The organism is candidate division TA06 bacterium (genome assembly GCA_016235665.1).
GTDB lineage: Bacteria > Edwardsbacteria > AC1 > AC1 > EtOH8 > UBA5202.
Window position 1 is genome coordinate 57672 of the sequence record JACRJI010000001.1, and the last position, 56987, is coordinate 114658.

The 56987-nt window shown below is 55.6% G+C and carries 54 protein-coding genes and 1 tRNA gene (2 of these 55 cut by a window edge); 5 read left to right on the top strand and 50 right to left on the bottom strand.

The window, feature by feature from the left end:
* The 37 genes from HZA73_00255 to HZA73_00435 form a co-directional block, all read right to left on the bottom strand.
* Positions 1-478 carry the 5' portion of an energy-coupling factor ABC transporter permease gene (locus HZA73_00255; GenBank protein ID MBI5804456.1) on the bottom strand. The gene continues 563 nt to the left of window position 1, outside the view, so 478 of the gene's 1041 nt are visible here — the first part of the coding sequence; the start codon lies at positions 476-478; its stop codon lies off the left edge, out of view.
* Positions 479-517: 39 nt separating this feature from the next.
* Complete coding sequence (locus HZA73_00260; protein MBI5804457.1) at positions 518-1384, bottom strand: zinc ABC transporter substrate-binding protein; 867 nt, start codon at positions 1382-1384, stop codon at positions 518-520.
* 114 nt (positions 1385-1498) lie between these two features.
* Positions 1499-1879, bottom strand: coding sequence for a hypothetical protein (locus HZA73_00265; protein ID MBI5804458.1), 381 nt, complete (start codon positions 1877-1879; stop codon positions 1499-1501).
* A gap of 68 nt (positions 1880-1947) precedes the next feature.
* Positions 1948-2373 (bottom strand): nickel-responsive transcriptional regulator NikR, encoded by a 426-nt coding sequence (gene nikR / locus HZA73_00270; protein ID MBI5804459.1) that lies wholly within the window; start codon positions 2371-2373, stop codon positions 1948-1950.
* Entirely contained in the window at positions 2374-2928 is a 555-nt protein-coding gene (locus tag HZA73_00275) for an epoxyqueuosine reductase QueH (protein ID MBI5804460.1), read from the bottom strand.
* Between the two features lie 118 nt (positions 2929-3046).
* Complete coding sequence (locus tag HZA73_00280; protein MBI5804461.1) at positions 3047-3931, bottom strand: 4-hydroxy-tetrahydrodipicolinate synthase; 885 nt, start codon at positions 3929-3931, stop codon at positions 3047-3049.
* Between the two features lie 137 nt (positions 3932-4068).
* On the bottom strand, positions 4069-4773 hold the full coding sequence (locus HZA73_00285) for a deoxynucleoside kinase (GenBank protein ID MBI5804462.1): 705 nt from the start codon (positions 4771-4773) through the stop codon (positions 4069-4071).
* Between the two features lie 142 nt (positions 4774-4915).
* Complete coding sequence (gene folK / locus HZA73_00290) at positions 4916-5440, bottom strand: 2-amino-4-hydroxy-6-hydroxymethyldihydropteridine diphosphokinase (protein MBI5804463.1); 525 nt, start codon at positions 5438-5440, stop codon at positions 4916-4918.
* On the bottom strand, positions 5441-5884 hold the full coding sequence (locus tag HZA73_00295; GenBank protein MBI5804464.1) for a cytidine/deoxycytidylate deaminase family protein: 444 nt from the start codon (positions 5882-5884) through the stop codon (positions 5441-5443). It lies immediately after the preceding gene.
* A gap of 41 nt (positions 5885-5925) precedes the next feature.
* Entirely contained in the window at positions 5926-6339 is a 414-nt protein-coding gene (locus tag HZA73_00300) for a hypothetical protein (GenBank protein ID MBI5804465.1), read from the bottom strand.
* A 6-nt stretch (positions 6340-6345) separates the two neighbouring features.
* Complete coding sequence (locus tag HZA73_00305; protein ID MBI5804466.1) at positions 6346-7653, bottom strand: serine hydroxymethyltransferase; 1308 nt, start codon at positions 7651-7653, stop codon at positions 6346-6348.
* A gap of 26 nt (positions 7654-7679) precedes the next feature.
* Positions 7680-8336, bottom strand: a complete 657-nt coding sequence (locus HZA73_00310; GenBank protein ID MBI5804467.1) for a TlpA family protein disulfide reductase — start codon at positions 8334-8336, stop codon at positions 7680-7682.
* A gap of 136 nt (positions 8337-8472) precedes the next feature.
* Complete coding sequence (gene rpiB / locus HZA73_00315) at positions 8473-8913, bottom strand: ribose 5-phosphate isomerase B (GenBank protein ID MBI5804468.1); 441 nt, start codon at positions 8911-8913, stop codon at positions 8473-8475.
* Between the two features lie 304 nt (positions 8914-9217).
* Entirely contained in the window at positions 9218-10096 is an 879-nt protein-coding gene (locus HZA73_00320; GenBank protein MBI5804469.1) for a bifunctional enoyl-CoA hydratase/phosphate acetyltransferase, read from the bottom strand.
* 120 nt (positions 10097-10216) lie between these two features.
* Complete coding sequence (locus HZA73_00325; protein ID MBI5804470.1) at positions 10217-11155, bottom strand: sensor domain-containing diguanylate cyclase; 939 nt, start codon at positions 11153-11155, stop codon at positions 10217-10219.
* Positions 11155-12051, bottom strand: a complete 897-nt coding sequence (locus HZA73_00330) for a phosphate butyryltransferase (protein ID MBI5804471.1) — start codon at positions 12049-12051, stop codon at positions 11155-11157. Before HZA73_00330 ends, HZA73_00325 begins: the two co-directional genes overlap by 1 nt.
* Before the next feature lie 86 nt (positions 12052-12137).
* Positions 12138-12425: a GIY-YIG nuclease family protein gene (locus tag HZA73_00335; protein ID MBI5804472.1), complete on the bottom strand. Its 288-nt coding sequence runs from the start codon at positions 12423-12425 to the stop codon at positions 12138-12140.
* A 145-nt stretch (positions 12426-12570) separates the two neighbouring features.
* Positions 12571-13641 (bottom strand): butyrate kinase, encoded by a 1071-nt coding sequence (buk, locus tag HZA73_00340; GenBank protein MBI5804473.1) that lies wholly within the window; start codon positions 13639-13641, stop codon positions 12571-12573.
* A 102-nt stretch (positions 13642-13743) separates the two neighbouring features.
* Positions 13744-14112 carry a hypothetical protein gene (locus tag HZA73_00345; protein MBI5804474.1) on the bottom strand — a complete coding sequence of 123 codons (369 nt, stop codon included), beginning with the start codon at positions 14110-14112 and terminating at the stop codon, positions 13744-13746.
* Positions 14113-14192: 80 nt separating this feature from the next.
* Positions 14193-14483: a DUF4180 domain-containing protein gene (locus tag HZA73_00350; GenBank protein MBI5804475.1), complete on the bottom strand. Its 291-nt coding sequence runs from the start codon at positions 14481-14483 to the stop codon at positions 14193-14195.
* Positions 14484-14518: 35 nt separating this feature from the next.
* Positions 14519-15802 (bottom strand): butyrate kinase, encoded by a 1284-nt coding sequence (buk, locus tag HZA73_00355; protein ID MBI5804476.1) that lies wholly within the window; start codon positions 15800-15802, stop codon positions 14519-14521.
* Positions 15803-15860: 58 nt separating this feature from the next.
* Positions 15861-16853, bottom strand: coding sequence for a tetratricopeptide repeat protein (locus tag HZA73_00360; GenBank protein ID MBI5804477.1), 993 nt, complete (start codon positions 16851-16853; stop codon positions 15861-15863).
* A gap of 21 nt (positions 16854-16874) precedes the next feature.
* Positions 16875-17564, bottom strand: coding sequence for a tetratricopeptide repeat protein (locus HZA73_00365; GenBank protein ID MBI5804478.1), 690 nt, complete (start codon positions 17562-17564; stop codon positions 16875-16877).
* A gap of 199 nt (positions 17565-17763) precedes the next feature.
* Positions 17764-19314: a glutamine-hydrolyzing GMP synthase gene (gene guaA, locus HZA73_00370; protein MBI5804479.1), complete on the bottom strand. Its 1551-nt coding sequence runs from the start codon at positions 19312-19314 to the stop codon at positions 17764-17766.
* A 4-nt stretch (positions 19315-19318) separates the two neighbouring features.
* Entirely contained in the window at positions 19319-21481 is a 2163-nt protein-coding gene (locus tag HZA73_00375; GenBank protein ID MBI5804480.1) for a HEAT repeat domain-containing protein, read from the bottom strand.
* Positions 21482-21621: 140 nt separating this feature from the next.
* Entirely contained in the window at positions 21622-23190 is a 1569-nt protein-coding gene (purH, locus tag HZA73_00380; protein ID MBI5804481.1) for a bifunctional phosphoribosylaminoimidazolecarboxamide formyltransferase/IMP cyclohydrolase, read from the bottom strand.
* A gap of 23 nt (positions 23191-23213) precedes the next feature.
* On the bottom strand, positions 23214-23699 hold the full coding sequence (locus HZA73_00385; protein ID MBI5804482.1) for an NAD(P)H-dependent oxidoreductase: 486 nt from the start codon (positions 23697-23699) through the stop codon (positions 23214-23216).
* 37 nt (positions 23700-23736) lie between these two features.
* Positions 23737-24972 carry an amidohydrolase family protein gene (locus HZA73_00390; GenBank protein ID MBI5804483.1) on the bottom strand — a complete coding sequence of 412 codons (1236 nt, stop codon included), beginning with the start codon at positions 24970-24972 and terminating at the stop codon, positions 23737-23739.
* 71 nt (positions 24973-25043) lie between these two features.
* Positions 25044-26255 (bottom strand): 2,3-bisphosphoglycerate-independent phosphoglycerate mutase, encoded by a 1212-nt coding sequence (locus tag HZA73_00395; GenBank protein MBI5804484.1) that lies wholly within the window; start codon positions 26253-26255, stop codon positions 25044-25046.
* Positions 26256-26418: 163 nt separating this feature from the next.
* Positions 26419-27285 (bottom strand): PHP domain-containing protein, encoded by an 867-nt coding sequence (locus HZA73_00400; protein MBI5804485.1) that lies wholly within the window; start codon positions 27283-27285, stop codon positions 26419-26421.
* Between the two features lie 5 nt (positions 27286-27290).
* Complete coding sequence (locus HZA73_00405; GenBank protein ID MBI5804486.1) at positions 27291-28148, bottom strand: AAA family ATPase; 858 nt, start codon at positions 28146-28148, stop codon at positions 27291-27293.
* 172 nt (positions 28149-28320) lie between these two features.
* On the bottom strand, positions 28321-29508 hold the full coding sequence (locus HZA73_00410; GenBank protein ID MBI5804487.1) for a SpoIID/LytB domain-containing protein: 1188 nt from the start codon (positions 29506-29508) through the stop codon (positions 28321-28323).
* Positions 29495-31384: a tetratricopeptide repeat protein gene (locus tag HZA73_00415; protein ID MBI5804488.1), complete on the bottom strand. Its 1890-nt coding sequence runs from the start codon at positions 31382-31384 to the stop codon at positions 29495-29497. The genes HZA73_00410 and HZA73_00415 overlap by 14 nt, the downstream gene beginning before the upstream one ends.
* A gap of 38 nt (positions 31385-31422) precedes the next feature.
* Positions 31423-32829 (bottom strand): radical SAM protein, encoded by a 1407-nt coding sequence (locus HZA73_00420; protein MBI5804489.1) that lies wholly within the window; start codon positions 32827-32829, stop codon positions 31423-31425.
* Complete coding sequence (locus HZA73_00425) at positions 32826-33497, bottom strand: glycosyltransferase family 2 protein (GenBank protein MBI5804490.1); 672 nt, start codon at positions 33495-33497, stop codon at positions 32826-32828. The genes HZA73_00420 and HZA73_00425 overlap by 4 nt, the downstream gene beginning before the upstream one ends.
* Positions 33494-34534 carry a tetratricopeptide repeat protein gene (locus HZA73_00430; protein ID MBI5804491.1) on the bottom strand — a complete coding sequence of 347 codons (1041 nt, stop codon included), beginning with the start codon at positions 34532-34534 and terminating at the stop codon, positions 33494-33496. Before HZA73_00430 ends, HZA73_00425 begins: the two co-directional genes overlap by 4 nt.
* Positions 34531-35715: an NAD(P)/FAD-dependent oxidoreductase gene (locus HZA73_00435; GenBank protein ID MBI5804492.1), complete on the bottom strand. Its 1185-nt coding sequence runs from the start codon at positions 35713-35715 to the stop codon at positions 34531-34533. The genes HZA73_00430 and HZA73_00435 overlap by 4 nt, the downstream gene beginning before the upstream one ends.
* Positions 35716-35849: 134 nt before the next feature.
* Here HZA73_00435 and HZA73_00440 point away from each other — a divergent pair, with 134 nt between their 5' ends.
* The 4 genes from HZA73_00440 to HZA73_00455 are packed head-to-tail and all read left to right on the top strand — an operon-like array spanning position 35850 to position 41610.
* Positions 35850-38003: a hypothetical protein gene (locus HZA73_00440; protein MBI5804493.1), complete on the top strand. Its 2154-nt coding sequence runs from the start codon at positions 35850-35852 to the stop codon at positions 38001-38003.
* A gap of 3 nt (positions 38004-38006) precedes the next feature.
* Complete coding sequence (locus tag HZA73_00445; protein ID MBI5804494.1) at positions 38007-39260, top strand: glycosyltransferase family 4 protein; 1254 nt, start codon at positions 38007-38009, stop codon at positions 39258-39260.
* A complete protein-coding gene (locus HZA73_00450) occupies positions 39257-40699 on the top strand; it encodes a glycosyltransferase family 39 protein (GenBank protein ID MBI5804495.1) in 1443 nt (480 codons plus the stop codon). Before HZA73_00445 ends, HZA73_00450 begins: the two co-directional genes overlap by 4 nt.
* A gap of 47 nt (positions 40700-40746) precedes the next feature.
* Positions 40747-41610: a glycosyltransferase family 2 protein gene (locus tag HZA73_00455; protein MBI5804496.1), complete on the top strand. Its 864-nt coding sequence runs from the start codon at positions 40747-40749 to the stop codon at positions 41608-41610.
* A gap of 46 nt (positions 41611-41656) precedes the next feature.
* Here the strand turns inward: HZA73_00455 and smpB are convergent, their stop codons facing one another.
* A complete protein-coding gene (gene smpB, locus HZA73_00460) occupies positions 41657-42115 on the bottom strand; it encodes an SsrA-binding protein SmpB (GenBank protein ID MBI5804497.1) in 459 nt (152 codons plus the stop codon).
* 47 nt (positions 42116-42162) lie between these two features.
* On the opposite strand from smpB, the gene HZA73_00465 reads away from it, so the two are divergent.
* Positions 42163-42250: transfer RNA gene (locus HZA73_00465), tRNA-Leu, on the top strand.
* Positions 42251-42345: 95 nt separating this feature from the next.
* Here the strand turns inward: HZA73_00465 and HZA73_00470 are convergent.
* From HZA73_00470 to HZA73_00525, 12 genes are all read right to left on the bottom strand, one after another.
* Entirely contained in the window at positions 42346-42714 is a 369-nt protein-coding gene (locus HZA73_00470; protein ID MBI5804498.1) for a DUF2007 domain-containing protein, read from the bottom strand.
* A 3-nt stretch (positions 42715-42717) separates the two neighbouring features.
* Positions 42718-44130, bottom strand: coding sequence for a diguanylate cyclase (locus HZA73_00475; protein ID MBI5804499.1), 1413 nt, complete (start codon positions 44128-44130; stop codon positions 42718-42720).
* A 21-nt stretch (positions 44131-44151) separates the two neighbouring features.
* On the bottom strand, positions 44152-46929 hold the full coding sequence (locus HZA73_00480) for an adenylate/guanylate cyclase domain-containing protein (protein ID MBI5804500.1): 2778 nt from the start codon (positions 46927-46929) through the stop codon (positions 44152-44154).
* The gene (locus HZA73_00485) at positions 46929-47657 is read right to left on the bottom strand and encodes a creatininase family protein (protein ID MBI5804501.1); all 729 of its coding nucleotides are present in this window, start codon (positions 47655-47657) and stop codon (positions 46929-46931) included. Before HZA73_00485 ends, HZA73_00480 begins: the two co-directional genes overlap by 1 nt.
* 85 nt (positions 47658-47742) lie before the next feature.
* Positions 47743-49737, bottom strand: a complete 1995-nt coding sequence (locus tag HZA73_00490) for a tetratricopeptide repeat protein (GenBank protein ID MBI5804502.1) — start codon at positions 49735-49737, stop codon at positions 47743-47745.
* Positions 49738-49757: 20 nt separating this feature from the next.
* Entirely contained in the window at positions 49758-50453 is a 696-nt protein-coding gene (locus HZA73_00495; GenBank protein MBI5804503.1) for a rhomboid family intramembrane serine protease, read from the bottom strand.
* Positions 50454-50546: 93 nt separating this feature from the next.
* Positions 50547-52607, bottom strand: coding sequence for a hypothetical protein (locus tag HZA73_00500; GenBank protein ID MBI5804504.1), 2061 nt, complete (start codon positions 52605-52607; stop codon positions 50547-50549).
* Between the two features lie 130 nt (positions 52608-52737).
* A complete protein-coding gene (locus HZA73_00505) occupies positions 52738-53037 on the bottom strand; it encodes a DUF4234 domain-containing protein (protein MBI5804505.1) in 300 nt (99 codons plus the stop codon).
* A gap of 116 nt (positions 53038-53153) precedes the next feature.
* Positions 53154-53489, bottom strand: a complete 336-nt coding sequence (locus HZA73_00510) for a PAS domain-containing protein (GenBank protein MBI5804506.1) — start codon at positions 53487-53489, stop codon at positions 53154-53156.
* 61 nt (positions 53490-53550) lie between these two features.
* Positions 53551-54237, bottom strand: coding sequence for a GGDEF domain-containing protein (locus HZA73_00515; GenBank protein ID MBI5804507.1), 687 nt, complete (start codon positions 54235-54237; stop codon positions 53551-53553).
* A gap of 92 nt (positions 54238-54329) precedes the next feature.
* Positions 54330-56801 (bottom strand): DNA gyrase subunit A, encoded by a 2472-nt coding sequence (gyrA, locus tag HZA73_00520; protein MBI5804508.1) that lies wholly within the window; start codon positions 56799-56801, stop codon positions 54330-54332.
* Between the two features lie 60 nt (positions 56802-56861).
* On the bottom strand, positions 56862-56987 hold the 3' end of the coding sequence (locus HZA73_00525; protein MBI5804509.1) for a hypothetical protein. 183 nt of this gene lie beyond the right edge of the window; the window shows 126 of its 309 coding nt (coding positions 184-309); its start codon lies beyond the right edge, outside the window; its stop codon occupies positions 56862-56864.

Below are 56987 nucleotides of genomic sequence, written 5' to 3' on the forward strand. Positions count from 1 at the left end.
CCACCCCGAAAGCTCCCAGCTGAAGTCCCACAATAGCAGAAACCATTGACGCGGTCATTTTCCGTTTAGCGCTGAATTCCCGGCCGATTATTTTTTTGTAGATCAGCGGGTAAGCCAGAAAACAGGTAAAGAAACCGAGGTTGAAAATATTTGCTCCCAGGGCCAGCAGTCCGCCGTCGGCAAAGAACAGGGCTTGGATGGTCAGAATGGAGGCCATGGTCAGAAATCCGGCATAGGGTCCAAGCAGGATGGCTAAAATAAGCCCCCCGCCCAAGTGTCCGCTGGAACCGGTGCCGGGAACGGAAAAATTTATCATCTGGGCGGCAAAGATGAAAGCTCCCATTACGCCCATCAGGGGAACTTTTTTCTGATCAATGTCGCTTTGGACCTTTTTTATGGAATAGGCGGCCACGCCTGCAGTAGCGGCCCACATTGCCCCTCCCACCACCGGAGATATCAGGGCGTCTGCCATGTGCATTGTCAAAGCCTCCGATTTATCATGTCACCAATTATTTTTTTAGCGAAGTGCTTCCCGCAGCACCTCCAGGTTCTTCTCCATGGCCTTAAGGTAGGCATCGGGCTCCATCGGGCCGGTGACCGCCGGATCCAGGGTGAACACCTTGGCCCCGGTCTCCCGGGCTATGGCCTCGGCCGACTTGGCCGGATACTGGGGCTCGGCAAAAATGGCTTGGACCTTGTTTTTCCGGATGATCCCGATGGTCCGGGCCAGCTCCCCGGCGCTGGGTTCGGATCCCGGCTCCCTTTCTATCACGGCCAGGATGTTCAGTCCGAACTCCCGGGCGAAATAGGGAAATGCTTCGTGAAAGGTTATGATGTCTCGGTTCTTGATGTCCTTGAGAGCCAGGTGCATCCTGTTTTTCAGAAAATCCAGCCGGGCCAGATAGATCCCGGCATTTTTGCGGTATTGTTTGGTTTGCGTCGGATCGGCTTTTTCCATTCCGGCCTCGATGTTTTGCACCTGGGCCATGGCTCCTGAGATGCCTGCGAATATGTGAGGATTGGTGGTTCCCTGATATACGATCAGATCGATGCCCCGGCTGGCATCTATCACAGTCAGCTTTGGGTTTTGGCTGGTGACCTTGGCCAGGAATGACTCCATCCCCGCGCCGTTGGCCACCAGGACATCGGCCCGGCCCAAGGTCTTCATGTCCTGCGGGGTCATCTGATAATCGTGCAGACAGCCGGAAAAAGGCGGGGCCAGGTTGACCAGTTCGACCCCGGGAACATCCTTGACGATGTTGGCCGCCATGATGTACATGGGATAAAAGGAGGTGACCACGGTCAGCCGGGCCGGTTGCTCCTTCTTCAGGCAGCCGGACATTGCCATGGCCACGGCCAGCAGGGCAGTTATTTTGTTTTTCATTTTCCGCTTACTAAAAATAAAATCGTGCTACGAATTTAAAAATTGTAGCACGATTTATGACGGATGTCAAGGATATTTTTCACCCCGGAAGATCTTTGCCTTCCATCCCCCGAGCTATATCTTACCATTTTCGGGGCTGACTGCCTTTCCCTCCCCCAGCTCGCCCGGTGAATAGCAGGTGGGGCTGATCAAATACCGCCGGCCTCCCAGCAGCACCACGAATGCGATCACGCTCAGGATGATGTCCAGTGAGGTCAGGTCTGGTTTGAGCATCTTTCTGGCTATCACGAAGGCTAAAAGTTCCAGCACTGCCGAAAGGCTGTGGGTGACCAGCATCCTGACCAGCTCCAGGCCTATCACCAGCAGCAGAACCCTGTATATTAGCTCATAAAATGTTTCCTTCGCGGTCCAGTCCATCTGAGACATGGTGATCCCGCCGTTTACGGCCGCGAGCAGGACACCAGCCAGCATTGCCAGGGCCAGACCCCTCTCCATCCAGCGGACCGCAGGACTGTAGAACAGGTTGACATTCCATTTCATTCGCTATCCTCCATGATCGTATTTCAGTGCAGCACCCGGCAGCTGGTCTTGGAAAGCAGGCACTGCCCCACCCCCTTTAAGGCTCCGATCTTTCCCTGCAGGGCCTCCAGCTTATCCGTCGGGCCTTTGACGATGATGGTCTCCATGCAATGGTGATGGTCCAGGTGGACGTGCTGCGAAGCGATGATCTTGGCGTCGGAGTCATGCTGTAGGGCCAGCAGCTTTTCCACCAGGCGGGGGTGGTGATGGTCGTAGACTATCAAAATGGACCCCACCATCTCCTTACCCCTTTCGGCCTCTCCCTCGGCCAAGACGTTCCTGACAATGTCCCGGAAGGCCTCGGAGCGGTTGGTGTAGCCCTTCTTTTCGATCATCCGATCGAACTTCTCCATCAGGGAAAGCTCTATGGATACCCCGACCCTGGTCAACTGTTCTTTGTTCTGGCTCATTTATTCTGGTATTTGATTTCTGTTTTTGTTTTCTGCTTTTTGGTATCTGTCCCTCTCGCTGAAGATGCAGCCGCAGTACTTCTGGCGGTACAGGTTTTCCTCCATCGAAATTTTGCGCCCCTCCTCCCAGCCGGTCCGGAAATCGCGGTAGAAGAAATCCACTCCGTACTTTTTGCCGATCTCCGTTCCCAGATCCCGGATCAGGTCGTGTTTCTGGTATATGCTGTAGAGCAGGGTGCTGGAGAAGGCCTGAAACCCTAAAGCCCGGGCCTGACGGGCGGTCTCATCCAGCCGAAGCCGGTAGCAGCTCTGGCAGCGCTCCCGGGACAAAAGCTCCAGCGTCTGCTCTAGGGGATAGTCGTCACGGAATACCGCCGGCATTTTGTGTTCCCGGGCGAAATCCCTGACCGACTGGAGCCGGGCCTGGTATTCCTTATAGGGATGGATGTTGGGGTTATACCAGAAGCCAGTAAAATCGACATTTTCAGCCGACAGCACCTGGTAAGGGTGGCACAGGCAGGGGGCGCAGCAGATATGCAGCAGCAGTCGGGACATAACGATTGAACAGGGTTGGGGGCTTTGTTGCTGTCAGGACAATTTAAATTTATCCCTCGTTTTCGATATTCCGTGTTTCCGCGGTAAAGGTATCGTCTAAAAAAGTTCCGTGATTGGGCTATTGCTTCAGCAGGCCGTATTTTTTCAGTTCTGCCTTCACCGCTTTCCGGGTTTCATCGGATACGTCCACCAGAGGCATCCGCATCTCGGCGTGGCACAGACCCAGCAGGTTCAAGGCGGCCTTGATCGGACCGGGACTGGTCTCGGCAAACAGGGATTTGGTCAGGGGAAACTGTTTCAGGTGTATCTGGCGGGCCTCGTCGATCTTGCCGTTCAAAAAATAACCGACCATTTTGGAAACGTCCTTGGGAGCCACGTTGGCCAGCACCGAGACCACGCCCTTGGCCCCTACCGCCAGCATGGGCAGGGTCAGCAGGTCGTCGCCGGAGAAGACCGCGATCCGGTCTCCGCACAGGGCCATGATCTGGCTGGCGTTGTCTAAGTTGCCAGAGGCTTCCTTGACCGCCACTATGTTCTTGAGCTCAGCCAGCCGGGCAATGGTGGGGGGCTCCAGGCTGACCCCGGTGCGGGATGGCACGTTGTAAAGCATGATGGGAAGTTTGGTGGCCGAGGCTACCGACTTGAAGTGCTGGTACAGCCCCTCCTGGCTGGGCTTGTTATAATATGGAGTGACCACCAGGGCTCCGTCCACTCCAAGTTTCTCGGCCTCCTGAGTGCGGGTGATGGTCCGCAGGGTGTCGTTGCTGCCGGTGTAGGCCAGCACCTTGAACTTCCCCTTGCCTTTTTTCATGGTCATGGTCATGATCCTGAGATATTCATCCGGCAGGATGGTCGGGCCCTCCCCGGTGGTGGCACAGGGAACCACTCCCTGGGTGCCGGCTGCGATCTGATAATCCAAAAGCCGTTCCAAAGCCTGCTCATCCAGAGCCCCGTTGCGGAACGGCGTTACCAAAGCTACAAAGGATCCCTTCCAGTCAATCATAGCGGTATCCCCTTTTTTGTGATTGATATATATGTTTCTGTTAAACCATAATCATCAAACTCTAAACAAATAACAATGTCCCAAATATCTAAACCACAACACTGTTAGTATTAAAGTTTGTCCGGAGATCACCTCTATCACTCCGGGAGCAAATTCTGCTCCTTGGCTTCAACTGGTTTGGGTTTCTTTTTGTCCTTTTTGGTGCCGGCCGGAACGTAATAGCGGGTACCGGGATGCGGCTGGCAGATCTTCTGCACCAGGTCATCAAAATCCTCGGGATGGTTGACCAAATCTATCTGGTTGACGTTGACCACCAGCAGCGGGGTCTCGGTATAATTGAAGAAGAAATGATTGTAGGCCTCGGACAGTTCGGCCAGGTAATCCCGGGACAGGTTATGCTCAAAGGGACGCCCTCGTTCCTTGATCCGCTTAGATAATAGATCTATCTCGGCCTGGAGGTAGACCACCAGATCGGGCTTGACGATCCCCGGTTCTAAAAGTTTCCACAGGTTCTCGTACAGGGCGATCTCATTCTGATCCAGATTGAGATAGGCGAACACTTTATCCTTGGCAAACAGGTAATCGGATACCATCTGCTGTCCGAACAGGTCCTGCTGCAGGATCCCCTGCTGCTGCTTGTAGCGGGAGAGCAGGAAGAATATCTGGGTCTGGAAGGCGTAGGCCCGGCGGTCGGAATAGAACTTGGAAAGGAAGGGGTTGGCCTCCACCTCTTCGTTCACCCGCTTGGCGTGAAACCGCTCGGCCAGCATCTTGGCCAGCGTGGTCTTGCCCACGCCGATCACGCCTTCTATGGCCACGTATCTGGGAATTCTTGAATCCATCATGATACAAATTATTAGGGCTTTATGGTTTTAAGGAATGGCCGCATAATGCACATAAATCACAAATACAAACACGTTTAACGTTATTACGTAGTAATGTTATAACGGTATATGTGCCTTTTGTGGCAAAAGGTAAACCGATTTAAAAATTGGCCGTCTCCATCTTTTTGACATCCCCCTTGGTCCGGGGGACCTTTTTGAGCAGAACCTTCACCTTCTGCCGGCTGGCGGGATCCTCGAAGTCGGGGATCAGGTCGCAGAGGGGCACCAGCACGAACCCCCGCAGGGAAAGCTCCGGGTGAGGCACCTTCAGGTCCGGGGTGTTTATCACCTGGCTGCCGAAATAAAGGATGTCCAGGTCTATCACCCGCGGCTCCCACTTCACTTGGCGCACCCGGCCCATATGGTGTTCGATCCGCTGCAGGGATTTCAGCAGCACCGCCGGTGCCAGGCTGGTCTCCAGCTCCACCACCGCGTTCAGGAATTTCGGCTGGTCGGGGTTGCCGAAGGGCTCGGTCTCGTAGACCGCAGACATCCTCAGCACGGAGGATCCCGGCATCTGGCCCATGGCGGCCAGGGCAAAGCGGATGTTGCCCAGCCGGTTTCCCAGGTTGGAACCGAGCCCGATGTAGGTTTTGGCCTTTTTATTTTCGGAGGTCTGTTTCATCTATGGCTTTAGCAGCTCTGTCTTCAGTTTGGCTTCCTTCAATATGTCCTGCGACATCTGGTCGGGATACCCCTGGGAATAGACGATCCTTTTGATCCCGGCATTGATGATCATCTTGGAGCAGAGCACGCAGGGGAAATGGGTGATGTAGATCGAGGCTCCCTGCAGCGGCACCCCGAAGGTGGCCGCCTGGATGATGGCGTTCTGCTCGGCATGAATGGCCCGGCAAAGTTCGTGTTTCTCCCCGGACTTGACCCCCAGCTTCTGGCGCAGGCATCCCAGCTCGGCGCAGTGTTTCAGGCCCACCGGCGCCCCGTTGTAGCCGGTGGACAAAAGCCTCTTGTCCTTGACGATCACCGCCCCCACCTGACGGCGGAGACAGGTGGTCCGGCTGGACACCAGCAAGGCTATCTCCATGAAATAGCGATCCCAGCTGGGACGCAGATGTTCCGTCCCGGCCGGTTGTGTTTTCTTCGGGGCTTTGCTCATCCTTTGTCGGCCAGGGTCAGCCCCGGCTCAAACGAAAGCTCGGCATCCTTGGCTGAAAGGCTCTGGGCCAGGATGCTCATCTGATGGATGGCCAGCACTTCCTCTATCCGCTGCCTGGTGATCAGTCCCATTTCCACCAGGATGTCGCCGATTCGTCCGCCTTTGGCCTTCTGGGTGGCGATGGCCCTGTCCAAATCTTCGGTGCTGAGGTGGCCGCCGGCGGTCAGTATCTCGCCCAGCAGTTTTTTGCGCTCGGCCGAGGAAAAGCCCCCGATGGACCCGTTCTTGAACTCCACATATTCGGTGTATTCCGGGTTCTCGATGGTCAGCACCCCGGACCAGCGCTCCTTGAGGGCCTTGGTGACCACCTCGCCGAACTGGACCCGGCCCAGGTTGATTTTTTCAGCCATTTTGATCTACCCTTTCAAACGGTTGGGGTATAGCGGAAATTCCCGGCACAGTTCCCTGATCTCGCCGGTGACTCCCTGAATTATTTTTTCATCGCTGAGATTGGCCAACACCTTGTCTATCATCCCGGCCACCAGTTTCATCTCGTTCTGCTTCATGCCCCGGGTGGTCAAAGCGGCGGTTCCCATCCGGAAGCCTGAGGTCACGAAGGGGCTGCGGGCGTCGAACGGCACCATGTTCTTGTTGACCGGGATCCCGGCGGCGTGCAGGGCGTTCTCGGCCTCCTTGCCGGTGATGTTCTTATTGGTCAGGTCTATCAGCATCACGTGGTTGTCGGTGCCGCCGGAGACTATCTGGTAGCCGCGTTCCACCATGCTCTGGGCCAGGGCCCGGGCGTTGTCTATCACCTGTTGGGCGTAGATCTTGAACGACGGGTCCAAAGCCTCCTTGAAGGCCACCGCCTTGGCGGCGATGACATGCATCAAGGGGCCGCCCTGGATGCCGGGCATCACCGTGCTGTCCATCACCTCGGACATCAGCTTCAGCCTTTCGCCTGCCTTGACCTTGATCTTGTGGCCGAAGGGGTTCTCGGAATCTTTTCCTATCAGCACCATCCCGCCCCGGGGCCCGCGCAGGGTCTTGTGGGTGGTGGTGGTCACCACATGGCAATGGGGAATGGGCGAGGGGTGCAGCCCGGCGGCGATCAGCCCGGCCGGATGGGCCACGTCGGCGAACAGGAAGGCCCCCACCTCGTCGGCGATCTCCCGGAACTTGGCGAACTCGTAGTGCCGGCTGTAGGCCGAGGCCCCCACGATGATCATTTTGGGCTTGTGCTCCCGGGCCTTTCTGGCCACGTCGTCCATGTCGATGTAACCGGTCTCGCGTTTGACCCCGTAGGAGACTATCTTGTACATCTTGCCGGAGAAGGACACCGGTGAGCCGTGGGTCAGGTGGCCGCCGTGGGCCAGGTCCATGCCCAGCACCGTGTCGCCCGGCTGGCAGTAGGTAAAGTAGACCGCCTGGTTGGCGGTGGAGCCGGAATGGGGCTGGACGTTGGCGTATTCGCAGCCGAACAGCTGCTTGGCCCGGTCCCGGGCTATGTTCTCGGCCACGTCCACGAACTCGCAGCCGCCGTAGTAGCGCTTGCCGGGATAGCCCTCGGCGTATTTGTTGGTCATCACGGAACCCTGGGCCTCCAGCACCGCCTCGGAGACAAAGTTCTCGGAGGCGATCAGTTCCAGGCCGTATTCCTGGCGTTTGGTCTCGTCAATTATCGACTGGTAGATCTCGGGATCTTTGTTTTGTAAAATGGACATTTTGTTTTTACCTTACCCTGTGTTGTTTAGATATTTTTGGGTTTTATTTTCTTTCCGTTGCTCTTGCTCTTGGGCTTGGCCTTGACCGTATCCGTAACCGTGGTGTCCGCTTTTATCGCCGCAGCCAGGCTTTCGGGCCTGGTCTTGCCCAGTAATAGATTGAGCTTGGCCTCCAATTCCTTCTCGTAACCTGCTTGAAAGCCCACATGGTATTCGGCGATGTTGCCGGCCTTGTCAATCACCACCAGGGTCGGCAGGCTGTTGGCCTTGTATTTCTGGGAGGTAACCGAAAATTCGTCATGCAGAATGGGAAGCGAGATCACCCGCTGGAAGATGTAAGCCTCCACCGTGTCCCGGGCTTCACCCACGTTCACCAGGTAAAAACGGACGCTGTCCCCGGCAAAGCGCGAGGCCATCTCCTGCAGGCAGGGGATCTCCTTTTTGCAGTTCTCGCACCAGGTGGTGAAGAAGCTTAAGACCACCACGTCCCGCTGCTGTCGGGTGCGGGGGGTTCTGGGCTGGCCGCAGTAATCGCGGAGATAAAAAGTGGATCCTCCGTCCAGGTTCTTCAGCACTATGGGAGGAGCCGGGTCGCCCACCTTCAGTCCGGGCTTGTCCCCGGCAGCTAAGGCCGAGATTGACAATAACAGTAGCGTAAGACAGAATGACAGGATATTTTTCATGAAGTGTATGCTTCCGTTCTTTTTGGTTATGTTTTACTATCCGACGTTTCCTGGGATAGGCAGTATCAACATGATTCCCTGGGCATTCTCCGAATAAAAAATCATGTAAATCCTGTCAAAGGGACCTCGTTTAATTTTATTCATTTTCGTATTTGGTAATCTTGTCCACCCGGCGCTGGTGACGGCCGCCTTCGAATCCGGTCTCCAGCCAGACCTTTACTATCTTGGGGACCAGCTGCAGGTCTATGTAATCGGCCGGCAATACCAGGATGTTGGCGTCGTTGTGCAGCCGCGAGTAGCGGGCCATGTCCGGGGTCATGGCGATGGCCGCCCGCACCCCCTTGACCTTGTTGGCCGCGATGGCCATGCCGTTGCCGGTGCTGCAGACCAGTATCCCCTTGTCCGCCTCGCCTTTGGCCACCGCTTGGGCCACCGGAATGGCGAAGTCTGGATAATCGCAGGGATCCCGGTTCTGGGCCCCGAAGTCCTTGAATTCCAGGTTGTCGAGGGAAAAGGCTGACTTGATCTGCTCTTTAAGGGCAAACCCCCGGTGATCGGTGCCGATGGCGATCTTCATAAATGCCCTCGTGATGGTTATTAAGGATAAGACATAACTAGATTAAAGTCAAGAGCAAGCTGTGCTGCGGCGGCAGAGATGCTCATCAAAGTCTGCCGTGCTACGTTTGAGGAGACGGTCTTTGACAGCCCAGCGCTGTTTGAGAGGCAAGGCAAGCGGGTCAGGCGACGTTTGAAAAGCTGGGCAAGGCTGCAAATCAACGATTGAACGAATCCAACATCGCCTGGCTTTTATTATTGTGTCTCAAACGTTGCCCGGAAGATATCCTTGCTCCTCAAACGCCCCTGCTTTGGCAGTTTCCCAGTTATTTTGCCATCAGCGCCGAAAGCACTATGGACATGAACTTGGTCTCGTCGGAATCTGTGCGCGAGGTCAGCACCACCGGGGCGCTGGTGCCTATGACCATGGCCGCCAGCTCCGCCTTGGCCAGCTGGGCCAGCGTCTTGTAAATGAAGTTGGCCCCGTGGATGTCCGGGCAGACCAGGATGTCGGCGTAGCCGGCCACCGGCGATTTGAGGCCCTTGCCGGCCGCGCATTCCGGGGAGACCGCGGCGTCCATGGACAGCGGCCCGTCCACTATGCAGCCCTTGATCTGCCCCCGGTCGGCCATCTTGGCCAGCTGGGCCGCTTCCAGGCTGCAGGGCCATTTGGGATTGACCTTTTCGGTGGCGGTCAGCACCGCCACCTTGGGGGTTTCAATTCCCAGTTTGTGGGCCACCGCCACGGCATGGTTGATCATGTCCACCTTCTGCCCGAAGTCCGGGTAGGGGATCTGGGCGGCGTCGGTGAGTATCAGCAGCCGGGGATAGTTGGGAACTTCGAACACCGCCACGTGGGAGACGGTGGCCCCGGTGGTCAGACCGTTCTCCTTGTTCAGATAGGCCCGGGCGTAGACCGCGGTGTCTATCAGGCCCTTCATCAGCACGTCGGCTTCGCCTTTTTTGACCATCTCCACCGCCCTGGCGGCCGCTTTCTTATAGTCGGTCTCGTCGATCAGGGTGAATATCTTGGGATCGATATTATTTTCCTTGGCCAGAGCCTCGGTCTTTTTCTGATCGCCGATCAGGATGGCCTTGGCCGATTTTTCGTTGACCGCCCGGGCCAAAGCGCCCAGGATGTCCGGATCCTGGCCGCAGGCCACGGCCACTCTCTTTAACGGTCCGCCCTTGACCAGTTCCGCCATTTGTTTCAGTGAGGTAACTTGTGCCACTTTTTCTCCTATGGTTGTGATTGTGTATAAAGGTTATTTGTTATCAGATTATGCCCGGGCCTGGGAAGTGCTCTTGGGGCGCAGCGGCCGGTGTCAGCTGACGTACACCGCGTTCCTTCCTCCCTGCTTGGCCCGGTACAGGGCCTTGTCCGCCCGGTCTATCAGTGAATCCAAGGATTCCTTCGGGTTAAGCTCGGCCACCCCCATGCTGATGGTGATATTGAAGGGCCACAGTTTTTCCTGGTGGATCAGCCTCCATCTTTCCACCGACAGCCTCAGCCGTTCGGCGATCTCGGCCGCGATCTCGGCCTTAGTCTGGGGCAGCATGATCAGGAATTCCTCGCCCCCGTAGCGGGCCACCCGGTCGTATTCCCGGATCCCGGCCTGGAGCTGCCGGGAGACGCCCTTCAGCACTTCGTCACCGATCTGGTGGCCGTACTGGTCATTGACGTGCTTGAAATAATCCAGATCGCAGAAGATCAGGGACAGCGGCAATCCCAGGCGCTTTGATTTCTTCAGTTCCAGGTCCAGCTCCATCTCAATCTTGCGCCGGTTCAGCAGTTCGGTCAGGGGATCGATGGCCGCCAGTCTGGACAACAGCTCCGAGGCCTTGGCCTCCTCCTCGTAGATGCTGGCGTCCCGGAAGATCTGGACCGCCCCCAGCCGCTCCCCCGCGGGACCGCTGATCGGCGAGGAGACCACATCCACCGGCACCCGGCGCCCGTCCTTGTGTTTCAGGTAGACCCTGGTCTGGCCGGTGGGCTGTCCGCCGTTGACCGCCCGGCTTAAGGGGCAGAGCGGTCCGCACATGCTCCGGCCCTCGGTATCGATGTGGCACAGCAGGTCGTCGGAACAACGGAAAGTGATCACTTCCTCCGGCCGGTAACCGGAAATGCTTTCTGCCCCTTTGTTCCAGTAGGTGATCCGCTTCTCGTTGTCCACAAAATACACGCCGTCATAGGTCTGGTCCAGGATGGCCTTGTAAATGTCGCAGGGCAGGCCGCTGGCATTGTCCTCCGCCTGTTTGGTCATCAGCAGCTGACCACACCCAGGGCGATGGAATTGATCTTCTGTTGCTTGGAATCGGCCCGGGAAAGCATCACCACCGGCTTGGCCGCCCCGGCGATGATCCCGGCGGCCTGGGCCCCGCCCAGGTAGATCAGACCCTTGACCAGCATGTTGCCCGAGGCGATGTCGGGGGTCAAAAAGATGTCGGCCTCCCCGGCCACCTGGCTCTTGATCTTTTTATGGGCGGCGGCCTCGGCCGAGACCGCCAGGTCCAGGGCCAGCGGGCCGTCTATGATGCAGCCCTTGATCTGTCCCCGGTCGTTCATCTTGGAAAGGTGGGTGGCGTCTATGGTTTCCTGCATCTCCGGGTTGAGCACTTCTATGGCGGCCAGCACGGCCACCTTGGGCTTTTCCACCCCCAGCTTTTGCGATATCTCCACCGCGTTGTTGATGATGTCCACCTTGGCCATCAGGTCGGGCTTGACGTTCATCCCGCCGTCCGAGACCAGTATCAGCTTGGGGTAGGACGACGATTCCATCACCGCCACATGGGACAGCAGGCGCCCGGTGCGCAGGCCCACTTCCTTGTCCAGCACGGCTTTTAGGAAGGTGGAGGTGGCCACCAGCCCCTTCATCAAGAAATCGGCCCGACCCGAGGAGACCGCGGACACCGCGGCCTTTGAGGCCTCGGCCATGTCCTTGATGTCTTGCAGTTCCCAGCCCTTGATGTCCACCTTGGCCTTGACGGCGGCATCTTCTATCGCCTTTTTGTCGCCGAATAAAATTGGAGTGGCGATCTTCTCTTTGGCCGCGTCGCTTAAAGCCTCAAGGACCACTTCGTCCTGGGCCACCGCCACCGCCACTTTTTTGGGCCCTTTGGCCTTGGCCTCTTTCATCAGATCGGAAAATGATTTGATCATGTATGCTCCTCTTGTCATTCCTGCGAAAGCAGGAATCCAGTTATTATTGTCTGATAGTCATTCCTGCGAAGGCAGGAATCCAGAGTTTAGCTCAATTCGTTATACAGTTCTTTCCATTCTGGATTTCGTTCTTCAATCAGCCTTATCTTCCATTCACGTTTCCAGGCTTTCAATCTTTTTTCACGAATAATCGCCAGACGTATATCATCAAATATTTCGTAATAAACCAAAACATTCACGTTGTATCTTTCAGTAAAACCTTCGACTGTTTTTTGCTTATGCTCGTTAACCCTGCGAACAAGGTTATTGGTCACGCCTATATACAAAGTACCGTTACGTTTGCTGGCCAGGATATAGACATAGTACTGTTTCATTGCACCGTCATTCCAGCGCAGGCTGGAATCCAGTTTTTACAGTTTCCTGGATGCCTGCCGGAAGCCTGCCCTGGGTAAGGCTGGCAGGCCTTGCAGGCTCAGGGTTTACCCCTGGATGCCTGCCTACGCAGGCATTACAAGGGGGTCAAGCATACTCCCTGGCCTGCTCCTCGCCTTTCAATATCCGCATTCCGGCCTCGGCCAGGGCCGTCATCTCGTCCTCGCCGGGGTAGACTTTTACCGGGGCGATCCAGGAGACCCGTTCCTTGATCCACTCCACGAATTCCGGGAAGTAGGCGAAGGAGCCCGTCAGCACTATGGCGTCCACCTTGCCGTTGACCACCGTGGCCATCTCGCCGATGGTCTTGGCGTTCTGGTAGGCCATGGCCTGGATGATCAAAATTGTCTTGGCGTCCCCGGCCTTGACCTTGTCCTCCATCTCCCGACCGTCGTTGGTGCCCAGGTGCGAGACGCAGCCGCCCTTGCCGGCCAGCTTCTTGTTCATCTCGTCGATGGTGTACTTGCCGGAGAAGCACATCTTGACTAGGTCGCCGGTGGGCAGGCTGCCGGCCCGCTCCGGGGCGAACGGCCCGTCGCCGTTGAGCGCATTGTTGACGTCCACCACCTTGCCCTTTTCGTGGATGCCGACCGAGATCCCTCCGCCCAGGTGCACCACGATCAGGTTCAGCTCCTCGTATTTTTTGCCGAGATCCTTGGCCGCCCGGCGGGCCACCGCCTTCTGGTTGAGGGCGTGGAAGATGCTGACCCGGGGAAGCTCCGGCAGTCCTGAATAACGGGCCAAAGGATTCAGTTCGTCCACCACCACCGGATCCACGATGTAGGACTTGACCCCGGCGTCGCGGGCCAGGTCGTCGGCTATCAGGCAGCCGAGGTTGGAGGCGTGGTCCCCGCCGGTGCCGGCCTTGATATAATCCAGCATGGCCTGGTTGACCGCGTAGGTGCCCGAGGGGATCGGCTTGAACAAGCCTCCCCGCCCGATGATAGCGCTGAGGTCCTTGATGTTGATCCCGCCCTTGGCCAGGGCGTCCTCGATCACCTGCTTGCGGAAGTCGAACTGGTCGGTGATCCGCTTGAAGGGGGCCAGCTCCTCGGCGGAGTGGCGCAGGGTGTCTTTGAATATGGCTTTGCCGTCCTCGTACACCGCTATTTTGGTGGAGGTGGAGCCGGGGTTGATGGCCAGGACTTTGAAGGGCACGGGCGGTTCCTCCAGAATTTGTTTTAAAAGTTAATATGTGATTTTATTCTTATTCCATTAGGCTCATTGGCTTTATCAGGAAGGGAAAAGATTTTCTTCTATTCACTCCGTCAGCCAGCCTTCCGCCGCATATTCGCTGCTAAACACCTTTATGCTGACCCCGCCCCGGCTGAACAACTTTGCAAAGAACGCAAACTCCGTTTTGTGGGGGTCGTCCTCCCCTATCAGAAGCGCGATCCTGGCCCCGGCCATGAATACTCCCTGGTGGGCCATGGCAAATTCCTGTTTCTCCCAATCATCGATCTTTAAGACCGCTCCCCGCAGGTCGGCCAGTATCCTGGGCGGTCTCCCTCCCTCCAGTTTTCCCAATAAGGCGTGGCTGGTTCCCCACATTTCGTGGTTAAGCACTATGTCCTTGTGGACGATCCTGATTATCCCCTTTTCCTGGTCAATGACAATCTCGTGGGCCATCATGCATGTCCTTGTTGTATGGTAAAACTGTGTTGTATGTTTTCCTAACCTTCCCGGTTCCAGAGATTCAACGCTTCATCCTATGAAGCTGCAAATACTATACGGCCGTTCTTGTTGCTCTCGCGGATGAAATCAATGAGGGTATCTCCCGGGTACTTGGAAAAATCCCCGATCACCGCCAGGCTGACCCCGTAATTCATGAATTTCTGCAGCAGCTCTCCTGCAAAGCCTGTCCTTAAACGGAAGAAATCCGGATTGATCTGATGGTCCCGCAGAATTATTTTGCCGATGTCTGCATTGGCCATCAGGTCCAGACCATCCTGCACCTTGTCGATGACCATTCCATCCGACTCTATCAGGGCATATTCCATTCCCCGCACGGTGCACTTTTTAAAATTGAAGGTGCTCAATATTCCCTGGCTTTCTCCTCGCCCTTAAGCACCCTCAGCGCTCCGGCTGCCAATGCCGGCATCTCGTCCTCGCCGGGATAAACGAAATACTTGGGCGTGATGAAGGCCGTCCGCTCTTTTATCCAGTCGGTGAAGATCTGGTTGTGGGCCACGCCCCCGGTGACCACTATGGCGTCCACTTTGCCCTTAAGCACCGTGGCGCAGGCCCCGATCTCCTTGGCTATCTGGTAGGCCATGGCCCGGAATATCTCCTCGGCCTGCTTGTCGCCTTTCAGCACCCGGTCCTTGACCTCGTTGGCCCGGTTGGTGTCGGTGTAGGCCGACAGCCCGCCGCTGCGGGTCAGCTTTTTCTTGATCTCGTCGGCGGTGTATTTGCCGGAGAAGCACATCTTGACCAGGGCCCCGGTGGGCACGCCCCCGGCCCGCTCCGGAGAGAAAGGCCCGCCCTCGTTGGCATTGTTGACATCCACGAATTTGCCGTGGTCCACCGGCGAGATGGAGATGCCGCCGCCCAGGTGGGCCACGATCAGGTTGACCTGTTCCAGCTTTTTGTTCAGTTCCTGGCAGGCCTGCAGGGCGGCCATCCTCATGTTAAGGGCGTGCAGCAGGGACTTGCGCTCGATCTCGGCCAGCCCCGAGATCCGGGCCAGCGGAGAAAATTCGTCCACCGAGACCGCGTCCACGATGAAGGCCTGGGCGCCTGACTGATCGGCGATCTCCTTGGCGATGAAGGCCCCCACGTTGGAGATGTGCTCGCCGCGCTTGGCTTCGCGCAGGTCGCTGAGCATGGCGTCATTGATGACGTAAGTGCCGGAGGAAATGGGCTTAAGCAGCCCGCCCCGGTCCACCACCGCCGCCAGGGATTTTGGGTCAATCTTGTTCCTTGACAAAAAGTCAAGCACCACCTGCTTGCGCATGGGATACTGGTCCACTATCCTGGCGTATCTTTCGATCTCGGCCTTGTTGTGGTCTATGGACTCGGAGACCAGAGGTTTCGCCCCTTTATAGACCGCCACCTTGGTGGAGGTGGAGCCGGGATTGAGCACCAGGATCAGCAGGTCCTTGGGAATTCTCACTTTCCCTGCCGCAACCTTTTTACCCCGTACCCCTTTTAATATCTTTATCCTTTTAGACGCCTCCCTGCCCTTCTTTCCCGCAGCAGTTCTCTTGACCACTTTCGTCTTTTTCACCTTGTTGACCTTTTTGGGGGCTGCAGACTTTTTCTGCTTCACAGCCTCCTTGCCCGTTTTTTTCTTGGCCGGTTTCTTAATTATAGACATCTTATAACTCCCAGTTAAACCTTAAGAAAATATTGATGATAGTTAATGCCTGCAATGTTCATTTTAAGGAAACACCCCATCGCCCTGCATTTATGAAATCGCTCAAAGCATAGTTCCCTTTTCCTATTGCATCATAAGCAATACCCCTTAAGAAAAATGCAGAGCCATATATTCCCTGGTTTTTGGTGTCCGAAACTATTGCCGTGCATTCATCAATCGTCTTTTGGTACTGTTTCGTTCTATTATACAATTCAACTCTTTTAATCTTTATCCAGCCTACATCAGGGGCTAAATCGATAGCTTTTGAAAATTCACGAATTGCCTGTTCATATTTTTCGAATTCTGCATTTATTGTTCCGCAGTACAAATAAGGGATCCATGATAATGAGTCTTTCAAAATATACGCACTCATATCTTTCATGGCCAGATCATATTCTAACATCTTTGAATATGTCTTTGCTCTAATCAAATATACCCGGTAAAAGGTACTATCCAGTTGCAAAGCCTTGTTTAAATCACTCTCTGCCTCAAGATCTTTATTTAATAATTTACTGGATAATCCATGATAAAAATATTGGTCAGCTTTAATTGCAGTATAAGAGTATGCTTTTCTAAAATCTTTCTCCCCTAAATTACTTTTCCCCTGAAAACCATATGCCGAACCCCTCATTAAATATACTGGAATGAAGCTTGAATCAAGTTCTAATGCGTTATTCCAATCATTTATTGCCCGGTCTAAATCATTATTAAGAAAATATACATATCCTCTCTGATATAAATACCATTTATTCGTTTCATCCCAATCGATAATTTTACTGAAATCTTTTATGGCCTTTTCATAATACCGTTTCTTTGTATATACCAATCCCCTTTGATAATATAATAATTCGTTTTTAGAGTCCTTTTTTATCGCTGCTGATATTTCCTCAACATTTGTCCCAACACTGTCCAGAGAAAGATTCATGGACATGATTTGAAAATACATATTTGCATCACTGGCCCAAGCAGCTATCGGCAGTAATACTAACAGAGAGAAAACCACCTTTTTCATTGTCTTTTCCTCCTGATGAAATTATGAAACCAGCTTTTTAAACTCCGCGCTCTCCCACAGGGTCTGCAGTTCCTCGTCGCTCTTGGCGGTTTCCTTCAGATCATCGTCGGCCTCTATGGCCCTGGCGATGGAGCTCAGCGCCTCCTTGGCCTGGTTCTTAAGCAGGTGGACCTTGGCCTTCTCCAGCGAGACCTCGCCGTCGTCGGAATACAATTCCAAAGCCTTGGCCATGGCCGCCAGGGACTCGTCATACCGGCCCATGATCTTGTAGGTCAGGCCCTTGGAAAACCAGGCGTCGTTGTTGTCCGGCTTGATCTTGATGGCCTGGTCAAAATCGGCCAGAGCCTCCTCATAACGGCCCAGATCGCGCAGGGCCAGCCCCCGGTTGTACCAGGCCTCCATGAAGTCCGGGGCCAGCTTGATGGACTGGTCCAGGGCCTGCAGTGCCTCTTCATCGCGGTCCAGCACCCCCAGCACAATGCCCTTGTTGCACCAGGCCTTGGCGTAATCGGGCTTGATCAGGATGGCGTTGTCGTAGGCCTGGATGGCGTCCTCGAACTGGTCGGTCCGGCTCAGGATCCGGCCCCGGTAGAACCAGGCGTCGGCATTGTTGGGATCGGCCTCCAGAGCCTGATTGTAATTGTTGAGGGCCTGGTCCAGGTGTCCGTGCTTCTCCAGCTTTAGCCCCTGGTCCACAAAATCTTCGACCATACTGTGCTCCTGTTCAATGATTGTCCGCCTTTTGTTTCACCGGTCATGAATGCCCTTGAAATGGCCCGAATATGTTTACCTTATCCAGAAAAAATGATTTCGTTATTTTCGTGTTTTTCGCGCCTGCGCGCTGAAGCGCGGAGTTTACACCGATGAAAGAGGTGGCGCGCAAGCGCGGGAAAAGGGAAAAATTTTATTCTCATTCCCATTCGATGGTGGCCGGCGGCTTGTTGGAGATGTCGTAGACCACCCGGTTGATTCCTTTGACCTCGTTGACTATCCGGCTGGAGACTTTCGACAGAAGATCTTCCGGCAATCTGGTCCACTCGGCGGTCATGAAGTCGGTGGTGTTGACGGCCCTTAGGGCCAGCACGTTCTGGTAGGTCCGCTCGTCGCCCATCACCCCCACCGCCTTCACCGGCAGCAGCACCGCAAAGGCCTGCGAGGTCTTTTGGTACCAGCCTGCGGCCCGAAGCTCGTCTATGAATATCCTGTCGGCGGTCCTTAGAATGTCGCAGCGCTCCCTGGTCACTTCGCCCAAAACTCTCACCGCCAGGCCCGGTCCGGGGAAGGGATGGCGCATCACCATTTCCCTGGGCAGGCCCAGCGACAGGCCCAGCTGGCGGACCTCGTCCTTGAACAGCTCCCGGAGCGGCTCCACCAGTTTAAGCTTCCGCATGTTTTTGGGAAGCCCGCCCACGTTGTGGTGGCTTTTGATGGTGGCCGACGGCCCCTTGAAGGAAACGGATTCTATGACGTCGGGATAGATGGTGCCCTGGGCCAGGAATCCCACCCCGCCTATCTTTTTGGCGGCCCCGGCAAAGACCTCGATGAACTCCCTGCCGATGATCTTTCTCTTCTTTTCCGGGTCCTCCACCCCTTTAAGTTTTTTGTAGAACCTGGCCGCGGCGTCCACCGTCACCAGGGGGATCTTGAACTGCTTTTTAAAGACCCGCTCCACCTCGGCCCGCTCGTTCAGCCTTAACAGGCCGTTGTCCACAAAGATGCAATGCAGCTGCTTTCCCACCGCCCTGGAGATCAGCACCGCCGCCACCGAGGAATCCACCCCGCCGGAAAGGCCCAGCACGATCTTAGATCTTCCCGCCTTCTCCCGGATGTCCTTCACCGATTGCTCTATGATGGAGTCCATGGTCCAGTCGCCCTGACAGCGGCAGACCTGGAACAGGAAGTTGGAGATGATCTTTTGTCCCTGAACTGTATGGTTGACCTCGGGATGGAACTGGAGGCCGTAAATGTTCCGTTTGACATCTGCCATGGCCGCTATCCGGCAGTTAGCAGTGGAGGCCAAGGCCGCGAAGCCTTTAGGAGGCGTCTGGACGCTGTCCCCGTGACTCATCCAGACCTGGCTCTGGGACGGCACCCCCTGAAACAATTTTGAATTTTGAATTCTGAATTCTGAATTCAGGCGTAGTGTCGCCTGTCCATACTCCCGCTCCCGGCTGCGATGTATCTTGCCGCCCAGCAGCAAGGAGGTCAATTGCATGCCGTAGCAGATCCCCAGGATGGGGATGGCGGAGTCGAATATCTCCGGGTCTATCCGGGGGGCGTTCTGGTCGTAGACGCTGGACGGCCCGCCAGAGAGAATCAGCCCCTTGGGATCTCCTTCCAGGATCTTCTTTTTTCCGGCGGTGCAGGGAATGATCTGGCAGTAGACCTTCTGTTCCCTGACCTTGCGGGCGATCAGCTGGGTATACTGCGACCCGAAATCTATGATGTTTATTCTGTCCAAAATATCATGCCTGTTTATTCTGTTCTTGCTCTTTTATTTTCTTCAGGACTCCGGCCAGGGCCGGCTGGGCGGCCTGAGCCAGTTCGGCATCCTTATCCTTGGCTATCTTCATCAATACCGAGGCCGCTGTCTTGGTGCCCAACGTTCCCAGAGATGTTATGATTTGTTTTTTTATGTCCGGCGGTTCACCCCGGCCCAGCAGGTCCTTTTTGTAATACAGCTCGGTCAGTGCGTCCACCGAGGCCTCGGTGCCGGCCTTGCCGGCGAATTCGATGGCTTGTTTTTTCACATCAAGATCCTTGTCACCCATGGCCCTGATCAGCCAGGCTTCGGAATTCTGACCGCCCAATTTATAAAGTGCCTTAAGGGCTTCCAGCCTGATCCGGGCATCCTTGTCCTCCAGCACAGCCCCCAGCGGGCTCAGGGAGTTCTCTCCGCCCATCAGCGAAAGCAGCACGCACATATTCCGCCGCACAAACCAGCGGTCGTCCGAAAGGGCCTTGATGGCCATGTCCTCGACCCCGGCCCCGATCTTGTTGAGGACATACATGCACTTGAAACGCATATTGCTGTCCTCGCTCTCCTTAACCGTCTCCAGCAGGTAGGGCAGGGCCTTGTCCTTGATTTGGGCCAGGGCTTCGGCCGCCGGTTCCAGGATCGGATCTTTTAACAGGCCCAGGATCAGGGAACGGATGGCGGACTCGTCGCCGATCAGGCTCAGCACCTTGATCATGTCCTTGGCCACCGGTTTGTCGGCCATCAAAAGCATGATGTCCGAGATGTCCTTGCTGATGCGGGTGACCAGGGCCAGTCGCTGTTTGTTCCTAAGGTCTTCTGCAATCTGCTGGATCATGTCTATGCCCTGGCGATATATCCGCTCGTCACTTTCCTGGCGTAGTCTCAGGGTGATGCTGTCTATCACCAGCTCAGCCAGGTCGAAGCGCTCGATGGTCAGCAGATCGTCATTCAGCAGCAGCAGCTGGGAAAGGGCTGTTTCCCGGACGCCGGGGCCGGAGTCGGCCAGCAGCCTCAAAAAGCCCTCCAGGGCCGGCTTGCAGTTCTCATCGCGCCTGATGATCCAACGCAGGGCCTTGATCTCGGCCTCCGAGGTCATCTCGGCTGCCGGGCGTTCTTTCAGGCCGGACAAGTATCTTTCCAGCACCGGCTGGGTGGATGTAATTTGCCCGAAGACAAAGGCGCAATCCTCGTCGTTCAACCCGTAATATTGCAGCTTGGGCTGAACCAAAGGATACAGGGACTGCTTGCGGGTGTTGTCAGCCGGAATCGAGGCCACCATCCCCCGCAGCTTTTCCGCCAGCACCACCGTGTCGTTCTTAGTCTCCAGGGCCAGCACCTCGGCCTTGTTGATTATCATCTTGGCCAGGTCCTCGTTGGAATACTTGGTCAGCAGTTCCCGCACCACATCGGACCATTCGGGATTGTCCAGCTTTACCTGGGCCACCATCTGGCTGCTGCGCTGGTCTAGGCCGTTGATGACGCCTGCCATCATTGCGGCGTATTCTCCACCGCCCTGGGACTTGGCCAGCATCTCCAGCCGGTCCAGGTCGCTCACCAGCTTTTGCTGGCCCTGCTCGGTATCGGCCAGGGCCAGAGCGCCTTTGATCAGCATCTCGGTCACCATCGAGGGATCGCTCTTGAGCATGGCCACCACCTGGTCGGGCAGCAGGTTCTCCACCGAGGCCCCTGCTATGGAACCGCTGCCGCCGCCCTGGCCGCCGTATGATATTCCCGAAGCCACTATGTTGGTGATGCCCTTTAGGGCCAGGGCCGCCGCTAGTCCCCCCTTGGCTTTGACCTGCTCCACGTCCATGGCCATGGTCTCAAAGAATACCTGAATCTGGTCGCGGTCTATACCCTGCTTGAAGGTCAGCTGGCCCACGCTGCGCTTCCCTAGTTCGGAAATAAAATTGGCGAACACTTCCTTGCGGGAGTCTGGCACCGGTTTATCGTTCATCAACAAAATGTTGCCGGCCAGGCTGAAACTCAGGAAGCTTTCGGTCCCCATCGCTTCCTTGATCAGCATCAGGCTGGCTTCAAACAGCTTTTGGGATGTCGGGTGGCTGGACGGATACATCTTCAGGTTACGCAGGGCCCCTGTCAACTGCCCCACCAGCCGGGTCATCAGCATCGGTGATATGTTAGCCATGATTTTATCTCTATCCCTTTTTAATAATGAACCCAGAAAATCAAGGAAACATTACAAATCTATGGCGAGCCGGAAATATTCATGGTTTCATGCCTGCCCGCCGTAACTAAAGCGAAGGCAGGATTTCCTTATAGAAAAACCTAGTGTTTGAAATGCCGGATGCCCGTAAGCACCATGGACAGCTTGAGCTCCGAGGCCCTGGCGGCCACGTCGCCGTCCTTGACCGAGCCTCCGGGCTGGATGATGGCGGTGATGCCGCCGGCTGCGGCCTCTTCGATGTTGTCGGCAAAGGGGAAGAACCCGTCCGAGGCCAGTGCCGCTCCCTTGGCCCTGCCACCGGCTTGCTGCAGGGCCAGCCGCACCGAGGCCAGCCGGTTGGGCTGCCCGGCCCCCATGCCTATCAGCTGTTTGTCCCTGGCGATGACGATGGCGTTGGACTTGACGTGCTTGACTATTTTGAATGCAAAGATAAGGTCTTCCATCTGGGCCGCTGTTGGCTTGTTGGCTGTGGCCTGCGATAACTTGGATTCATCAAAAGTCGCGGCATCGGGAGCTTGGGCCAGCGCCCCACCCCAGGCCGAGCGCAGCAGATATTGGTTTTCGGGCTTTTTTGTTATCCTGACCAGCCGGACGTTCGGCCCCCAACCCTTGCGGTTGGCAAAGATCTCTTTGACCCCCGGCAGGAAATCCGGGGCGGCTATTACCTCGTAAAAACTGTTGGGGCCGGTGATCTCTTCGGCGGCTTCTACATCCAGCGGACGGTTGACCGCGATGATCCCCCCGAAGCGGGAGATGGGCGCCGGGGGCAGTTCCCCGTCCCGGGCCAGCAAGTAGGCGGCTTTCAGTTCCTTGGCGCAGGCGCATCCGCAGGGATTGGTGTGCTTTATGATCACACAGCAGGGTTCGGAGAATTCGGATACCAGTTCCCACGATGCCCCCATGTCCAGGATGTTGTTGTAGGATATCTCCTTGCCGTGGATCTGCTCAAAGGCAGGCTCAGCCCCGGCCGGCAGATAGAACCCGGCCGGCTGGTGGGGATTCTCGCCGTAGCGCAGGGGCAGGGATTTTTTCAGGTTGAGAGAAATATTTTGCGGCAATTCCTGTAGGGGCGATTCATGAATCGTCCCAGATTTAAGAAAATAACCGTTGATGGCCGCATCGTAACCCGCGGTCAGGGCAAAGGCCTTTTGGGCCAGCTCCCGTTTAGTTTCGTAAGAGACCTGCCCGGATTTTTCCAGTTCTGAGATTATGGTCTGGTACTGGTCCGGCGAAGTGACCACAGCCACGTCGTGGTGGTTCTTGGCCGCGGCCCTGATCAGCGAGGGTCCACCGATGTCTATGTTCTCGATGGCCTCCTCGTCGGTGACGTTAGGCTTGGCCACGGTGGCCTCGAAAGGATAGAGGTTGACGCAGACGATATCCACCGGCAGGATGTCGTGTTCCTTGCGCTTGGCCAGGTGTTCCGGGACGTCCCGGCGGACCAGGATCCCGGCGTGGATCCGGGGATGGAGGGTCTTGACCCGGCCGTCCAGCATCTCGGGAAATTTGGTGACGTCGGAGACGTCGGTAACGGTCAGGCCCTGTTCACGGAGGTACTTGGCGGTGCCGCCGCTGGAGACTATCTCGTACCCGGCCTGGGAGAGGCCCTTGGCAAATTCAGTGATGCCGGTCTTGTCGAAGACACTGATGATGGCTCGGTTGTTGCTCATTAGTTTTTCAGATTTTTTATCTTTTATTTTTTGTTTTTCAGTTTTCCGGCCAGCTCCGCCGTTCTCTTGCCCAGCTCCATTCCGAACTTGATCGCCTTGGCATCCGGCAGGTCCACGCAGGCCGCCCCGAAGTGCTTCTCGCTGGCCCGGCCCTGTACCACCATCCCGTGGATCAGCATTGCCGTGAGAATGGAGATCAGCGTGGTCTCGGCCCCGGTGGCGGTGCTGCCGGCGGTGGTGAAGGCCGCCCCGGCCTTGCCTTCCAGCTTCCCGTGGATCTTGAATGTCGAATCCATCAGCCTTTTCAGCTTGGCCGTCATTAGCCCGTAGTAGGCGGGCGAGCCGATGATGATCCCGTCGGCGGCCAGCATGTCAGCTAACTTGACCTGGTCCGCTTTCTTGACCGTGACCGCTGTTCCTTTTACCAGCCTGGCGCCATCGGCCACGGCCTGGGCCAGCTTCCCGGTGTTGCCGGTGTAGGAGTCGTAGATTATGAGGATATTTGTCATAAAAGGATAAAAAATCTGCGTAATCTGCGGATAGTGCCTATTTCTGTTTCCTGATGACCTTGCCCTCGGCCATCACCAGCCGCGGGAAGGCCCCCAGGTGCAGGGGGTCCCTGTCCCAGACCACCAGGCTGGCCAGCTTGCCGGTCTCGATGGAACCCAGCTTGTCGTCGATGCCCAGTATCTTGGCGTTCTTCAAGGTGATCATCCCCACGGCCTCCTCCTCCTTCATCCCCTGGATCAAAAAGTACTTCAGGCTGTCGCGCAGGGCCGGGGTCATGATCACCGGATGGTCGGTCATCAGGCCGTAAAAGGCCTTCGATCTCATCAGCAGTTCGGCGTTGCGGTAGTGCTCGTTGCGCAGTTCCACTTTGTAGGGCAGGCTGCCCAACGGCCCGTAGACGATGGGGATGTTGTTGTCCGCCAGCTGGTCGAAGATCTCCTTGTGGTGGACGTCGCCCAGGTGGTCGGCGGTCACCGTCAGCTTGTATTTCTTCACCAGTTCGATCAGGTACAGCACGTCGTCCTCTTTGTGGACGTGGACCTTGGCGGTCTTCTTGTCCAGCAGCAGCTCCAGCAGGGCCTTCTCCTCGGTGTCGAACTCCAGCACGAATTCCTGCTCTATCATCTGCTTCTGTTCCTCGATGTCCCTGGAACTCAGCTTGCTGTCCTTGTCCCGCACCTTCTGGTCCAGCTCCTTCAGCTTGCGCTGCCGGGCCAGGTCGCCCTTCTGCTTCTTGGCCAGCACCAGGTCGAACTTCTTCTCCAGCATGCTGTAGATGCCCATCCGGGTGTTGGGACGCAGCCCTTTCCACTCCCCGGTGGAGCGGGGGTTGTAGCCCAGGGCCATCTTGAATCCGTATTCTTTCAGCAGGGCCTGGCCCCGGTTGGCGGCGAAGTTCTTGATGACCATGGCCCGGCCGCCCACCAGGTTGCCGGACCCCGGCACGATGCAGCTGTAAAGCACCCCAAAGTCCACCGCCTCGGCAAAGGCCGGGTCATCGAAGTAGACGCTGTCCAGCGGGTCGTTGTTGGCCAAAAACTGGTCCAGGATGTCGTTGGACTCGCCCTCATCGCCGGGCTCGCCGGCCCGGTGCATGCCCAGGTGCGAGTGGGCGTCTATGAAGGCCGGGGTGACCACGCCCTCGGCGTCGGCCTTGGCTTTTTTGGTGGAGAGCTCGGTGACCTTGTCGCCTTCAACCGCCAGGTAGACGTTGTTGCGCTTGTGCAGCCCGTCGTACAGCGTGGTGGCGTGGATGATGATCGGCTTGGCCATAGTTCTATCTTTCTGAATATTTTAAGATTATTGCCGCCTCTGTGTCTTAGTGTCTCTGTGGCGAATAAGAATTAAGCCCCGAACTTGTCCAGCTTCAGCGCATTGGCCAGCATCAGCGGCATGGCCGAGGCCGACGGGAAACAGCCCAGGCTGCCCTTGGCGCAGTTCTGCTCGCTGAAAGCACTGAACCCCTCGGCCCGGACATAGGGAGAACAAAGCAGGAAGGGATTGGGGTGCCAGCTGTGTCCCTTCAGCCGGGCCGGGGTGGAGTGGTCCCCGGTGATCACCAGCACATCCGGGTTGAGCTTGGTCACCAGGGGCAGGGCGGCGTCCAGCTCCTCTATCACCTTGACCTTGGCCGCAAAGTTCCCGTCCTCGCCGTAGCTGTCGGTCTTCTTGATGTGAATGTAGAAGAAATCGAATTTGTCGTAGTTCCGATCCAGGGTCTTGAATTCCTCCTCGGTGGCCGGCCCGGTCTCCAGCTCGGTCATGCCCACCAGCTTGGCCAGCCCCTTGTACATGGGATAGGCGGCGATGGCCGCTGTCTTGATGCCAAAGCGGTCGTACATCGAGGGGATGTCGGGGTGCTTGGCGAAACCCCGCAAAAGAACCGTGTTGGCCGGGCTCTCGTTCTTTAAAACTTCGTTGGCCATGGCCACGAACTTGTCCACGATCAGCGCGGTGGGCTGGCCCTCGGAACACATGTAGCGGGAACGGTAGGCTTTCAATCCCTCGTGCTGGGGATCGGTGTCTGCCAGGTCGCCGCAAAGGTTGTTCCCCCGGAACAGCACCACGAAGCGGTGCTCCTTGCCGTGCTTGATGATCACCTCCGCGTTGTCTATCTTTTTTATGGCCGTCTGCAGTTTGGCGCACAGTTCCATGTTCTTCTCGGTGGGGATCCGCCCGGCCCGGCGGTCGGTGATGATCCCGTCGGAATTGACGGTGGCAAAGTTGGCCCGGGCCGCCACGTCCCTGGGCGTCATCTCCAGCCCGATGCCCAAAGCCTCCAGCACCCCCCGGCCGATCTGGTATTTAATGGGATCGTAGCCGAACAATGCCAGGTGGGCCGGGCCCGAGCCTGGTGTTATCCCCAGCGAGACCGGCACGGTCTGCCCCAGGCATGACCTGGCCGCCAGCGCGTCCATGTTTGGAGTGACAGCCGTCTCCAGTTCGGTCTTGCCGCCGGCTTCCATCGGCAGTCCGCCCAGGCCGTCGGCCACTATCAGGACTATCTTCTTGTCGTTGGGGACCAGCAGGGGCTTCAGCAGTTCATCGCTCAGCATAATAACCTCCTTCAGTTAAAATCCGGCTCCTCGGAGAAAACCAACGGGGGACTTTGACAGGGTTTACATGATTTCTTTATTTTAGGTTTGGTCCTGGGAAACAGGATTTTTTATTTTTGTATTGATCCCGGTAAATCATGTTATTCCTGTCTGTCCAAGCGGGTCACTCGCCGTCTTCGTTCATCCATTTGCGGGTGGCCACGTCGTTGACCCGGTTCTTCATCTTCTCCACCACATCATAAGAGACCTTGATGTTGTACTTGATGGAATCCAGGTCCTGGTCCCCGTGGGAATCCGAGCCGCCCGAGACCAGCATCCCTTTTTTGTCGGCCAGTTCCAGGTAATGCTTCACTTGGGCCGGGCTGTGCTTGCTATGCCAGACTTCCAGCCCGTCCATCCCCTGGACTACGAACTGGTCTATCAGGTCATCCCGGTTCTCTATTCCAGGATGCGCGAAAAAGGCCAGACCCCGCACGTAGTGGATCAGCTCGAAAGCGTCCTGGGGCGACATGAAATTCTTGGGAACATAGGCCGGGGCCCCGTTGCCCAGATAGCGGCTGAAGGCCTCGTCAGTAGACCCCACATAGCCTTCGTCCAGCAGGGCTCTGGCCACGTGGGGCCGGCCCACCGAACCGGAACCTGCGATCTCCAGTACATGCTTGATGTCTATCCGCACCCCGGCCACCGCCAGCTTTTCCACGATCTTCTGGGCCCGCTCTATCCGGGCCTGCTTGAAACGCAACACTTCCTTCTGAAAATCCGGATCCAGGTAATCTATGAAATAACCCAGGATATGGATCTCGGCTTCATTTATGGAGGTGGATAGCTCAACCCCCGGGATCACCTCTATGCCCAGCTTGGCGCCCAGGGTGGCGGCCGGACGTATGGATTCCCAGGCATCGTGGTCGGTGACGGCAATGGCCTTAAGCCCGCGCGACGAGGCATGCCGGATCAGGGACTCCGGAGTGAAGGTTCCGTCGGAAGCAACTGTGTGCAGATGCAGATCAACGTAAGGGTGATTGTTGGTCATACGGCTTAAAAGACAGGGGTCTTGGCTTTGGTGTCGGCGCCGGCGGCCTCGCTCTTCAGGCCCAGGTCGGCCACCACGGTTTCTATCAGGGTCTCGTCCACCGCCTGGGCTCCGGCCATGGCCGCCTCCAGCAGGGCGTTGTCGCAGATGGTGTTTATCAGCCTGGGTTTTCCATCGGAGTAAAAGTGGATGAACTCGTAGGCCGAGTCGGTGAACAGCTCCCGGGTGCAGCCCACCACTGAAAGCCGGTACTGGATGTAGCCCCGGGTGGATTCCGAGGTCAGCGGCTCCAGCTTGTGCTTGACCGCTATCCGCTCCCGCAAGGGCGGGTCCAAAGCCAGGCACTGCTCCAGGTCGGGCAGCCCGAACAGCAGGAAGGTTATCAGCATGCTGCCGTTGACCTCCATGTTCAGCAGGCCCCGCATCTCCTCCATGATCTCCTTGTTCTTGAGCATGTTGGCCTCGTCGATGATCACCACCGCCTTGCGGCCGTCGTTGTAGATCTTCATCAGCTGCTCGTAAAGCTGGCCCACCAGGGCGGCCTTGGAATCGGCCGGCTTCTCCACCCCCATCTGCAGCGCGATCTTGCTGATCAGCCAGCCCGGGGTGACCTCGGAATGTACGATCACCAGCAGGGCGGTCTCGTACTGGTCGTCCGGCAGGATCTCCAGCAGGCGGCGGGAGACGGTGGTCTTGCCGGTCCCGATGTCGCCCAGTACCACCGCCAATCCCTTCATCATCTCCGCCGCATGGTTAAGCTTAAGTATGGCACGGGAATGCTGGGGGCTGTCGTAGTAAAAGCGGTTGTCGGGAGCGTTGGAGAACGGCTGGTCCTTAAGACCGAACATTTGCTTGTAGTCCATTTATATTAACTCCTTGATAATTAACTTAGTATAGATTTTAAGTTTAACCTATAATTTGTTATTTTGCAAGATTAAAATTGCTTAAAATGCAATAAAAAAAGCGGCTGAAAAACAGCCGCTTTAAACCGGTAAAATTATAGAAAATTTGCTGAATTGTTATAAAAACATTTTATCAAAAAAGCCTCTTAATTTCCACCTCCCGGTAATAATGTCTTAAAATATTATTATAGCTCTTTCCCTCCCGGGCCATCCCGATGGCCCCCCACTGGCAAAGCCCCACCCCGTGCCCGTATCCGGAACCTTCCAGGGTCATGGAAGCGACGAAGCCTTCTTCATCCCGCTGCACCTTCAGCTCGAACCTGGTGCTCAAGACCGGGCTGGCTGAAAGTCCAAACCTGATCTTGTCCTTGTACAGCACAGTGTCCCCGCAAACGGCCGATACCTTCAGGGCCAGCACCCGGCCGGATCGGGATCTTTCCAGTATCTCCGCATTCCTGATCCTGGCCTGGGGTTGGCCGGGGAAAAGCCTGTCCAGCATTTCCCGGGCGGTAACCGTATCCTGCCAGGAATACCGGGGTGAGATCTTGCAGTAGTCGTCTTTGACTGACCTCAGGAAGGGAAACCTCTCGTCAATTGCCTGCCAGACCTCGGAAGGCATTGCGGTGTGGCCCCCGCAGGTGGAATGGAAATTGGCCGCGATCACTTTGCCGTCGCAGGTCAGAACCTGGCCCCGGGTTTCCTCCACCGCTTTTCGGATCAAGGGAGGAACGTTCCCGCCGCTGTTGTAGGCTTGGTGCTGGACCCCGGCTTCGATGTCGTAACCGGCCTCGGGCGAGGCCCCGATCCTGGTGATGGCGTAACTGCGAGAGGCCACCGCCTGGGCTTTCAAGGCCTCCAGTTCCTGGCGGCCGCTGCCCATCTCGGCGCTGACCACGCCCAAAAGATATTTTTCCAGTTCGGTCTCCAGCACCAGCAGCAGGCTATTGCCAGCTGCCTGGCGGATTTCGGCCGGCCCGGAGAATTCCCGTTGGTTGATGAAGAATGGCGACCGGGAGTAGATCCTGACAAAACCCCGGATCGGGCCCAGGGTCTGGCCCTGGCTGGTTTGGATGGCCAGTCCCCCGGACGCAGGCAACAGCTTCCAGCATTGCCCGGGAACAATGGCTGCGCTGTGGTCCTGATCGCTGAGATAGACGGTGTCTGCACCCTGCACCTCCGCCTGAGGAAGGCCGCGGCCCAGGGCGATCCGGATCAGCGCCACTTCCGGCTCTGGTTTTTGCGACAGGTAACGGGGGGCGCATCCGGCCAGGACCGATCCCAGCAAGATCAGCGTAATTTTAAGGAAATTATTTTTTCTCATTTTTCTTCAAGGCTTCGATCCTCCGGCCGATGAACTCCCGGTTGACCGGCTGGCCCAGCTTTTGGGCGGTCTGTAAAAATATTCCCCACTGGACCGCCGCTCCGGCGGGATCGGTCTTTTCCAAAGCCTGGGCCAGGTTCATCCTGCTCTCCAGATGATCGGGGTTTGACGCCAGGGCCTTTTGCCAAAGTCCTATGGCCTGACCTTCATTGCCCTGCCGGATCAAGGCCAGGGCCAGGCCGTTGTAAGAACCGGGATCGCCGGGGTTGGCGGCCACGGCTTTTGAGTAAACCTCCGCGGCCTTATCCCACATTTTTTGTTGGCAATAGATGATTCCCAGGTTGGTCCATCCCTCCTTGCTTTCAGGATCAAGGGAAACCGCCTGTTTAAAGGCTTCTTCAGCCCGAAGCAGGTCGCCCTTGCCTCCATAGCTGATGCCCAGCGTTATATAGGCGTCAGGGCTGGCGGGATCAAAAGACAGGTTTTTAAGGGCATAGATGATCGCCTGGTCGTACTTCTCCCACTTGGCGTAAACCAGTGACAGGCCGTGCAGGCTGTTGAAATAAGTAGGGTCTAGTTCCTCTGCCCTTAACAGATGGCGCTCGGCGGAAGGCAGGTCGCCTTTCTGGTAATAAAAGTTTCCCAGGTAATCGTGGGCGATGTAGGAATTTGGGGAACGGGAAACCTCGGTGGTCCAGAATCTGAAAGGATCCTGCCATTCCAGATTTCGTCTTATGGAAAGGGTCATCATGGCTATCAGGACAAGGAACAAGACGGCCCCAGCCAGTTTCCTGTTCTCCAGCCTGCTCCAAAGATATCCGGCCCATACCGCAAAACCCATCAAGGGCAGATATAAGAACCTCTCCGCCAGAATGGCCGTCAACGGCAGCAGGTTGGAGACCGGCATCAGGCCGGCCACCAGCCACAGCCAGCCGAAGGCCAGGTATCTCTGTTTTTTGATGTCCTGCCAGGCCAGCAGGCTGATGCCCGACAAAACTGCCAGGGAACCAAGCACCCGCCAATCCAGCAGGGAAGTGGAAAGCTGATAGACATAATCCACCCGCGGCCGGAGAGGAAGGAACAGCAGCCGGACGTATTCCAAAGACGCCCGGAACATGGTGAAGAACGTGGTCCAGACGGAGTCGCCCCAGTATGGGCATTGCGAGACCCGGCCCAGAGCCAGCCGCCGCACTGCCAGGTAAGCCAGTATCAGGACAAAATAGGGTGCATATCTTTTCCATCCGGCGGCCAGCGTCCTGATCCTGCCCTGGCCCTCAAAAAGCCAGTCGTAAAGCATGATCAGCAGGGGAATGACCACGGCCGTTTCCTTGGACAAGAGGGCCGGAACGAAGCAGGCCAGCGACAAAACCAGATGTATCTTTTTCCGGGTCTGAAAATATTTCCGGTAAAAGATGAACATCATCAGGCCGAAAGCTGTGAACATCAGGTCGCCCCGGCTGGAGATCCAGGCCACCGCCTCGGTCTGGACCGGGTGCAGGGCAAATATAAGGCAGGCCATGGTTGTCAGCCGCCGGTCATTGAACAGCTGTCCCAGCAGGATATATGCCAGCAGGATGTTCAGCAGGTGCCACAGCAGGCTGGTCAGGTGAAAGCCGAAGGCGCCTGAGCCCCAGATCTTATAATCAATCAGGTACGAGACCGTCCGCAGCGGCCGCCAGATCCCGTCCCAGAAGATGCTGGCCATGGAGCGGCTGGAGTTGGCAAAGTACTCCGGGACAAACCGCCACTCACGGATCTTGGCGTTCTCCTGCACAAAAAAACGGTCATCGTACATGAAATCGGCCGAGAATACCGGCCAATAGGCGATGACCGTCAGGGCCAGGATCAGGATTATTTTATAATGTCTTTTTAGCAACCGTCGGTTTAAGTGTTATTTGCCGCATTGGTTATTTCTTATCCCGCCCAATCCCGGAACCCCCACAATGCCCTGAAGGTCTGCTTCCAGGCGGCCGGGGTTTTAAGAGACCTCATGGTCTTCAGTATCTGTCCGGGCCTCAGGTAAAATTCCCGGAAAGCCCTGCTCCTGAAGGCTTCCACCTCGGCGGGATCCAGCTCCGGTGTTTTGATGACGGAAAAGTTCTGTTCAAAGAACCTCCAGTCCCGGTTGGTTATCCAGCCTTCATCATTGGCTCGGGCATAAAGTTCCGAACCGGGAAAAGGCACCGCGGAATAGAACTGGGCAAAATCAAAATCCAATTCCTTCGCCAGGTCCAGGGTGGTTCTCAGATCCTCCCTGGTTTCACCGGGGTACCCGAACATCACGTGGGCCGTGACCTGCAGGCCGGCCTTTTGCGCCATGGCCACTGCTTTCCGGGTCTGATCTACCGTGGTCCCCTTGGCCATCAGGTCCAGGATCCTCTGGCTGCCGGACTCCACCCCAAAGCCTATCATCCAGCAACCCGCCTGTTGGAATCTTTCCAGCATCTCCCGGTCCACCTGGTCCACCCGGCTGTTGCAGACCCAGCCGATATTGAGTTTTCGGGAGATTATCTCGTCTGCCACTGACAGGGCATGATCCCTGTCCAAGGTGAAAGATTCGGCCCAGAAAAGGAACTGGTTCACTCCGGTCTGCTTGATGTCGTGTTCTATCTCATCCACGATCCTTTTGGGGGAGAACTTTCTGAGCCTTTTCCCGTAATAGACATGGTCGGCGCAGAACCGGCAGCCAAAAGGACAGCCCCGGTTGGTGGCCAAAAGCAGGAACGGCTGGTCCGAGAGCGGGAGTTTATAAAGATTCTTGTCAATCAGGTCCCAGGCCGGGTAAGGCAGGCGGTCAAGATCTTCCATGGTGGCCCTGGGCGGGTTGTGAAGAACCTTCCCCTGCCGGCGGTAGCTGATGCCGGAGATGCCGTCAAACTTTTCCCCTGAGACCAGTTCCAGCGCGGTCTGCTCCGGCTCCCCCATTATTATGACATCCAAGCCCCGGGAAAGGCCGAAGGTCTCCTCCGGCAGGGCGGTGGGGTGGATGCCAAAAAACGCGGTCCGGCAGCCCGGCAGAGCTTGGGCCGTCTCGTCCACCGTCTCCATGTCTCCGGCGATGGACGGGGTGGCGCTGTTGAACAGGCACCAGTCGGGGGCATATTCCTTGACGATCTGGATCAGCCTGGACCTGGAGATATTTTCCACTATGCAGTCGTGCAGTTTCACCTGATGCCCGGCCCGGCGCAGCACCGCCGCGGTCAGGGCCAGGGAAAGCGGCGGCCAGACCGAGGTCCAGGCCCCTGCCCGCTGCATGCACCTTCCCTCCCGCACCTGGGACACCCCCAGATAGGCCGGGGGATTTACCAGCAAAACCTTCAAGTCAGCATCTCCCGGAGGATGTGCCACAGGAATTTCCAGCCCTGGCTGGTCTTCAGCTTGGAGACCCCGCCCTGCCGGGAATATTCGTGGCTGGCTATCTCGGTGATCCTCAGACCCCGTTTGAGGGCCTTGATCACCATTTCCTGCTCGATCAGGAAACCGTCGGCTTTCAACCCCAGTTCCCTGGCCTTCCGGACTTCGATGGCCCGGAATCCGTTCTCGCAGTCGGTGATATCGGCCTTCCAGCGCCAGTTGAGCATCAGGCTGATCAATGCTCCGCCGGCCTGGCGGATGATGTTGTCCAAAGTGCCGTGGAACTCGTCCGAACCGCCCCGCAATCTGGAAGCGATCACCAGGTCGGCCCGGCCTTCCCTGATCGGCCGGACCAGTTCCGGGATGTCCGAGGACTGATGCGAGCCGTCGGCGTCCATCAGCACCAGGATCTCTCCCCGGGCTTTTTGTATGGCCAGCCGCACCCCGGCCCCCTTGCCCCGGCCGTCATCGGCCAGCACCAACGCGCCTTCATTCCGGGCTATCTCTGCCGTCCGGTCAACGGAACCGCCGTCAACCACCAGCAGTTCGCCGGCATGGTTTCTTGCGCCGAGCACCGCCCGGGCGATGGTGGATTCCTCGTCCCTGGCAATTATGGCTACGGTAATGTTTTTCACTTACTGTCCTTAAGTTTCTTCTCAGCCTGCTTAAGCACTTCGTAAGCCCGGCCTCTTTCGTATTTCAGCCGCCGGGCTGACCGTTCATCCAAAGCCAGGTTCAGAGCTTTTTGGGATGTTTCCAGGGCTTCCCGGTATTTTTTCTGCTGGTAGTAACACTTGGCCAGGCGGCTGCCTACGACCACCCGGTTGAAATTGTTCATCGGCTGGCTCTGGTCCAGCAGTTTCAGCAGCCGGGCATATCCGTCGGAGCCCTTGTCCCATTGCTTGGTCCGCCAGTAAACTTCCGGGGCTATCCAAAAAAAAACGTGGTTTTGAGGATAACTATTCTCTAGTTGCCGGGCCTGCTCCAGGGCCAGCGGGTATTTTTCATAATCTACATATATCCAGGCTAGGCCGTTCTGGGCCATTACCTTTGAATAGCGCCCCTTTTCTATCGCCAGCTTGATCTCTGCTGTGCCCTGTTCCCGGTTGTCGCCGATGAAAGGCAGCCACTTCAGAACGCTGGTGGCCTTGGTGCGGAAATAGTGAAAAGAGCCGATGCCCATATAAGCGTCATACAACTGGGGATCCAAGGCGGCGGCTTTGTTCAGATCGGAGACGGCCGACAGGCCGTTGTTCAGGGCCGAAAAGTAATCCTTGGTCCGGACCTTAATGGCTGCCCGGTAGGCATAGGTCCCTCCCCGGATGAAAAAGGCCCAGGCATCGCGGCGGTCCTGCGAGATGGCCCGGCCGGAAAGGTCCAGTGAGCTGTCCAATAGTGATCTCTGGAGATCATCCCAGACATCGGTCTCGTAGGCCATGGATCTGAGCTGGTAGGCTCCGGCCTTGAAAAAATATCCGGCCGGGTTTTTGGGATGCTGGTTTATGAAGGCGTCGAAGGTGTCTATGGCTTCCTGATACTGTCCCTGGTAAAGGATCTCCAGCCCCCGGTCTATCCGGAGATCAAATTCATCTCCCACCGCCGCCTTCAATGATGAGAGAGGCCACAGCAGAAGGACAAAAAGGAATAATATATATGCTGAATTATTTTTCACAGCAGGTGCCTTCCTAAAAGCAGCAGGCCGGGGTCCGACCTTACCACCTGCTTGGCCACGTCTATGGGATTTATTTTTGACGGATCCTTGTCCTTCAGCAGTTTGGCCAGCAGCCGGGCGATCCGGTTCATGTCATCATCTTCCAGTTTCAAGAAAGCCCGGCGGACCTTGGCGTGGTATTTGATGTCCTTCCACAGGCCCGACCACCAAAGGGCGGGATAATCCCCGAGTGCCTTTTCGCTCCCGGTCTTCAGGTATTCCGATATTTGGCGGGCGGCCATCTGCCCCGAGGCCATGGCAATGGCGATCCCGGCCCCGGACAGGGGATCGGTCAGCCGGGCGGCATCGCCGGCCAGCAGCACGTTCCTGGATACCATGGGATGGTCTTCCTCCAGCGCCGGCGTGCCTCCGCACATGGTCTCTATGACCCGGGCCTGGGGAAAATGTTTTTTAAGGAATTGATCCAGATATTCACCGGGCTTTTTTTGCCCGGCCATAGTGCTCAGGATACCAAGTCCCACATTGGCCCGGCCCTCCCCCTTGGGGAAGACCCATAAATAACCGCCGGGAGAAATCTCCCTCCCCACCCAAAACCTGACCATGTCCGCGGGACCGTCGATTCCTGACATCAGGTACTGTACGCAGGAATGCAGTTCGCCAGGTTTCATGGCCGTGTTCAGTCCGGCCCAGGCTCCGGTCAAGGATTCCACCCCGTCGGCCCCGATGACGGCCCGGCAGGCGACATCTCGTATCTGGTCCCGGTACAGGACCCTGACCCCGGTAAAGGCTCCCTTTTCATCAGCGATCAGGCCCACCGCCTCGGCATTGACCAGCACAAAAGCTCCGGTTCCGGCCGCCCGTTGGACCAGACAGCGGTCAAACAATTTGCGTTCCAGCACGTACCCCACTCCAGGCCAGGGCACCGCCACTTCGGTGCCGTCCGGTGAATATAGCACTGCCCCGTTGATGGGCGCAGCTATCCATTTGGGGTCCGGCCGGCAGAACAGCTCCAGGCTCTTCAGGCTGACGGCCTCGGCGCAGCATAGTGGGATGCCTACCTCTCGGTGCTTCTCCAAAAGCAACACCGAATGACCCGACTGGGCTAACGTTTCGGCGGCCAATGCTCCGGCCGGACCGGCACCGATGACCACTGTATCATATTGACAGTTGAGTAATTCCATAGAACTTTATGTTAACATAACAACCATATTATTTCAAGATATTTAAATCCAAAAGGTGAAAGGCTTTTTTCGGAAAAACATTCCGGCATAAAATTGTTGACTTTGGCCAGCCGGTTGGGTTATTATCTAAAGATATGAATAAACAATCATCTATAAAGCATGTTTGGCCGGGCTTGGTCCTGACGTTTCTGTTTTTGGGATCAGAGGCATCTTCCCAAAGCTGGACCAGCTATACCAATTATAACCAGGTTATAAAACTGGCTTTGGATCCCTCTTCGCCCAGTCTTTGGGGCGCCACCCCCGGCGGGGCCGTTTTATTTTCCTGGCAGGATACGGTGTTGGTTGAGAAATGCGACAACACCAACGGCCTTCCCAATGTTGAGCTTTCTTCTTTTGCCATTGGCCGTCACGGTTACAAATGGTTCGGCACCTGCGGCGGCGGGATAGCCAGGCTGGATTCCACCGGGTCATCCTGGCGGGTTTTCAATGCCATAGACGGCCTGCTTTCTGACACGGTCACAGCCCTTTGTAGTTACCAGGATTACATCTTTGCCGGAACCAAACAGGGCATGTCCTTTTCCAATGACTATGAATCCTGGCCGGGCGTTTCCAACAATCTGGTATTCCCCAATTTGCAGACCATTAATTCCATTAGCCATCGGAATGATACTCTTTGGATTGCAACTGATGTGGGCCTGGCGAGGGCTGCCGCTTCCTATTTTATCAACCATGCTTCTCCCTCCTGGCAGCGTGATTCGGCTTTCGGTTTAAGTTCGCGCAATGTACAGTGCGTCTTTTTATCCGATACCGTCAGCATAATCGGCACCTTGACCGGCGCGGCAAAGCTGATTGGCGGGAACTGGCAAAGAATAGACTCTTTAAATGGTTATCAGGTTCGAAACATTACCCAACTTGGAGATTCCCTGTTCTTCGCCACCAACCAGGGCATCAGGATGAGCTGTCAGGGTGTATGGATCAATCTGTCAGCGGGGCTTTTAAGTGCCAATGCTTATTCCTTGGCCATTGACGGACTAGGCCGCCTTTGGTGCGGAACAGAATTGGGACTTGCAGTTCTGCAGGGCAGTGCTTGGCATCCTTACCGATTTAATTGTATAGGAAGTAATGCCTGTTTCAGGGTAACCTGCGACCAAACAGGAAACCCTTACATTATCACCCGGCCTCAAAAAGAAATTCAGTACTTGCTGGATGGACAATGGCAGACATACAATCAGGCTAACACCGGCATGCCTTTTTCCCTTTTGGAACGTTTGGCAATTGACAAACATGGGAACTTGCTGGCCGGAAGTTGGGGATCGGGTCTTTTCATCCGTAATTCGGCAGGAATATGGAGACAGTATATAGCAGAATTACCGACCAATGTAATTAAAAACATATTGCTTACGGAAAATGGATTTTATCTTGCCCAGTGGGGGCATGATTACCGGGATCCCGTAACATTTTACAGTTATGCCGACACCCTGTTTCATGTTTACTGGGGTCCCATAGAAACGATGCGGCCTAATACCCTATCTATTGATGGGGATAGAACTTTGTGGGTGGGCACCAATGCGTCAGGACTTTATAACAGAAATTATACCGGCCTTTGGCAAAATTTCAACGAGACCAATTCAGAACTGCCTACCAGTCCCGTAAATGCACTATCCTGCGATAACAATGGGCGGCTTTGGATCGGTACCGTAAATGGCCTGTTCTTTTTTGATGGGAAGAAGATAGAATCCTATCCCCACCCCTTGCTTTCCGGAACGATCATTTCCATAAAAGTCGACCGGGCCAACAACAAATGGATCGGCACCGACAAAGGCCTTAATCTTATTACCTGGGACGGTCAGGTACAGGCTTACACCCAACGGGACCTGGGAAACAACGGCTCCAGGCTTTTAAACGACAACATCAACGAAATTGCCGTCGCCCCGTTAGACGATCAAACCGACGGTATTTACGTTACGACAGAAAAGGGCCTGAGCCTTCTAAAATACAACCTAGTGCTGCCCCGCCAAACGCTATCCGTGAATGTAGCGCCAAACCCTTACCGCCCGGGCCGGGATCCCTACTTTTACTTCAGCAACCTGCCCTCACAATCGGTGGTCAGGATATTCACTTTGGACGGTCGTCTGCTGGAAACATTCCATGGGCCCACGGCGCCGGAACATATTTTAGTTATTAACCCCAAAGATATATCGTCAAAACTTGTCTCTGGACTCTATCTTTGCCATGTCAGCGCCCCGGGGTTCAAACAAACTGTCTGCAAACTGGCCGTCACCCGCTGAATCATGAAGAACCTTCTGATATTAAGCTACTACTATCCGCCTCTGGGATTAAGCGGGGTACAGCGGACCGTCAAGTTCGTCAAATACCTGCCCCAGTTCGGGTGGAACCCCATCGTCATCGCGCCCCGCCCCCGCGGCAGCTACATATATGACCCGGCCCTTGGTGCCGAAGTGGCCCAAGCCAAAGTGTTCCGCACCTGGTCCCTGGATCCGCTTTTTTTATCTCCCCAAAAGAACACCGGATCCGCCATTCACAAGAACTCCCTTGCTTCCCGGATAAACCGCTGGCTGTTGCCGGACAACAAGACCGGCTGGATCCCCTTTGCCCTGCAGGCTGGCATGAAGGCTGCCAGGCAATTCCCCATTGATGCCATCTATTCCACCGCTCCCCCCTATTCCTCCCACTTGGCCGGGGTATTGCTGAAAAAGTTTTTAGATAGGCCATTGGTGGCTGATTTTCGTGATGCCTGGACCAGTTATACCTGGACCAAATATCCGGCCGGCCCCCTGCGAAAATTGGACCATAAAATGGAAGAACTGGTTTTAAAAAACGCCGACCTGGTCACTGCGGTCAATAGCCGGATACTTGATGATCTCTGCGGCCTTCATCCCAGGATTGACGGTTCCAAATTTCATCTGGTCTCCCACGGTTACGACCCCGAAGATTTTGCCGGAGCCTCAAGTCCGGATCCGGATCATTTTACCATTGCCTACACCGGTACTTTCATCAACAATCGCAGCCCCAGGACCCTGTTCGAGGCTGTTAAGCTGCTCCGGAAGCAGAATTTTTCCGGGCTGAACAAATTAAGGATAGTGTTTGCCGGCAGTCACCGGGAGAGTGACCTGGCTTTAGTAAAAGAATTCGAGTTGAACTCCATTGTCCGGTTTACCGGGTACCTTACCCACCGGCAAAGCATAAAGATTCTGACGGAGGCCAATCTGTTGTGGCTGACAATGGGGCCTGAGGAGACCGCCAACGTCACACCCGGTAAATTATTTGAGTATTTAGGCTCCCAAAAACCCATCGCCGCCTCCATTCCTTCAAATGGAGCGGCGGCCAAGATAGTTATTGGTGCGGGAGCCGGCTCCGTGGTTGCCCCTGATGATACGTCCGGCTTGGCCGGGATCATCCGGCAGCAGATGTCCGCCTGGGAGAACAAAAAAACAGCATCCCCGATTGACCCGGAAAGGCTGAAATTCTTCGACCGGCGGCTCATCACCCAACAGTTTAGCGATTTGCTGAACGGACTGTCATGAGAGAACGGCTTTGGGAAAATATAAAGTCATTTAAGTTTGCCCCGGAAATGCTTTTGGCCGGGATCGCACTGCTGGTCATGATCCCGTCTTTAGGCATCGGGCCCATCAGCGATGATTTTTCCTGGCTGCAATTGGCCAAACAGGGATACTCCCAAAGCATTGGACAGTATCTTTCCCAGCCAGCCCCCTTTGGGTATTTTCGCCCGCTGCCGATGTTGTTTTTTAAAACAGCCTGGCAGATTTTCGGGCCTGCCCTGTGGCTGTACCGGTTGACCGCCTTATTGCTCCATGCCCTGACGGTGATATTGATCTACCGGCTGGCCCGCTTGTTTTCCTTTTCGGGCAGGGTTTCCCTGATTTCGTCAGTCATCTTTGCCCTGATGCCCTGTCACGCCGAAGCCCTTCTTTGGTTGTGTTCGGTGAACGAGCTTTTTTCTGCGTTTTTCATTTTGGCCGGCATTTATCTTTTCTTTTCCAGACCTTACTGGAGGGGTGTGTTAATATCCTCCGTATTTTTCTTACTGGCCCTTTTATCCCGGGAAAGTGCTTTTTGCTTCATTCCGCTGTTGCTGATGCTTTCCCTGCCCCGTATCATGGGGATTTGGCGGCGATTGGCCCTTGCAATAACCGCGCCAACTTTTCTATACGTAGTCTTTAGAGCATTATGGTTAGGAGGTCTCCCGGATTCTTACCTGCCTCCGGCTCCCGGTCGGATGGACCTGAACCTGCTGGGAATGTCCATCCGCCTGGCCCAGTATCTGATCAAGATTCTGCTGCCTGTCAAAAGCCTGATGGAATTGTTTGCCTTTAGGCCCTATGTCTGGTTCCGGGAGATATACAGTTTTCCGCAGATGCATCCCGTGGCATTCTGGGCAACCAGCATAAGCGCGTTATTGATCATATTGTTTTCTTTTTACGGAGTGGTAAAAACTTCCGGGCGCCAGATCGTCTGGCCGTTTTTGTTTTCCGCCCTGGCTTTATCTGTTTATCTTCCTTTTTACAATACCGGAGAAAGGTTCCTTTACTTGCCTTCGGCTGGCGTGGCAGTCGGATTGTCGCTCTGGATCGCAAAAATAATTGGCAATAAAAGAAATTTGGGGCTTAGTCTGTTGGCCCTGACCCTTATGATTTACGGAATTTCCTTCGGCAACCGCATTTACCGTTGGCACCGGGTGGGAGACGTAACCGCCCAAGCCCTGGCCCGGCTTGATCAAAGAACGGAAATGCTTGCACCGGGTTCCCAGGTGTATCTGACTGATATGCCTGGCCTGGTATTCGGGATACCTTGTTTCAGTTATTACACCTTTAACCATGCTTGGGAGTATACTTTCCCCGGACGGAAGGTCGAGTATTATTTTGACCCGGCCCCTAAGCCCAAAAAGATTGGTGCCGCTTTTTCTTTTTCCCTGAAAGAGCTTGATTTTAGCCCCCTGCCATAACAATCTGTTGCCCCCTTAACGAAATGTTTAACCGACAGATGCACGGTATGTCACGAATATCAATCGTAATTGTAACCTGGAACAGCCAGGATTACATCTGCCACTGTCTTGATTCACTGTTTTCCCAGAATCATGACCTGGAGATTATTATTATTGACAATGGCTCTATGGATTCCACCTTGGATATCCTACGGGAATACCGGACCAGGGTAACAATTATTGCAAACCAGAGTAACCTTGGTTTTGCCAGAGCGGTGAACCAAGGTTTAAAATTGGCATCCGGAGAAATTATCCTGCTTTTGAATCCCGATACAGTGCTTACTCCCGGAACGCTGGAAACCATGTCCGGTTACTTGGCTGAGCATCCCCAGGTCTGGGCCCTAGGCCCCCAGCTTTTGAATATGGACGGTTCTGTCCAGCGTTCCTGCCGCCAGTTCCCCGATGGCCGGATAATGTTTTATGAATTCGCCGGACTGTCCAAAATGTTCCCTAAAAGCAAAACCTTTGCCCGATGGAGGATGGGCTACTTTGATCATTTAATCCCCGCAGAAGTGGACCAGCCCATGGGGGCCTGTCTGATGGTCAGAAAAGAAGTGCTTAAAAAAGTAGGTCTGCTGGATGAAAAGAATTTCCCCATGTTCTTTAACGAGGTGGACTGGTGCCTGCGGATCAACCGGGCCGGAGGAAAACTATTTTTTCTGCCCCAGGCCAAAGTCTATCACCACCACGGCGTCAGCACCCGCCGGGCAAAGAAGGCCATGGTCATCAGCTCGCACCAAAGCCTGGCCCGGTATTTTTCCAAGCATTACCCCGGGAGGATCTCCACCCTGCTGATAAATATCTTGATCATAGCCGTCATACCTCTCCGCATTTTGCTACAGAGCAATGGGAAATTGTATGAAAAGCGTTAGCCCTTAGGGGTAATTCCAGAATATTACCGGTAAGCAAAAGAGCGCATCATTCCCGATGCGCTCTTTTGCTTACCGCCCTGATTTCCCGTTCCACATCCCTTTTCTTGATATCCTCCCGGCGGTCATAGAACTTCTTCCCCTTGCCCAGCGCCAGCTGGATCTTGACCCTCCCGTTCTTAAAATACATTGAAAGGGGGATCAGGGTCAACCCTTTCTCCTGTGTCTTGGAACACAGCTTTTTGATCTCGGTCTTGTGCAGCAGCAGCTTGCGGGGCCGGACCGATTCCTGGTTAAAGCGGTTGCCGTGGTCGTAGGGTGAGATATGCATCCCATATACAAAGACCTCGCCACCCTTGGCCAGGGCATAGCTCTCTTTGAGATTGGCCAATCCCTGACGGATGGACTTGACCTCGGTCCCGGTCAGGGCCAGACCGGCCTCCAGGGATTCCAGGATCTCGTAGTCGTGCCTGGCGCTGCGGTTTTGGATGCTGGGATCTTTTTGCATTTTTTCTTGACAGTAACCGGTATTATGGTTTATAATTATAGTTCTATGCCGGAGTGGTGAAATTTGGTATACGCGCAAGGCTCAGAACTTTGTGGTCGCAAGGCCATGGGGGTTCAAATCCCCCCTCCGGCACCATATAGGCTCCAAGTTATATAGTAGTCCGTCCCAAGCGGGCACCATGTATCCGAAATATCCGAAAATGAACCGTAAGTGTTTCACTTGCGGTTTTTTTATTTTCCCTCTTCAGGCCCCTCTTGTTCCGGAGCCGAAAGATACTCGTTTATCAGCTCCTGGGCCCGTGTCCGGTCCCCCTCCAGCACTAAAAGCCTACCCCAGCGCGGCCGGAGCATCATGGCCACGCCGGCGTAAGCCGGGATCTCCTCCGACTTCAATATGCATCTGATGCCGTTGTCCTCCAGCAACGCCGCCAGGGATTGGCCGATCATCTGTTCCGGCGGATCGAAGACCGGCACCAGCTCAGCTTCCGGGACTGTCTCATCTGGGAACTCCGGCAGCTTCCCGATCAAAGGGCTGCCGCAGCCGGAACAGGTTTGAAAATCCTCCCGGTATTCTGACCGGCACATAGGGCAATACTTCATCTTTCACTCCGCCATCTGAACCCGGTTTTTGCCGGTTTCCTTGACCCGGTACATGGCCTTGTCGGCTTTGGACAGCAGTTCGTCCATGGTCTGGCCGTGTTCGGGATAAACCGCGATCCCGATGCTGGCCGTTATCTTGCAGGAAAGCTTGTGGGCGGTTAAAAATGGCTCGGCCTCGATCTTTTTTCTGACGGCCTCAGCCAGGCTTTTAGCCTCGGCCGCACCCTTGAACGGCAGGATGATCACATACTCGTCACCGCCATAGCGCGAGGCCAGGTCGGGAGATTTGACCAGGGCTCCGATCCGGTCGGCCACCTCTTTCAATGTCTGTCCCCCCAGCAGATGCCCGTAAGTATCGTCCACTTCCTTCATGTGATCAAGATCGATGAACAGCACCGCCAGGTTTCTGTTCTGTTTTTTTGCCTCGGCCAGGGCTTTCTTGAAGAACAAATCGCAATGCCGGGAGTTGGATAAACCGGTCAAGTCGTCAGTGACCGCAAGCTTTTGGGCCTTCTCATACAATCTGGCGTTCTCGATGGCGATGGCCGCATGGTCGGTCAGTGTCTGCAGCAGCTCCAGGTCCTTTTGGTTGAAGGGCTCCGGACCCAGTTTGTTGATGATCTCAAAGACCCCGATCAGCCTGCCCCGGGAGATCAAAGGGGTGGCGATGATAGATCTGGTCTTGAATCCTGTCTTATTGTCCAGCCCTTTGAAAAAGCGCTGGTCATTTGACACGTCCGGCACGATCACCGGCTCCCCGTGCTGGGCCACCCACCCGGCCACTCCCTGGCCCAGGGCCAGCCGCATCTCCCTGATTTGATCGCCCTTTTCCCCCAGGGCCACCTCGAACACCAGTTCCTGGCTGGCCTCGTCCAGCATCAGTATGGACCAGGCCTCGGCCTTTATCAGGTCCTTGATCTTGGACATCACTATGTCCAGCACTTCTTTGAGCTTGAGGGTGGAGTTCAGGGTCCGGGCCACCGCATTGAAAGTTGAGAGTTCCCGCACCCTCTGTTCCAGGTCGGACAACAGCTGTTTATTGGAAAGCACCAGCCGGCGGCGCTCCAGTCCCCGTTCCACAGTGACCAGCAGTTCCTCGTGTCCGAACGGCTTGTTTATGTAGTCGAAGACCCCCTTTTTCAGCTGTTCCCGGGCCTCGGAGCTTAAACTCCGGTCCACAAACAGCACCACCGGAACATCGGGCCGAAGCTGGCGCAGTTCCTTTAATATCTGCAAACCCTTGCGCCCGGCCAGTTCGGCCTCCATCAGCAGCAGATCGGCGTCCTCCTGTTCCAGCAGTCCGGGGGCCTTGGACGGCTTGTCGGCCAGCACCGCCTGATGTCCGTAACGGGAAAGCACATGAACCACCGTCAGGGCAAACAGCCGGTCCTCATCCACTATCAGAATCTTGGCCATGTTAGCCTTCGCAAATGATTTTTAAAGATTGGGTTTTAACTCGTAGACCAGCTTGATCTCGGCCCGGTCCTCCATCTGGTATAATGCGCCTTCATCGCCCACCACCAGGCTGCCGGATACCGACCCGAACTTCAGGCTTTGGTTCTTCTCATTCTCGCTTTTAATGGGAGTTTTAAGCCCCACCCGGGTGATCTCGAAATCAGCCGCCGGGAAATGATAATTGCCGTCGGGCAGCACTGCTCCGGCCATGCTGTATGCCTCCCACAGGCTTTTCTCCCAGGCCTCGGGTCCGGAGATGTTCCCGGCCGCAAAATCCTTTTGGTAGGCCGGCTCGAACCTTTCGGAATTCAACAGCAGGTTGAAACAGGCTGACTGGTCCAGCATCACCACCGAGCGCATGGGATCGCGGCCGGTGGCCAGCAGGCTGGCATCGTTGACCAGGGTCCCGCACAGGTCCAGGTCCCCGGCGGCATTGAAGGCCAGGAACACCTCGCGCCCCGGTTCGCCGGAGCAGATCCCCACCCCCAGACGGAACAGGGCCTTGAATTCCGGCGGCAGGACCGCGTAATTAGTTCCCTGGTGCAGGATCTCCCGCTCCTTGGCCTCTTTGAACCATTCCCTGTAACTGGAGAAATTATCCTGGATGAACCGCTCAGCGGTCTTCAGCATCTGGCAGGCACAATCGGCCGCCAGACGGGATGATTCGACCGAAGGCTTCATGGCCAGCTCGGCCCCGGCTGCGATGGAATGGCGGATCCTCATCCCCTTGGCCCCGGCCATTTCCTTGTAGCATTTTTCGTAAAGCTCCGGTCCATTCTCGCCGAACCAGGCCAGCCCGCCATCTCCGGTATCCTTGATCAGCATCCCCCCATGCTGCCTGATTACCTGGGCTATCAGGTACCCCAGTTTGTTCTTGATCTCCCTTTCCCGCTCGGCCTGATTAAGTTTGGCGCTCATAAAACTGGAGCCCCGGATGTCGTACATCATCACCGCAATGTTGCGCCCGTAGCGCTTTAAAAGGCGGCTCCTAAGCTCCCGGGTGTGCTCGCCTATCATCTGGGGCGGTGAGCAGACCTTGCCCTGGGCGGCCATGATGCAGTGGCGGGATGTGTTCTTTAATGACTCGTTCAGGTAACGGACCTCGTCAAACAATTCCTGCTGCCTCATCAGGGGGGGATCCTTGGCCAGCAGAGGCGGCCATAGTTTGACCAGCTGCGATGCCCGCCGGCAGAAGATCAGGGGTTCGGCCGACTCTTTCAGGAAGCTCCGGTAACCTGTGATTATCCGTTCCACATGGTACAGCCGGCCTCCGCCTTTCTCTTCCACCAGACCCTCCAGGGCCTTCAGGTCGCATTGGGCCTCCTCCAGTTCCTGTTTGATCTTCTGGTACTGGGGATCTTTGGGGTTGCGCTTTTGAAAATCCCTTTCCAGGGGGCCGGCCCGGCCCTGGGCCAGATCCACCGCCTGGCGGAACAGCTCCATCAGCTCCTGGGAATGCTTCTGGGCCCATTCCTCCCATTTGTTGTCGATGTGCAGCGAGTAAAGTTTGAACTGGGTCAGATGCTGCATCAGGTCCAGGCTGGGATCCTGGGCCTTTGAGGTCAGCATTCCCAAAAGTTCCTTGGCCGGCATCTTTTGAAGATACCTGGTCTTTTCCAGGTATCCCTGCAGATTGCGTTCCTTGCGTTCCAGGTCGCCCAGGTGCCAGAGTTGGGCAAACAATCCCCGCTGAAACTGGACCATGCTGTCGCTGACTTTGGCCGACAGAGTGATCAGGCTTTCGGAACTGAATTTTCCCTCCACCGTCTTGTTCATCTCGGCATTGTTCTGGATCACCAGATCCTGAGTCTGCTTTTTTATCCCGGCCGAATATTTTTGCAGCTCCAGCAGCTCTGCGTTGACGCGGTTTTCAAGTTCCAGGGATTTTTTAACCACTAATTTTTGGATCTCTTTGACTGCCAGTTCCGAGGCCTGGGGCAGTTTCCCGGTTATCAGGCTGATGATCTCTTCCGGCTTGGTAAAATTGGCCGAATTTATTTTTTCCCACAGCAATTCCTCTTCGGCCTTGATCTGATCGGTGTACAACAGATAGAAAATCCTGGCAAAAAGCCAGGGATTGAGGTTATGCTCCCAAAGAAGGAAGGACATCTCTTTGGCCTGGCCGCCCTCCGCCCCGATCGGGGCATCCCAGGACTGGTCAAGCAGGCCGTCCAGAATGCCTGTCCTGACAAGTTTCTGGGACAGTACTTTTTGGCGGAGCGGTTTAAGCAGTCCGGAGATCTCCAGGCCCAGCCTGCGGTCGATGGCCGGCCTCAGCCGGAGAGTTTGCTCCGGCTGCCCATCCCACCAGGCCTGGGCGGCTTCCGACATCAGTTGCCGGTATGACAGTTCAAAAACCAGCGCCAGATGTGGCTTGGAGGAAACAAAATTGGAATAAAGTTCCTCGATGATCCCGTAATATATGTTCTGACCGAACTCCCGCCATTTGGCCCAGGACCCTTCACCGCCGCCGGTGAACTCGGCCAAACAGCAGTCCATCAGCAGCTGGGCAGCCTGGCCGTGAAAATCGCGGGCTCCCCGTGGCAATTCCACATAGATCACTCCCGGCTCGGGTCCCTCGGAAAATATCTTGAGGAAACCGGCGTCGATATGGTTTTCCTCCAGGTAATTCTCCAACCCCTTCAGGATGTTCCGGGCCTCGGCCGAACGGCCCCAGGCTTCTTCCAGCCTTCCGAAATAACGCCCGGCCAGGGCCGCCTGTTTTTCCAGTTCGGATATCTGTACGGAGATGTCTGCCATCAGTCTAATTTCTCCCAGTCGTTTAAAATTGTCCGGGCCTCGTCTGATATCAGCTTGACCGCCTCATCCATGTACTTGCGAGCCTTAGGAACATCGAAAACCGGATAACCCAGGCCCCTTTGGTTCAAGATCATCGAAGAATGAAAGGGATAGGGCGTCATCCCCGGCGGATAATCGCCCACCTCCTGTTTTTGGTAATCTTTTTGGGCTACCAGGCCCGGATCCACCGCCATCAGGGCCGATAGTTCATCTGCTCCGGCGTGGCCGGTGCCTTTGAAATATTTCTGGCCGACAGCTGATGAAGCTTCCCACCAGTGAATGATCAATGTCCTGGCCTTGTTTTGCTGCCATAGATACGGGCCCACCGGCTTAAGGCAGTCATTGTTCCCGCCGTGTCCGTTCATTATTATGATGTACTTGAACCCGGCCTGAGTAAGGCTCAGGGCGGTCTCCTTTACATAGGCGGTCAAAGTTTCCGGGGAAACGGTCAGCGATCCGGGGAAACCGATCAGCGACCTGGTCAGGCCGTAGGGAATGGTGGGCGCCACCAGGGCGTTGAGCGGCCCGGCCAGTTTTTGGCAGATATATTCCGGGATGAAGGCATCCGTTCCCAGCGCCCCCGGCCCGTGGGCTTCTATGGTTCCCACCGGCAGCAGCACCCGGTTGGTCTTGGCGGGGACCAGTTTTTGGAATTGTTTCCAGTTAAGCCTGGCCATTGTTCTTTCCATATTCACCGTCCTTGCCCTGATTTTTTTCAGTTGATATTGAAGTGGTTGTCCCCGCCAAGGGCCATCAGAATAGAAAATGAAATTTTTACTTGGAGCGGTAAGGTTTCAGTTTGGCCAGCACGGCCGGATCAGGAGCGGCCCCCAGTTTCAGCGCCTGGTCGTAATGAACTACCGCCTGGTTATAGTCTTTCCGGAGATAGCTGACATAAGACATCTGTTCGTGAAACAAGTGGCCTTCCGGGCGTATCCTCAGGACGGCTTGCAACAAGTTTTGGGCTTTATCAAAAGACCCTTGGCTGATGTACATTGCGGCCAAATTGTAATTGGCCGTCTGATTCCCCCCATCCAGCTCTATTGCCTTAAGATACTCCCTCTCAGCCTGGTCGTACAAACCAATCTTCAGATGAACGCTCCCCAGATTGGCTTGGGCCTCAGCCCAGTCCGGTTTAAGCCTTATCGCTTCGCCAAATTCCCGCTCGGCTTCCGGCAGCCTCCCTGACAGATAATAAAAGCTGCCTAAATTATTATGGGCCGAAGCCAGCCGGGGATCAGCCCTGATCGCCTTTTCAAATTGTTCCCGGGCCTGATCCGGTAAGTTTTGCTGGTAATAGACGGACCCCAGATTGTCCATGGCCTCGGCCAGGCCAGGTCGGTACTGCAAAGCTGTTTTGAACTGTTGTTCCGCCAGACCGTAATTGCCCTTCAGTCGGTATAAAATCCCCAAATTGTTGTAGACCCCGGCGTAGTCCGGCGTGATCCCCAAAGCTGTTTGGTATTCCCTTTCAGCCAGATCGTACTGCCCTTTTTCCTGGTGCAACAACCCGAGGTTATAATGGACCAGTGAATTTTGGGGCGACCTTTTGCCGGCCGCCGTCCAGAATGTCTCCCGATCCTTAAAATCGTTTGAATACCAAAAGGTCCCAAAAGCCGCAAACAATATTACCAGTCTCGGAATGATCGCAGTCTTTCCCGCAGTTTCAAGTTTGAACTGGTTCACCTGGGAAAACGCCGTCAGCAGTCCCATGAAGGGCAGGTAAAACCTGTGCTCCAGGGCCAGAGTTATGAATGATCCCCTGATCACATTGGGCAGCAGAAACAATAGGGCCCATAGCAAACCGAACACAAACAAAGACCTGTCTTTAAGCCCCACCCGCCAGACCAGGCCGGCCAACAAAACCAGCGCTGTTGTCCCGTAAAAAAATGCGCCGATCTCCGGGCCGGCCACCGGCGAAAGATTCACCGGAAAAAGCGCCTTGCCCAGATAAGAGAATACGCCAGCCAGGAATTCTAACGAAGCAATTAACCTGCCGGCCTGGCCCTCCGGACTGAATCCCAGGGCGTGATTGCGGATCCAGTACCATGACAGGAATATGGCGACCCACAGAACCGCATTCAGTGCCAGCCTTTGGTATTGTCTTGGCCGTTGGGGAACCAAAAAGAAATATCCCAGGCAAAGAACCGGCAGCACCAGGGCTGACTCCTTGGTCAAAAGAGCCAGGGCAAATAACAAACCGTTCAAAAATATGTACCGATACTTTCCGGTGGCGGCAAGGTCCATAAAACACATCAGCATAGGCATGGTAAATACCGCCAGCAGAGTATCGTTCCGGCCGGGGATCCAGGCGGCCGCCTGGGTATTCAGGGGATGAACGGCGAACAACAGGGAAAAGAACAGGGCCCGGCCCGGCCCGGCATCCAGTTTTTTTAATAGCTTAAAGAACAACAGGCAGGCCGCCAAATGAAGCAAGACGTTGAACAGGTGGTACCCCCAGGCCGCCAGGCCGCTCAGCTGATAATTGAGGATAAATGAGGCGGACAACAAAGGCCGGTAAAAAACGGTAGCTCCCCTGCTCAGTTCCCCGCCAAAGGCTAACAGAATGTTCCTTAAGGAACTTAGACCCGCCAGATTATTGAGCACCAGGCTTTCATCGTCAAAATAGGTGAAACCGAAACTGACAGTCCTGAGATAGACCAAAAGTATCGACAGGGATATCAGAACCGGGGGCCAAGCGCCGTTCAACAACTTGCCGCCCGTTCTGCCTGATTTTTCCGTTGATTTATGACTGGAGGCAACTGCCATTTTTATCAATGGTTTAGTTTTTAATTATCCCAAAAAGCGCCGGTTTTTGCAACATAATTCTGCCGTTTTCTCCACCCTCCCATCGCGAATATCAGGACCATGCCGCAGGCGAACCCTCCAATGTGGGCGAACCAGGCCACCCCTCCGCCCTGCCCCCTCAACGGCAAACTGCCCAAGCCCAGCACCAGTTGCAGGATGATCCAAAAACCCAGCACCACCAGAGCCGGTATCTTGATGATCCGGATGAAGAAACCAAGGAATACCAGAGTCAGGACCCGAGCCTTGGGGTAAAGCAGGAAATACGCCCCCAACACACCGGCAATGGCTCCGGAAGCACCGACCATGGGAACGGCAGAGCCCGGGTCAGTGAGGATATGGGCCCAAGCCGCCCCGAATCCGCATAAAAGATAGAAGACCAGGTATTTGATATGCCCCAGGGCGTCCTCCACATTATCGCCGAAGATATAAAGATAAAGCATGTTACCCAGAAAATGGGCCCAGCCGGCATGAAGGAACATGGAGTATAAGATACTGGGCCAGCCCAAGGCTCCGTTCGCCATGACCTTTTCCGGCGCCGTCGCCGTCTGGAGAATGAAATGGTTCAAACCCGGCCCCAGGCTAAGTTCATAAAGGAAGGCCAGCGCATTAGCGGCGATCAGCAGGGTATTGATGAAAGAGAAGCTGGAAGAAACTATGTCATCTTTAAGCGGGATCATGTTTCGGCCTTTAGATTTTGAGCTGATAATGGGAGTTTGAATATTTTCGCTTTTTTCGCGGGATGAGCAACTTTAGGGACCTGGGTCTTCCCTTCAAACCCTTCCCCACATCCTACGCAGGCACCACTCTGCCGCCAAAAGCAGGCAGATGGCCAGTATGCCGAAGGTTAGATCGCTTGGTGAAGGATCCGGTGCCACAGGGATATTTATGTCCTTCTGCCATCCGCTGTCTTCAGGGATATCCCTTTCATCCCAGTATTTTCCCCCGCTGGCCGAGGCCATTGATTTCAGCAATCCTGCGTTCTGAATATGGTCCCGCATTTCATCTCTGCCCGGCTCCACAAAGAATTTTCCCTTGGCCGAAAAAATCTGTTTTCCGCCGTTCGGCTGAGCCGGGCCGAAGCCAAGTTCCAGACCGGTGGTGTAAGAATATTGGCCGGGTTCAAGGGATCCCAGTTCCGCCACAAAATCGCCGTTTCCCCAGTCGGCTAGTTTATATGTTGTTTTATGTCCAAAGCTGTCAGTAATGGCAACCGACCACTTGGCGCTTTTTCCTGGCTGACGGGAATAGTTTTTCCAGCGGCCGTTGAATTTGATCTCCTGCCCATGGGCATTGAGCATTCGCTCGGGCCCCGCTTCAAAACCGGACCCGTCACGGCCCAATACCCACTGCAGGCTGCTTTGCACCACCTCCCCGAACAGGGCGGTGTCCCGGCCGGCCCCGGCGGCCGCCAGCTTCCAGCGCCAAAGGTCTTCGGCCGAGATATGTACGATGCGTCCCAGGCCTTCTTCCGCCCTGGTCCACAAGGGATAGGTCTTTTTGTCGGGAGTTTGTAGACCGGCTAAAAGAATTATCTTGTCATCCCTGATACCGTAGTTTTTATTCAGGGTCAAAGGAGGCAGCCTTTTTAAGTCAGTCTCTCTGGAGGCCTCCAGCATCCCGGTGCTAAAAAGCTCCGGGGCCGGCCAGGCAGTGCCGATCACCGGCTTGATCTCCCGGCTGTAAGATATGGGGGCCAGCTGCCCGAGTATCCCGCTCTGACGGAAACTGCCCAGAAGGAAAAGTCCCCGGCCTTTTTGCCGTACCAGATTTACGATGGCTTGTTCCGCTGCGATTGGAATATCACCGGGCTTTATGTTTCCAATTATTATAGCGTCATATTTGTCCAGCGAATCAAGCTGGCCAGGAACATCCTGCTCCTGGGAAAGAATCCTTCTCCACCCCGGCTCCTGTTTTATAAGGATATCAGCGGTATAGGCGGGATTGAGACCTATTGCCTGCTGCCAGAATCTCAGATCCCATCCGGGATCAGAACAGATGAATAACAGTTTGAAATTCTTCTTGACCACGCTGATGACGGCGGAAGCCTGGTCCAGCCTTTGTTTGCCGGAGGTTTCCAAAAGAATGGCATAACGGTGAAGACCTTCCGGTTTGGGGATAATTATAAAGGACAACACCGTATCGCTTTTAAGGTCCAACCTCTTTTCCGCCAGTTTATCGTCATTCTCCCATAGGCTCACCCGGCCTCCGGTCAGCATCCCCTTAATACTCAGGCTGATCTCTGCCGGCTGACCGGCCTCGACCTCGTTATCGTTCCAGACATCGGTGATCAAGGCGTTTTTCAAGCCGCCGACCGGACCGAATCCGACGACGTAAACGGGAACACCGGCGGCGGCCACCCGGGCAGGATCTTCACCCCGGTTGTTGTTCCCATCCGATAAAAGCAGGATAGCCCCTGGCTTGTTCTTAAGCACCGAAGAAATGGCCTCGGACAAGTCTGTATATTGCACGGGCTGAAGCAGGTTGTCGGCCAGATCATCCCTCAGCCCACTGCCGGAAGTGCGTAGAGCCTTGATCCTGCTGCCCGGCAACGTCAGGGAGGAAACCTTGGCCAAAGCCCTCTGCCAGCGGTTTTGGGGCTGGCCGTCATTCAGGGTCATGCTTTGAGTGGCATCGGCCAGGACCAGCAGGCTTTGTTTTTCCCTGCCCCGCCATAGGGGAAAAAGGTCCAGCAGAACCAGGCCCAAAACAATGACCGCCCCCAGACGCAAGGCCAACAGCACCGCCCATTTGGACCGGGAAAGGCTAAAACGCTCCCGCCACCCTAGCGCCAAAGAGGCAGCCAGCAATATGATTGTCAACGTCCAGATCATGCTTTGATTATACTTTTAACCTTGGCTAAAGTCAACGTACAATTTTGTAAAGCTGCCATAAAAGAACATCCGCCCAGCCTTAAGGACAGAGCGGATGTTCACCAGTTAACGGACCATCAAACAGGTCAGATCAGGCCACATTTTTGTTGAAAGAATCCTGCACGATGGCGGCGCCGATCATCCCCAGCAGGAACAACAGGATGAAGGCCAGCACACCGGACGTCTTGCCGCCGGTGACCTTTTCCACACCTTCGGAGTACTTCCACATCCACCACAGGTTCACTAAGGGAATGATGATCAGCCAGGCGGTGGGTATCTGGGCGCCCTTGGCGTTCATCTCGATCTTGGTCTGCACCATCCAGTAAATGCTGTAAAACCCGAAAGTCACAAAGGGAAGCAAAAGTACTGCTATGGGATTTCGTTTTTTCATGGCGATCTCCTTTTAGTGTTTTGGTTGGAGTTATTGTATTCGGGCCAGAATATAATCTTGTTAGCCTTATAACTATACCCTTTAAATATCCCGAAATCAATACTTATTTTAAATAATTACTGCCTTACGAAATGGGGCATTTCCATTGGTATCTCCAGGGATAATTCCACTAATCCGCCATATTTTCCGTCCTGGAACCATGGCCCCTGATAGATCAATTTTCTCACCCCTTGCTTCTCAATAGTGTAAACATTTTTGCCCTGGTTTTTCAAAAGCCCCAGCAGCTTGGTCCGGGCCGGCTCGGGGTGGCATTCCACCAGGCTTTGGCCGATCAAGGCGGCTCCGCCGTATTTTGCGAAGGTTTTAACCGCCTTATCGTTCATATGCAGTATAATGCCCTGAGGATCGCATATAGTAACAGCGGCATCAAACTCTTTAAACCAGTCTTTCATATAGATCATCCAATATTTTGAGAATTTTGTGCTTTTTGTGGCAAAAAATGTACCCTTGCCTTCAGTACTTTACCGTGTTCCTTCCCGCCCGCTTGGCCTCGTAAAGCTTGGCGTCGGCATGACGCAGCATGACCAGATGGCTTTCCACTTTGGTGTTGTAGGCTATGCCCTGGCTTATGGTCACCTTTAATCCGTTCGCCAATTGATCCCAATCGTGCCCCTCCACCGCTTTCCGGATCCGCTCGCAGACGAAGATGGCCCCGTTGGAAGGGGTCTCCGGCAGCAGCAGCAGGAATTCCTCTCCGCCGTAACGGGCAATGAAGTCCACCTCGCGGCAGCTTTCTTTCAATATTTGAGCAACAATCATCAATACCTGGTCCCCCGTCTGGTGGCCAAAATCGTCATTGATCCGCTTGAAATGATCCAGGTCGGCCATGATCACTGTTAAGTTGCGGTTATAACGCTGAGCCCGAATAAACTCCCGGACCAGTTGAAGATCGATAAAACGGCGATTATACATCCCGGTCAGGCTGTCTTCGCTGTTCTGGCGTTCCAGCACTGCCTTCTGGGCCTGCAGCTCCTCCAGCAGCAGGGTTTTCTGCTGGTTGGCATCGGCCAGGGTCTGATATAGGTTTTGCAGCTCTGAATATGCCCGGTTCAATTCGTCTATCAGCTCTTCTTTTTTCAGGTCTTTTTTGCCCTTAAGAAGGCTGAACCTGGACATGAGTTTTTTGACTTTGTTTTTCATCGATCGGGACTGGTATGAACCTGCCCCCGCAACAGTGGATGGATTAAAGGACAGCCCAGGCTGATTCTTCAGCTCTGGGCTGTCTTTTGACATTATTTTTCTTCAGTCTCCCCGTTGGCTTCACCGTTTCCCTCTTCTTCCGAGGCCGCCAGCCTGGCCACGTCAACCACTTGGTCCTTGTCCTCCAGGTTTATCAATCTGACTCCCTGGGTGGCCCGGCCCATCACCCGTACGTTCTTTAAGGCCAGCCGTATCACCTGGCCCCCGGCCGAGATGATCATCAGTTCGTCGGTGTCCACCACCTCCTTGACCGCCACCACCGGGCCGGTCTTGTCGGTGATCTTCATGGTGATCACGCCCTTGCCGCCCCGGCGGGTGACCCGGTACTCCTCGATCTCGCTCCTCTTGCCGAAGCCCTTCAGGCAGACCGTCAGCAGCGAACCCTCGCGCTTGACCGCCACCATCCCCACCACGAAATCCTTCTTATCCAGGGTGATGCCCCGGACCCCGGCCGCGTTCCTTCCCATGGCCCGGACGTCGCTCTCGTGGAAGCGGCAGGCCTGCCCCTGGTTGGTCACCAGGATGACATCCTCGCTGCCGTCGGTCATCTTGGCTTCGATCAACAGGTCCTTGCCGTCCACCGTGGCTGCGATGATCCCGGCCTTGCGGGGGTTGGAAAATTCTGACAGGGCGGTCTTCTTGATAGTCCCCTCCTTGGTGGCCATCACCACAAAGTGCTGGTCGTCGAACTCCTTAACCGCGATGTAGGCCGCTATCTTTTCGTCGGGCTTCATTTCCAGCAGGTTGGATATCTGCCGGCCCTTGGCCGCCCGGCCGCCCTCCGGCACTTCGTAAACCTTCAGCCAGTAACAGCGTCCCTTGTCGGTGAAGAACAGGATGTAGTGGTGGGTGGAGGCGATGAACATCCCCTCCACGAAATCCTCATCCCGGGTGGTCATCCCGGTCACCCCCTTGCCCCCCCGGCCCTGGCGCTTGTAGGAGCTCACCGACAGCCGCTTGATGTACCCGGCGTGGGAGATGGTGATCACCATGTCCTCTTCGGCGATCAGGTCCTCAACCGAAAATTTTTCCTCTGTGGCGGCCAGGATCTCGGTGCGGCGGGGGTCGGCATACTTCTTTTTGAGCTCGGTGATTTCTTCCCGGATCACCCCCATCAGGCGCCGCTTGCTGTCCAAAATGCCCTTGAGCTTGTTGATCAGTTTGATCAGCTCCTCGTACTCCTCGTCGATCTTCTTGGTCTCCAGTGAGGTCAGGCGCTTGAGGGTCATGTCCAGAATGGCCTGGGCCTGGATCTCGGAGAGCTTGAATTTTTTCATCAGCGAAGCCCGGGCCTCGTCCACGTTGGGCGACTTCTTGATGATCCGGACCACTTCGTCGATGTTGTCGATGGCTATCTTCAGGCCTTCCAGAATATGGGCCCGCTTCTCGGCCTGGGCTAGTTCGTATTTGGTGCGCCGGGTCACTACCTCCACCCGGAATTCTATGAACTTGCTGAGGGCCTCCTTCAGGGTGATCACCTTGGGCACCCCGTCCACCAGGGCCAGCATGATCACTCCGAAGCTGGTCTGGAACTGGGTGTGCTGGTAAAGCTGGTTGATGGTCAGCCGGGGGTCGGCGTCGCGCTTCAGGCCGATCACCACCCGCATCCCGTCGCGGTCCGACTCGTCCCGCAGGTCTGCGATGCCGTCCACCTTCTTGTCCTTGACCAGCTCGGCGATCTTCTCTATCATGGTGGCCTTGTTGACCTCGTAGGGCAGCTCGGAGATGATGATGGACTCCTTGCCGTTTTTGGCGGTCTCCACGTTGGCCCGGCCCCGAATCATGATCTTGCCCCGTCCGGTCAGATAGGCGTCCCGGATGCCGGAGACGCCCATGATCATGCCGCCGGTGGGAAAATCAGGCCCCTTGACGGTCTTCAGCAGTTTCTCCGGAGCAAGCTCCGGATCGTCGATCAGCAGGGAGATGGCGTCGCAGATCTCCCCCAGGTTGTGGGGCGGGATGTTGGTGGCCATACCCACCGCTATGCCCGAGGAACCGTTGACCAGCAGGGCTGGCAGCAACGAGGGCAGCACCGACGGCTCTTTGAGCGAACCGTCGTAGTTGTCCACGTAGGTCACCGTTTCCTTATCAATGTCCTTGAGCATCTCGTCCGAGATCCTGGTCAGCCGGGCCTCGGTGTAACGCTGGGCGGCCGGCGGGTCGCCATCCACCGAGCCGAAGTTCCCCTGGCCGTCCACCAGCAGGTAGCGCAACGAAAAATCCTGGGCCATCCGGACCATGGAATCGTAGATGGCCGAATCACCGTGGGGATGGTACTTGCCCATCACCTCTCCCACGATGCGAGCGCTCTTCTTGAAGGGCTTGTTGTGGGCCACTCCCAGCTCGCTCATGGCGTAAAGGATGCGGCGGTGCACCGGTTTCAGCCCGTCCCGGACGTCGGGCAAAGCCCGTCCCACGATCACCGACATGGAATAGTCCAGGTACGAGGAACGCATCTCCTCTTCAATTTCCCTGGTCAGGACCCTATTTCTTTCTAAAGCCATTTATCCCCCATTGTTGGGGCAGGTTTAAAACCTGCCCTTACTTTATCTTGTTGGGGCAATTCATGAATTGCCCTTACTGTTATTCGGTTCCAGTTCCCCGATCAGCACCCGGCCCTCGTCCGGGCATTCTGTTATCTTTTCCTTGGCCAGCCGGTAGAGGTCAAAGTCCCTCCAGTTGCCCCTGGC

Excerpts from the sequence above, each read along its gene's own strand:
- HZA73_00260 (MBI5804457.1), bottom strand. The coding sequence starts at position 1,384 with ATGAAAAACAAAATAACTGCCCTGCTGGCCGTGGCCATGGCAATGTCC.
- HZA73_00265 (MBI5804458.1), bottom strand. The coding sequence starts at position 1,879 with ATGGAGAGGGGTCTGGCCCTGGCAATGCTGGCTGGTGTCCTGCTCGCG.
- nikR (MBI5804459.1), bottom strand. The coding sequence starts at position 2,373 with ATGAGCCAGAACAAAGAACAGTTGACCAGGGTCGGGGTATCCATAGAG.
- HZA73_00275 (MBI5804460.1), bottom strand. The coding sequence starts at position 2,928 with ATGTCCCGACTGCTGCTGCATATCTGCTGCGCCCCCTGCCTGTGCCAC.
- HZA73_00280 (MBI5804461.1), bottom strand. The coding sequence starts at position 3,931 with ATGATTGACTGGAAGGGATCCTTTGTAGCTTTGGTAACGCCGTTCCGC.
- HZA73_00285 (MBI5804462.1), bottom strand. The coding sequence starts at position 4,773 with ATGGATTCAAGAATTCCCAGATACGTGGCCATAGAAGGCGTGATCGGC.
- folK (MBI5804463.1), bottom strand. The coding sequence starts at position 5,440 with ATGAAACAGACCTCCGAAAATAAAAAGGCCAAAACCTACATCGGGCTC.
- HZA73_00300 (MBI5804465.1), bottom strand. The coding sequence starts at position 6,339 with ATGGCTGAAAAAATCAACCTGGGCCGGGTCCAGTTCGGCGAGGTGGTC.
- HZA73_00305 (MBI5804466.1), bottom strand. The coding sequence starts at position 7,653 with ATGTCCATTTTACAAAACAAAGATCCCGAGATCTACCAGTCGATAATT.
- HZA73_00310 (MBI5804467.1), bottom strand. The coding sequence starts at position 8,336 with ATGAAAAATATCCTGTCATTCTGTCTTACGCTACTGTTATTGTCAATC.
- rpiB (MBI5804468.1), bottom strand. The coding sequence starts at position 8,913 with ATGAAGATCGCCATCGGCACCGATCACCGGGGGTTTGCCCTTAAAGAG.
- HZA73_00320 (MBI5804469.1), bottom strand. The coding sequence starts at position 10,096 with ATGGCGGAACTGGTCAAGGGCGGACCGTTAAAGAGAGTGGCCGTGGCC.
- HZA73_00325 (MBI5804470.1), bottom strand. The coding sequence starts at position 11,155 with ATGACCAAACAGGCGGAGGACAATGCCAGCGGCCTGCCCTGCGACATT.
- HZA73_00330 (MBI5804471.1), bottom strand. The coding sequence starts at position 12,051 with ATGATCAAATCATTTTCCGATCTGATGAAAGAGGCCAAGGCCAAAGGG.
- HZA73_00335 (MBI5804472.1), bottom strand. The coding sequence starts at position 12,425 with ATGAAACAGTACTATGTCTATATCCTGGCCAGCAAACGTAACGGTACT.
- HZA73_00345 (MBI5804474.1), bottom strand. The coding sequence starts at position 14,112 with ATGGCCCACGAGATTGTCATTGACCAGGAAAAGGGGATAATCAGGATC.
- HZA73_00350 (MBI5804475.1), bottom strand. The coding sequence starts at position 14,483 with ATGGAATATGCCCTGATAGAGTCGGATGGAATGGTCATCGACAAGGTG.
- buk (MBI5804476.1), bottom strand. The coding sequence starts at position 15,802 with ATGTCTATAATTAAGAAACCGGCCAAGAAAAAAACGGGCAAGGAGGCT.
- HZA73_00360 (MBI5804477.1), bottom strand. The coding sequence starts at position 16,853 with ATGAAAAAGGTGGTTTTCTCTCTGTTAGTATTACTGCCGATAGCTGCT.
- HZA73_00365 (MBI5804478.1), bottom strand. The coding sequence starts at position 17,564 with ATGGTCGAAGATTTTGTGGACCAGGGGCTAAAGCTGGAGAAGCACGGA.
- HZA73_00375 (MBI5804480.1), bottom strand. The coding sequence starts at position 21,481 with ATGGCTAACATATCACCGATGCTGATGACCCGGCTGGTGGGGCAGTTG.
- purH (MBI5804481.1), bottom strand. The coding sequence starts at position 23,190 with ATGAGCAACAACCGAGCCATCATCAGTGTCTTCGACAAGACCGGCATC.
- HZA73_00385 (MBI5804482.1), bottom strand. The coding sequence starts at position 23,699 with ATGACAAATATCCTCATAATCTACGACTCCTACACCGGCAACACCGGG.
- HZA73_00390 (MBI5804483.1), bottom strand. The coding sequence starts at position 24,972 with ATGGCCAAGCCGATCATCATCCACGCCACCACGCTGTACGACGGGCTG.
- HZA73_00395 (MBI5804484.1), bottom strand. The coding sequence starts at position 26,255 with ATGCTGAGCGATGAACTGCTGAAGCCCCTGCTGGTCCCCAACGACAAG.
- HZA73_00400 (MBI5804485.1), bottom strand. The coding sequence starts at position 27,285 with ATGACCAACAATCACCCTTACGTTGATCTGCATCTGCACACAGTTGCT.
- HZA73_00405 (MBI5804486.1), bottom strand. The coding sequence starts at position 28,148 with ATGGACTACAAGCAAATGTTCGGTCTTAAGGACCAGCCGTTCTCCAAC.
- HZA73_00410 (MBI5804487.1), bottom strand. The coding sequence starts at position 29,508 with ATGAGAAAAAATAATTTCCTTAAAATTACGCTGATCTTGCTGGGATCG.
- HZA73_00435 (MBI5804492.1), bottom strand. The coding sequence starts at position 35,715 with ATGGAATTACTCAACTGTCAATATGATACAGTGGTCATCGGTGCCGGT.
- HZA73_00440 (MBI5804493.1), top strand. The coding sequence starts at position 35,850 with ATGAATAAACAATCATCTATAAAGCATGTTTGGCCGGGCTTGGTCCTG.
- HZA73_00445 (MBI5804494.1), top strand. The coding sequence starts at position 38,007 with ATGAAGAACCTTCTGATATTAAGCTACTACTATCCGCCTCTGGGATTA.
- HZA73_00450 (MBI5804495.1), top strand. The coding sequence starts at position 39,257 with ATGAGAGAACGGCTTTGGGAAAATATAAAGTCATTTAAGTTTGCCCCG.
- HZA73_00455 (MBI5804496.1), top strand. The coding sequence starts at position 40,747 with ATGTCACGAATATCAATCGTAATTGTAACCTGGAACAGCCAGGATTAC.
- smpB (MBI5804497.1), bottom strand. The coding sequence starts at position 42,115 with ATGCAAAAAGATCCCAGCATCCAAAACCGCAGCGCCAGGCACGACTAC.
- HZA73_00470 (MBI5804498.1), bottom strand. The coding sequence starts at position 42,714 with ATGAAGTATTGCCCTATGTGCCGGTCAGAATACCGGGAGGATTTTCAA.
- HZA73_00475 (MBI5804499.1), bottom strand. The coding sequence starts at position 44,130 with ATGGCCAAGATTCTGATAGTGGATGAGGACCGGCTGTTTGCCCTGACG.
- HZA73_00480 (MBI5804500.1), bottom strand. The coding sequence starts at position 46,929 with ATGGCAGACATCTCCGTACAGATATCCGAACTGGAAAAACAGGCGGCC.
- HZA73_00485 (MBI5804501.1), bottom strand. The coding sequence starts at position 47,657 with ATGGAAAGAACAATGGCCAGGCTTAACTGGAAACAATTCCAAAAACTG.
- HZA73_00490 (MBI5804502.1), bottom strand. The coding sequence starts at position 49,737 with ATGGCAGTTGCCTCCAGTCATAAATCAACGGAAAAATCAGGCAGAACG.
- HZA73_00495 (MBI5804503.1), bottom strand. The coding sequence starts at position 50,453 with ATGATCCCGCTTAAAGATGACATAGTTTCTTCCAGCTTCTCTTTCATC.
- HZA73_00500 (MBI5804504.1), bottom strand. The coding sequence starts at position 52,607 with ATGATCTGGACGTTGACAATCATATTGCTGGCTGCCTCTTTGGCGCTA.
- HZA73_00505 (MBI5804505.1), bottom strand. The coding sequence starts at position 53,037 with ATGAAAAAACGAAATCCCATAGCAGTACTTTTGCTTCCCTTTGTGACT.
- HZA73_00510 (MBI5804506.1), bottom strand. The coding sequence starts at position 53,489 with ATGAAAGACTGGTTTAAAGAGTTTGATGCCGCTGTTACTATATGCGAT.
- HZA73_00515 (MBI5804507.1), bottom strand. The coding sequence starts at position 54,237 with ATGAAAAACAAAGTCAAAAAACTCATGTCCAGGTTCAGCCTTCTTAAG.
- gyrA (MBI5804508.1), bottom strand. The coding sequence starts at position 56,801 with ATGGCTTTAGAAAGAAATAGGGTCCTGACCAGGGAAATTGAAGAGGAG.